This is a genomic window from Halococcus thailandensis JCM 13552 (genome assembly GCF_000336715.1).
Classification (GTDB): domain Archaea; phylum Halobacteriota; class Halobacteria; order Halobacteriales; family Halococcaceae; genus Halococcus; species Halococcus thailandensis.
In genome coordinates this window covers 1-56,673 of record NZ_AOMF01000174.1, presented here as the reverse complement: position 1 = coordinate 56,673, position 56,673 = coordinate 1, and the positions used below count along the sequence as shown (strand labels likewise).

Sequence of the window (56,673 nt, the reverse complement as noted above, 5' to 3'; positions counted from 1 at the left end):
GACGCTGCTCGTCTTCATCATCTTCGGCGATCAGTTCGCACAGGGTGTTGCCGGTCGAACGTAGACAGACAACGATGATCGAACTACTATCCAAACCAACGAACGGAGGTATCGAATGGCCGAACTGAGTCTCGATGGCGTCACGAAACGGTTCGACGACGGCGGCAACGACATCATCGCCGTCGACGAGGCCTCGCTCGAGATCGACGACGGCGAGTTCCTCGTTCTCGTCGGGCCGTCGGGCTGTGGGAAGAGCACGACGCTCCGGATGATCGCGGGGCTCGAATCCGTCTCGTCGGGAACGATCAGTCTCGACGGGACCGTGATCGACGACCGCCAGCCCGCCGATCGGGATATCGCGATGGTGTTCCAGAGCTACGCGCTCTACCCGCACATGACCGTGCGCGAGAACATGAGTTTCGGGCTCGAAGAGAGCACGGAGATGTCCGACGACGAGATCCGCGATCAGGTCGAATCCGCCGCGGAGATGATGGGCATCGAACAGCTGCTCGACCGCACACCCAGCGAGCTCTCGGGCGGCCAACAGCAGCGCGTCGCACTCGGCCGTGCGATCGTCCGCAGTCCGGCGGTGTTTCTGATGGACGAGCCGCTGTCGAACCTGGATGCGAAACTGCGCTCACAGATGCGGACCGAACTCCAGCGGATGCAGGAGGACCTCGGCGTGACGACGGTCTACGTGACCCACGACCAGACCGAGGCGATGACGATGGGCGATCGGATCGCCATCCTCGACGACGGGCGGCTCCAGCAGGTCGCCACACCACTGGAGGCCTACCACGAACCCGCAAACCGGTTCGTCGCGGGCTTCATCGGCGAGCCGTCGATGAACTTCTTCGAGACGACAGTGGAAGACGAACGTCTCGTCGGCGAGAACTTCGACTATCCGCTCTCGGAAGAGACGCGCGCGGACCTCGGCGATGCGACCGACGTGACCCTCGGCGTGCGTCCCGAGGACATCGAACTCGTCGACACCAACGAGGGCGATGGGGAGCACGATTTCCGCACGGTGGTCGACGTTGTCGAGCCGGTCGGCAGCGGCAACAACGTCTATCTCGCCTTCGAGGGCGACGAGAGCGCCTCGGAGCTCGACATGGACGAATCCCGGACGTTCGTGGCGACGATCGGCGGACTGCGCCGCATCGAGGCGGGCCAGCCGGCGATCGCGCGGCTTCCCGAGGACGCGATCCACCTGTTCGACGGCGAGACCGGCGAGGCGCTGCACAATCGGAACCTCGACGATACCGAAACGATCGAACCACAGCTCTGATCGACTCGGTGTGTTTTTCAGCCGTTCGAACCGACCAGAGATATGAGCGAGATCACCGACTACGAACTGTTCGCCGTCCCGCCGCGCTGGCTGTTCCTCCGCGTCGAGACGAGTGACGGGCGCGTCGGCTGGGGCGAACCCGTCGTCGAAGGGCGGGCACACACGGTCAGAGCGGCCGTCGAGGAGCTGTTCGAGAGCCATCTGCTCGGTGCGGACCCCGACCCCATCGAGGACCACTGGCAGGCGATGTACCGCGGCGGGTTCTATCGCGGCGGACCGGTGTTGATGAGCGCCATCGCGGGCGTCGATCAGGCGCTCTGGGATCTCAAGGGCAAGCAGTTCGACGCGCCCGTTCACGAGCTCATGGGCGGCCCGGTCAGGGATCGGATGCAGGTGTACAGCTGGGTCGGCGGCGATCGCCCGAGCGACGTCGCCGAGGCAGCCAGCGAGCGCGTCGAGGCGGGCTTCGACGCGCTCAAGATGAACGCGACCGCCGAGTTCCGGCGCATCGAATCGCCGGCCGCGATCGAGGCCGTCGGCGAGCGACTCGCGACGGTCCGTGAGGCGGTCGGTCCCGAGGTCGGGATCGGCGTCGACTTCCACGGTCGGGTCGCGAAACCGATGACCAAACGGCTCGCAGCGGTGCTCGAACCGCACGATCCGATGTTCGTCGAGGAGCCCGTGCTACCCGAGCACGACGACCTCCTGCCGGAGATCGCCGCCCACACGACGACGTCGATCGCGGCCGGCGAGCGCCACTACTCGCGGACGGATTTCGCACCGCTGCTCGAAAGCGGCGGCGTGGACGTGATCCAGCCCGATCTCTCACACGCCGGCGGCATCACCGAGGTCCACAAGATCGCCAGCATGGCCGCAGCCCACGACGTCGCGCTTGCACCACACTGCCCGCTCGGTCCGATCGCGCTTGCCTCGTGTCTCCAGGTCGACGCCTGCGCGCACAACGCGATCATCCAGGAACAGAGCCTCGGGATCCACTACAACAAAGGGAGCGACGTGCTCGACTATCTCGCCGATCCGTCGGTGTTCGACTACGAAGACGGGTTCGTCGAGATCCCCGATGGACCGGGGCTCGGGATCGAGATCGACGAGGAGCACGTCCGCGAGCAGGCGGGCGAGATCGACTGGCACAACCCGATCTGGCGTCACGACGACGGTTCCGTCGCCGAGTGGTAGTACCGGTGCCGTGAGGAACCCAGTTCAGAGCGAAACCGGCGAATCGCTCTCTCCGGCCTCGTAGATGGCTTCGAGCGCGCGCATATCGACCAGTCCGTGCTCGCCGTTCGGCTGTGGCTCGGTTTCCGAGAGCACGCGGTCGGCGAAGTAGTCGAACTCCTCGGTCATCTGGCTGCGCTGGTCGAAGTCGATCGTGGCGTCGAGATCGCCCCGTCGGACCCGGAGTTTCCGCGGTTCGTCGGGGAAGAAGACGGGATCGAGTTCGAGTTCGCCCGCCGTGCCCGTGATCCGGAGATGACTCGACTGGGCGGCGTTCTGGCTCGCGGTGAAAACGGCCGTGACGTCGTCGGGGAAATCGACGCGGAAGCTCGCGCGCTCGTCGGACACGTCGGAAAAGGCGTCGTGATTCGAACTCATCGACGCCTGGACCGAGGTGGGGTCCGAATCGAGGACGAACCGGGCGGTGTTGAGCGGGTAGATACCGAGATCCATCACGCTCGCGCCATAGCCCGCGAGATCGGGATCGAGTCGCCACTGGTCGGTGTCGGAGTTGATGTCGAGCAGGCGCTGGGTCATCGCGCCGTGGACGGCGACGGGGTCGCCGACGAATCCCTCACGGATCAACTCGCGCGCCCGGCGGACGGCCGGTTCGGTCTGCATCCGATAGGCGATCATCAGCGGCACCGACTCGCCCGCTTCGACCAGTTCCTCGGCGCGCTCGACGCTCGCCTCCATCGGTTTCTCGCAGAGGATCGCCTTGTCGAGCTCGGCGGCCGTCTCGGCGTACTGCAGATGGATGGCGTTCGGCGTGGCGATGTAGACGGCGTCGTATTCTTCGCTTGCCGCTCCGTCGTGGAACTGCTCGTAGGTGATTCCCTCCTCGATCGTCTCGTGGCGTTCGGCTGTCTCCGTCGCGCGCTCCGCATCGCTGCTGACGAGCACCGTCGTCTCGCACAGCTCCGAGCGTTCGACGGCCGGCAGCGCCTTTTCGAGCGTCCACCAGCCGAGACCGATCATCGCGATCCCGACCGTGCCGTCCGCGTCGCTCCGCCAGTCGCGCTCGGTGAACTCGTCGAAAAATTCGGGGAGATCGGAGGTGCTCATCGCCGACGGTTGTCGGGCCATCGAGGAGAGTGTGTCGGTGCTACCCCTCGGCGCGCAGTCCGTCGTAGAGAGTACACAGCCGCTGGCCGTCGCGCGCCCAGTTGTATTCGTCCTCGACAGCCGCCCTGCCGTTCTCCCCGCAGTCGCTCGCCCGGTCCTCCTCGGTGAGTTCAGTGAGGGCGGTGCCGAGCGCGTCGCCGTCGCCGGCCGGCGTGACGAGCCCACAGTCGGTGCGACCCACGATGCGCGCGAGCGGCGCGACGTCGCTCGCGACGACCGGCACGCCCATCGCCATCGCCTGGAAGAGCTTGTGCGGGACGGTCGTCTCGGTGTGTGCCGTCGCGGCGTGGGGGACGGCTGAGACGTCGCTCGCGGCCAGATAGCGGGGGACGTCGGCGAAGTCGACCCAGCCGGTGAACGTGACCTGCTCGCGAACGCCGAGCGAGCGCGCGAGCGCCTTCAGTCCCGCGACGTAGTTGTCGTTGCCCGTCCCGACGAGCAGCAGTTCGGCGTCGGGGCTCTCCTCGACGAGCTGCGCGAACCCCTCGACGAGCGTGTCGAGCCCGCGGTGACGCGTGAAGTTGCCGACGTAGGAGACGACGAACGAGTCGGGATCGTGATCGAGCGTCGTGGGCGGTTCGACGTCGCCAGCGAAGGCGTCGAGATCGACGGTGTTCGAGACAACCGTCACGTCCGCGGGCTCCGCATCGCAGTCACGGATGTAGTGTGCGCGGGCCTCCTCGCAGACGGTGACTGTGCGATCTGCACGCCGGACGCACTCCCGCTCGAGACGCTTGAGTCGCCAGGGTGCGAAGGCGACGCGCTGGACGAGCGCCTCGGGATCGCGGGCGATCTCGCCCCAGCCACGCATCTGCTGTATCTGCCGGGCCGCCTCCGGGTAGTTCTCGTGGAGATCGGCGACGACCGGCACGTCGAGCTCCTCACCGAGCGCCAGCCCCGTCTGTACGAGCGGGAGATCGTGGATGTGGAGGGCGTCGATCGGGTTCTGTCGATCGAGTTCCCGGACGGCGCGCTGCCAGGCCGGATGGACGGCGCTCGCGACGTAGCGGAGCCCGTCGATCATTCCCGAAAGACCAGCGAACAGCCGATCGGCGGGCAGGCGCTCGACGTCGATCCCGTCGAGGCGCGCGAAGCTCTGCTCGGTCGGCCCGCCGCGACAGAGCAGCGTGATGGAGTGGCCGGCCGCACGCAGCGCCGACGCCTCTTTCCGGACGCGGATGTCCGGCGGGAAGCGCTCGGGGAGGAGCATACAGACGTGCATACCGTCCGGAACACGCTCAGGGACTTAAGGCTGGGTTCACGCCGCGGCCGCGACACGAGGGGTTTTCACCGCGATGGGTCGAACCCGATCCATGACCCTCGTCAGCGCCATTCTCCCGACGTACAACCGCGCCGACTACGTCTCCGGGGCCATTGACACCGTGCTGGGACAGAGCCACGACGAGATCGAGGTCGTGGTCGTCGACGACGGTTCGACCGACGACACGGAAGAACGACTCGCGGCCTACGAGGACGACGACCGCGTGCGCGTCCGCCACAACGAGGAAAACCGTGGGATCTCCGCGAGCATGAATCGTGCGGCGGAGCTCGCCGACGGCGAGTTCGTCTGCGTGCTCAACGACGACGATCGCTGGCACGAGGAGAAGATCGAAAAACAGCTCGCGGCCTTCGAGCAAGCGAACGACGAGGTCGGGATCGTCTACACTGGCGGGGTGGTCAAGCAGGGCGAACGAGTCGTTCGGGTCTATCGCCCCGAGCGCCGCGGCGACATCTACCCCGACGTCATCGCCCGATTCGGCCTCCATCCCCATTCGAGCCACATGCTGCGCGCCGAGTGTTTCAAACTGGGTGGGTTCGACCCCGACTTCCCTCGTGGCGTCGACTGGGATCACTGCATCCGCCTCGCCAAGGAGTACGAGTTCGAGTACGTCGACGAGCGCCTCGTCGAGCGCATCTTCCACACGAACAACATCTCACAGCAGCTCACTCACGGCGTCGAAGTCAATCAAATGATCTGGGAGAAGTACCGCGAGGAGATCGAGAGCCACCCCGACATCGAGCGCCGCCTCCGCGAGAAGCAGTGTCGAGCGCACGCACGGGTCGCGCTCGAACGCGGTCAGCGCCGGCGCGCCTTCCACTACGCCCGGCGCGCGATGGGCTACGAGCGCACCGCCGAGAGCGCGTTCATCATGCTCTTTGCGCTGCTCGGCCGGCGGGCGCTCGGCGCTGCACGCCGTGCACGCGACGCCGTGATGAACTGGCGGGCGTCGCGCGACGAATAGCCGCTATCGAACCAGCGAGTAGCCGCGCTGCATCGCATCCATCCCTACCTGTCCGAACAGCGAGGCGAAAAGGGGAATCGCCGTCCGGAGCGAGGGTGCATGATAGCACGCGAGCGCGAACGAGCGCACCGTCGAGAGCGACCACCGACGACCGCGCAGTTCCATCCTGGCCTCCAGCTTGTCGGTGTTCGCCAGGGCGTTCGCTCGCACGGAGTCCGGGAAATCGTCGTAGAGATCGTCGTACTCGCGAATGATCTCCCTGCGCCCGCGGATGAGTCCCGGCGATTTGCCACGCGAGTCCTCGATGACGGCGCGATCGACCAGCGCCTCGTCGACGTACTCGAACTCGTGCTCGCGCGCGAGATCGATCATCAGTCCGAGATCGTCGCCGCCAGGGCGGTCGGGGAGCGGCAGCGCCGTTTCGAGCGCCTCGCGCGCGACGAGCATCGTCGAGGTGACGCACGGCGACAGCGAGAATTCGAGCGCGCGAGCGAGCACGTCCCCGCGGGCGGTCGAGTCTGGGAGAATCGTCGTGCCGTCCTCGTAGGTCATTCCGCAGTAGGCGACGCTCGCACCCGTGCGTTCGAGCAGCGCGACCTGCTTGCCGAGTTTCTCCAGGTGAAGGCAGTCGTCGTCGTCGAGGAACTGGACGTACTCTCCCGAGGCGCGCTCGGCACCCACGCTGCGGGCAGGATTCGATCCGATATTGTGATCGAGTTCGACGTACGTGAGATCGTACTCGTCGACGACGGACTTTGCGTTGCCCTCGCCGGAGTCGTCGACGACGATGATTTCGGTCGGCTGCGTCTGTGAGACGACGCTCTCGATGGCCTCGCCGAGGCGATCGTTACGGTAGTAGGTCGGGATCACGACCGAAACGAGTGAGTCGTCGGACATGGTCGAGACGAGCGAAGGAATAGCTAAATGTGTGGCGAGAGCGCGTTGCCGACAGTGACCCGCGACGCGATCCTCCGGAAGTGGGTGCGCCAGCCCCCGACCACCCCGCTCATCCAGCAGCTCCGCGACGAGGAACGCCGGCGCGCGCTCGCCGAACTCGACGGCGGGCGTGTGCTCGACCTCGCCTCCGAAGCGAACGTCACCCGCGGCGTCGCGGCCGACTCGCTCGCGCGCGTCGACTTCTCCGACGATGCAAGTTCCTACGCGAGCGAGACGATCGGCGACGCCGTCGACGAGTACCGAAGCACCGATCCCGAACGGCCATCGCTGCCGTTCGCCGACGACGCGTTCGACGCCGCCGTCTCGATCGGCCCCTACGACTGGAAGTTCCTCGACGTCGAATCGCTCACCGCCGAAGTGGGGCGCGTGCTCGATAGCGATGGGAAGTTCGTCTTCTCGGTGCCGACGCCGCGCTCGCCCTACGCCGCGAACGGCTGGCCCGACAACCACTACTACGAGCCCCGCGAGGCGCTCTCGCTGCTCGCGCCCGACTGGCGACTGCTCGACGCCGATCTCGTCTTTCAGTATCCGTACTACGTTCACATGGCGCTCAACGCGCTCCCAGCGAGCCTCCAGGAGCCGTTCGTCGGCGCTGCCGAGCGCGCGAGTGACGAACTCACCGCCCGCGGGCGCTGGGACGACGCCTCGTATCTCGTGCTCGCGGCCGAACCGCTCGATTATCAGGAGTATCTCGACGACGCGCTCGACTGCCTGTTCCGCCCGGTCGAGGAAAACGGCTTCTGGGACACGGAGGACGGAAAAATCCTCCGCGCGCTCGATTACGAGATCGTCGGCGATGGCGAGAACCCGGAGTTCGAATGGACGCCCGACGACCGCGAACTGTGGCGCTACGCGCCCTTCGGCCTGATGGGCGCGCTCCAGTGGCGCGTCTCCGCGCTCGGCACCGATCGGTACGACGACGAACTCCGGCGCGCGCTTGACTACGTCGCCGAGGAGATCGAGAACGGGACGCTCTCGGAGATGCCGAGCTACGGCATCGGTCCCCTCGTCTGTGCGTTCTCGCTCGCGGCCGAAGTGTTCGACGCGACCCACGAGCGCGTCGCGTGGGAACTGTTCGAGCACTCGCACGAGCGGTTCGACTTCACCCACGCCGAGCACAGTTTAGTCGCCTACGGCTGGTCGTATCTCGCCGAGCGCGAGTCCGGATCGGTCGTTCGAGAGGCACTCTCGGAGGCGCTAGCGCTGATGAACGACCGACTCACGCCCGACGGGCTGTTCGTCTTCGACAACCACACCACCCGTCGCCACCAGAATCAGATGTATTCCTGCTGGGGGTTCGCCCGCGCGATCGAGGTGACCGGACAGACCGGCTATCTCGAAAACGTCGAGCGCGTGCTCGAACGGACGATCGACGAGCGCATGCGCGACGACGGCGCGTTCGTCTGGGAGGACGAGGTGTCGTCGATCCAGCGCGCACGCCGCGGCGCGACGAAACGCCTTGGCTTCCGGCCAGCCTACTGGGATTTCCTCTACGAGTGTCACCAGACGTTCTTCGTCAACGCGGTCGCCCACTACGAGGCGGCGGGCGGCGAGCACGACTTCGGTCCCGAGGTGAGCCGTGCGATGGCCTGGATCTACGGCGATAGCAGCCGCGGGGATCTCGTCGAACTGAGCGAACTCGGCGTACCGATGCGATTCCTCACCGTCGACGACCGCCTCGACGTCGACGACCAGATGTACAAGGGTTCCTACGAGATCGGCTCGTATCTGATGGCGCTCACGAATCTGCTCGCGGAACCGTAACGTCGGGCTCCGGCGTCGCGAGCAGCGACTCGTACAGTTCGCACAGTCGGTCGGCATCGCGCTCGCTGTCGAACGCGCCCTCGGCTGCCAGTTGGGCGTTCGTGGCGAGTTCGCCTCGCCGGTCCGGACCGGCGAGCTCCGACAGCGCCCCGGCCAGCGCACCCGTTCCGTGTCGCACGCACAGTCCCGCTCCGGTTCGTTCGAGCAGTCGCTTCAGCGGCGGCGTCTCGCCGGCGACCACCGGAACCCCGAACGCCAGCGCCGTGAAGAACGCCCGTGGAACCGTGGTCTCCGTCGCCTGCGAACGCTCGGGCAGCACGCAGACGTCGCTCGCGGTGAGATAGCTCGCGAGTTTCCCGTCCTCGGTGCGAAAGCTGACTCGGCCGGCGGCCAGGCGACGCCGCGCAAGTCGTTCGAGATCGTCGAGCGCCGCCTCTTCGAGATCACCGACGATCAGCACGCGGAGATCGGCGGCACGGTCGGCCGCCCGCGCCGCGGCCACGACGACCGTTTCGAGCGACTCCTGGGAAACGCCATCGGCGGCGACGGTGACGACGAACGCCGCTTCGTGATCGAACCCGAACCCGTCGGCCGGCTCGGTTCCCGCGGCGAGGTCGGGTTCGACGGTGTTTCGGACGACCGCGACGCGCTCGGGATCGATCTCCCGCTCGCGGACGTACTCGGCACGCGCTTCTTCGCAGGTCGTCACCAGACGATCGACGTCGGGAATCCGTTTTCCGAGTGTCCGGTCACGTCGCCAGGGCGAGTGGAACACGCGGCGGGCGTACTGCCGCAGCCGGCCGCCACGCACGCTTTCGGCTGGCGTCGTGGCGGCCGGCGCGCTCGGCAGGTCGGCCACGACGGGAACGCCGAGTTTCGATCCGACTTTCAGTCCCGTCTTCAGCAGGTCGAGATCGGCCACACAGCAGACGTCGATCGACCGTTCGTCGTCGATCTCGCTCGCGGCACGCAGCCAGGCAGGCTGAACGTAGCTCAGTGCGTAGCGCGCACCGTCGAGGATACCTTTGGGTCCCGAGTAGAGGTCGTCGTCGGGCAGTCGCCGAACGTCGATGCCGTCGACGATCGCCCCGGTCGGCCCGCCAGTCCCGCGTGCACAGACCGTCACCGCGTGGCCGCCCGCTCGCAGCGCCGCGCCCGTCCGCGTAAGGCGCTCGTCCGACGGGAACGTCCCCGCGGTGAGCATGCAGACGTGCATCTATCGCGGCCTCCCGGCCCCTCGGCTGTCGATCATATCGTTCCTCTCTCACGGGTCGGGTTTCGCTCTTGTGGTCGTGCTGGCGAATCCGTCGACGAGAACAACGCTCAGCGGAGCGCCTCGGCGGCGAGATTGCGGTCGTAGGTCGCGAGCAGTTCCTCGGTGACGGTCTCCCAGGCGTACTCGTCGCTCGCCGCCTGCCGGTTCGCCTCGCCCATCGCGGCCACGCGCTCGGGATCGGCGACGAGTTCCGTGAGCGCGTCGGCGAGCCCGTCGGCGTCGCCCGGTTCGACGAGTAGGCCGCGCTCGTCGTCGATCACTTCCGGAATCGCGCCCACCGTCGTCGAGACGATGGCGTTGCCCGCGGCCATCGCTTCGAGCATCGCTATCGGCAGCCCCTCGGCGTGGGAGGGCAGGACGAAGATCGAGCCCGCACCGAGCAGCTCGTGCTTTTTCTCCTCGGAGATGTAGCCGAGATACTCCACGTTGTCGTAGGTCGTGGCCAGCCGCTCGGAGTGGTTCGAGAGCGGTCCCTTGCCCGCGATCGTCACCCGGAACTCCAGATCACGGTCGGTGAGCTCGTCGACCGCCTCGGCGAACTCGACGACGCCCTTGCGCGGGAGCTGGTTCGAGACCGTCACGATGTGCGGGACGTCGCCGTCGAACGACGGCGTGTAGTCGGCGGCGTCGACCGCGTTCGGGATCACGGTGAGTTTCTCGGGGTCGGTGTGTTTCGAGAGCGTCTCCTTCCAGTATTCCGAGAGGACGACGATCTCGTCGGCGGCACCGAACACGACCGACTGGAACCACCGCACGGGTCGCGACTCCGTCGAGACGAACACGTCGAACGAGGAGCCGTGGACGTGGAAGACGACGGGACACCGCCAGACGTACTTGCTGAAGAGCACGTAGTAACCCGCCCGGTAGAACGAGAACCGGTGCGAGGAGTGGACGTGGACGATGTCCGGCCGCGAGCGCATCGTATAGGAGAGCATGTTCCAGAGGATGACCAGCAGCGAGCGGACGAACGCGCCGACGCCCTCGGTGTCGAACGCGCCGCTCTTGTGTGCCGACACGTGGAGTCGGCCGGCGAGATGGCGGCGCTGCTCGCTGATATACTGGCCGATGCCGCCCGGTCCCTGCCGTCCGACGATGAGCAGTTCGGTGTCGCGCATTACTCGACGTACCCCAGCCCTCGCAGGCGTTCCTCGACGTCGCTGAAGTCCTCGTCGGTACTCCCGCCGTCGCCACCGTCGCCCGGCCCGTCACCGGAACCCGTGATATCGACGGTTTCGATCGATCGGTCGGCGGCCGACGAATCGGGCGCGAACAGCTCGTCGAGCACGCGCCCGTCGACGGACGTGGGCACCGCCGTACTCATGCTGTGGAGCACCGTCGGCGCGACGTCGAACACGCTCGCGTCGGTCGGCGTCGCGCCGGCGGCGATGTCCGGTCCTTCGGCGAGGAAGATCCCCTCAGGACGGTGATCGGCGGCGTGACTGCCGGGATCGGAGAACACCGTCTCGGAGAGCGAGGGTTTGACGTAGTAGCCCTCGCGCGGCTCGACGACGAGATCCGGCGCGGCGTCGTCGGTCGGGAACAGCTCGTCACCATCGTGAACGTCGAGAACGCGCTCGTCGGTGTCTGGATCACGGACTCGTGTGAAGGTGTCGGTCAGTTCGGCTTTCAGCGCGTCGATCCGCCCCGGCGGGACGATCCCCTGCTCGAAGCGCTCGGTGTCGTTGACGTAGAGAGTGCCCTGGGCGTGGACGAACGCGGTCGTCTCGTCGTAAGCGACGTCGTAACGCACGTTCTCGCCGGGGATGCCGGTGGCGAGGCGATCGACGAGCGCGTCCGGCAGCCGTGTGGCGAGCTCGTCGACGTCGATATCGAACCTGTCGAGCGCGCCGAGCACGTGCTCCTTGGTGAGGCCGATCCGCGAGAGCGTACTTCGCGTGCCGGTGTCCGATTTCGGCGTGAGATAGCCGGCATCGGCGAGCACCCGGTTGACGTGGACGTTCTTCTCGATAGGCCCGAACCCGTGATCGGAGACGACGAAGAGGTTCGCGTCGTTGTCGGCCGCCGCCTCGCGGGCATCGCCGAGTACGGCGTCGAGCTGTTTGTAGTGATCGAGGAGGATCTCCTCGTCCCAGAGGAGATGCTGGAGGCGGTCGGGAGCGGTGTAGACGAAGAAGAACAGCCGCCAGTCGTCCGCGAGAAAGTCGTTCATCAGTTCGCGACGGGCGGCGACAAGCGACGCGAGCGCGTCGGGGAACTCCCCAGGTCGGTCGCGATACTCGTTCCAATCGAGCCCGATCTCGTAGTCGGGCACGCGATCGACGATCGTCGCGGCGAGTTCGGGCGGGTGGGTGAACCCCTCGTCCCGGTTCGGTGTCATCATCCCCGTGACCATCCGCCCGTCGATGGAGGAGGCGGGGTAGGTCATCGGCATGTTGACGACCGTCGAGGGTGAGACGAGCTCCCAGAGTGCGGGCTGGGCGACGTCCTCGCCGGTGTTGACGCGATGGCGGTAGTTCGTCCCGAGCTTGTAGAACGCGTAGATCCCGTGTTTGTCCGGCCGGACGCCGGTGGCGATCGAGGGCCACGCGAGCGCGGTGTTCGCGGGCTGCGTGCTCGCGAGCGGCCCCGCCGCACCCTCGTCGATGAGGGCGGCGACGTTCGGCAGCTCGCCCGCCGCCGCCCACGCGCGCAGGCGCTCCCAGGGCACGCCGTCGAGACCGAGAACGAGCGCTCGGCGTCTGGCATCACCCTCGTTCATAGTTGGTACATACTGGCTGGATTTCCTCTCGTGACGCCCATTACCGTTTCCATTCGCATCGTCACCCACACACCGTCCGCAACGCCCGTCTACCCGCCGACAGTCGGTCCGCTCGTCGGCGTCGTCGTGTCGTTCGACAACCCGTCGATGATGCCGAATATCGACTCGGAATCGGTGGTCGTCGGCGTTGCGGTCGGTGTCGCGGTGGCAGTCGCCGTTGCGGTTGCGGTAGTGGTTGGCGTCGCGGTCGCCGTCGGCGTGCGCGACGGCGTCGCTGCGTTGCCGAACACCGAGCGGTTCGCCGGCGGTGCCCGCGGCGTCGTCCCGTTCGCACCGGCGGTACGGGTTTCGTTCGCGACGGTGGCGCTCGCCCTGTCGGCGGGCGAACTGCCGGCGACGTGATACAGGTCGAACTCGCCGTTCGTCTGGACGAGACTGACGCCGGACTGGTGATCGAGCGCGCTGACGTTCTCGCGGCTGTAACGCAGGCTTCGGTAGACCTCCACCTCGCGCTCGCGGGCGGCCTCTGTCACGGCCACGTATCGGTCGTTCGACGTCCGGCCCGCAAGTGCGCTGAGGTTCTCACCCGGGATCCCGCGACCATGCTGTGAGACGGGCGTCCCTTCGACGCCGAGAGCGCCGTGTTTGTACCGCCACGGCCCACTCCGCAGCCCATAGATCGGCGTCTCCTCCACACTGTGCTCGAAGGCGTACCCGTAGCCGGACATCTGGGTCTCGCTCACCTGATCGTTCGGCTGGAAGATGTACGGCGACGGGAAGACGACCACGACCGAGAGCGCGAGCATCGCGACGATGATCACCGATAATACTGCGCGAACGCTGCCGATCGGGGCGATCTCGGAGAGCCCGGAGACGTAGCGATAGAGCGCGATCGAGCCGAGGATCGTCGCGAACAGCATGATGAGTCCGGCGTTGCGGAAGAACAGTTCGGAGACGGTACCGATGTAGAACAGCAGCGAGTACGGGATCAACACCACCAGCCCGATAGTGAAGTACTTGATCAACGCCGTCGTGTCGGGCGCGTCGCGTAGCCGACCGAAGAGACTCGTCACCATCAGGAGCCCCGCAAGGGCGGCGACGACGAGACTCACGCCGAACAGTTTGAGGAACAGCTCGACGATCGAGCCGCCGATGGCGGTCAGCGATGCCGCCTGACTGGCCGTCGAGGCACCGAGTTCGGCCCCGCCCGTGAGGAAGCTCAACAGTTCGCGAAGCACCGCGTTGACGGAGCTTTCGTACCGTCCCCGGCCGATCGACCAGAGCATGAACGAGCCGATGAGGAACACCGTCGGCCCGTACATCGTCCGGTGAGAGGCGATGGCGCTATCCGGTCGTATGGATCGATAGAGAAGCTGTACGCCCGAGAGCGTGATGAACAGTATGATCAGATTCGCGGCCTGCTGTGAGTGAAAGAGCACGAGGCCACCGAGCGCGACCGCGAAGGTCGCACTCACCGCCGATACCGGCAGGCGTGACTCGAAGACGTCGGTCGGACTGGTGAGATAGTTGATCAGCAGATAGACGATGACCGGCGTGATGAGGATCGAATCCGAGATCGGGTGGGGCGTCATGTAGTTCACCCCCATGTGGTTGATCGGCAGCACCAGGAGACCGGCGAGTCCGCTCAGCAACATCGCGCCGCGATGGGAGGTCATCGAGCGGACACAGAGCGGGATGAAGACGAGATAGGCGACGACGTACGCGAGCACGATCAACAGCAACGAGCGCGGGACTGTCGTGTTCGCGACACCGCGGATGAACAGCGACGAAGTGTGGACGCCCGGATAGAACAGCCCGAACGCGCTCAGTGATCCGTCGAGAAGGTCGCGCGTCCAGCCGAGATGTGTCAGGCCGTCGCCGGAGCCGTAGTAGAAGTAGCTCCGTAGCAGTGGCAGCCCCGCGATCGCGACAATCGAGCCGCCGCCGAGGCTCAGGCCCGCGAGACTGACGTAGCCCTCCGGCGCGTACAGCGTGACGAACACCGCGACCAGCAGTGCGATCGCGACGCCGAGCCAGAAGCCGATCGGCGTCGAGCCGTAGATGTCGATCTCGTAGCCCGTTGCGGGCTTGCCGTAGGCGAACAACACGCCACCGGCGAGCGCGAGATAGCCGACGACGAGCGCGAGTTTCTGTGCGCGGTTGTTCGGTTGTGAGGTCGTGAGCGTACTCATCGTATCAATCCATGCCGCGTCCGTGGCGCAGCCAAACGTACTCGCACTCTCGAAGCGGCGTTATAAACGTTTACCGCTCTCGACCGCCGCGTGGTGTGTCCACACGCGATCGGTGCCGGCGAACGACGCGCCATACCGAGGTGCATAAGCCACCGAGCGTGAAACCCTTCCGGAAGAATGCGACAGCCAAACGTCGTCTGGATAACCCTCGAAAGCACCCGTGCCGATCACACCACGATGGGTGGCTACACACGCGATACGACGCCCAACCTCGACCGCATCGCCGGGGCCACGCGCGGGCGCTCGTTCGACAACTGCCACACGCACGGCATCTGGACGCTCGCGTCGAGCGCGTCGATCCTCACCGGCACGACACCCACCCACCACGGGGCAGGTATGCAGAACGACGCCATCCCCGCGGAGCTCGATACGGTGCCCGAGCGCCTCCAACGCGCCGGCTACCGAACCACCTGTCTCTCGCCGAACTCCCATCTGAGTGGCGGCACCGATCTCGATCGCGGCTTCGACGAGTTCACGTGGCTGAGCGCCGACACGCTGGTTCAGGAGGCCGGTCCGCGCATCCTGCTCAAATACTTGCACAACTGCCGTCGCCACGGCCCCGGACTGACGACCGACACCAGAAAACACGGGACCGGGTTCGTGATGAACGAGATCGCCAAGCGGCGGATCGGTTCGTACGCCGGAAGCGACGAGCCATTCTTCCTCTACGCCCACTACGGCGACCCGCACCACCCCTACCACCCACCACGGCGCTTCCTGGAGCCCTACGCCGACGACTTCGAGATGACCGTCGACGAGGCGCTGGCGTTCGGCCAGTACCACCACGACAACTTCCACCAGCTCATCGCCGACGGCTGCGAACTCAGCGACGACGAGTGGAACGTCCTCCACGCGCTCTACGACGCCGAGATCGCCCACACGGACGAGCTGGTCGGCGATCTCTTCGCCCACATCAGAGGGCTCGATCTCGACAACACCGTCTTCGTCGTCACCGCCGACCACGGCGAACTGTTCGGCGAACAGGGGATGCTCGCGCATCTCGTCGTCGCCGACGACGCCGTGACCCACGTCCCCTGCATCGTCCACGGTGCCGACGCGCTCGTCGATCACGACGGCGAGACCGTCCAGCACGCCGATCTGATGACGACGCTGCTCGAATCCGCCGACGCGGACACGACGGGGATGCAGGGTGTCGATCTGCGCGAGGAAACGCGCGAGCACACCCTCACCCAGCGCGGCGCGAAGCGCACGCTGAAAAACCTGGATCGGTTCGAGGAACTGAACGCCGAATTCGACCGGGAACGCTACCACGAAGCGACGCTGCACGCGCTTCGCACCGACGAGTTCAAATATCTGAAAAGCGACGAGCGCGCCGAACTGTTCGCCCTCCCCGACGAGACCAGCGACGTCTCCGACGACGAGTCCGCTGTCGTCGAGAATCTGGACGACGAACTCGAAACGATCCTCGAAACGGATGGCCAACCGGTCTCGACGGAGGATCGCGACGGGGAGTTCACCGACGCGATGAAGCAACAGCTCTCCGATCTCGGCTATCTGGTCGACTGAGGGGTCTATCAAAAGACTGCGGTTGTGACATTCAGTTCTCGTCGGGGATGTACCGCCGAATGTACGGGATCCGAACCCCGAGTCGGCCATCTCCTCGTTGCTCGCCATTGTCAGTACCCACCGTCTCCGCCCACCATCCAGGAGCCCCGACCGCGGGATCGAGCCGTCGATGGGGCGTCGATACCACTCCCTAAAAAACGGTCGGGGGGATTAACGCACCGGTTGCAACCTCACGACAGACGCTTTTGCAGCCGCCGCCAGTTGTTCTTCGCGAGCAGTCGCGCGACGAACCGCGGGTTGCGCTGCTGGAGGCTGTGTGGGTAGTACGGCCCCAGTTCGTCCGGCTGCGACGGACTGTCCCCCGCCTGGAGCTGCTCGATGCCGGCGGCGAAGATCTCCGTCTGGAGCGCGTAGACCGCGTCCCACACGTCGTCGAGCGTGGGTGTGGGCGGCAGTTCGCGCGACATGACGGTGACGATGCGCCCGCCGTCGATTTCCTCCGAGAGTTGCTGGAGCGTGATCGCGGCGCTCGGATCGTCGTTCACGAAGGAGATCTTGTGTCCCATGCCGCGATACTCCCGGATATCGCTCGTGTGGACACTGAGAACGCCGTGTTCGGGTGCATCCAGGATCGGCCCCTTGAGCAGGCCGAAGCCGAAGCGGATCACCACATCGCAGGAGTCACCGAGGTCCGAAGTCACGTCGTCGGGCAGCGTGTTCCAGGCTCCGCCGGCCGACACCGGCTCGCACTCACGGATCGACGCCTCTCGCAGGCAGTCGACTTCGGTGACGGGCCGGGACTGGAGCCAGTCCATCTGTTCGGTCTCGCCGAGCAGCCAGCCGAGTTTCTCGTCGCCGTGGATGAACGCCTTCAGCCCGCTCTCGCGGACCACGTCGACGAACAGTTTGAGATCGGCGAGCGAGATGCTGGTACCCTGATTGACGGCGTCGGCCCCCGCCGCGAGCGCCGATCCCTCCGTCACCGAACCGTCGACGACCACTTCGTCGATCGTCACCCCGTCGAGCGTGGCGACGTTTTCGAGTGCCTCCTCCTCGAACCGCGTGAGCATCGGGTTCGCCAGCACGCCGACGCGCAGTCGTTCGCTCATCGGCGTGTCCTCGCAGTTCCATCGGTATCGGCTGCCCGGTCGATGCCGTCGTTCCCATCACCATCCGCGCACGTGTCGGTGTCCTGCCTGAACGCCCGCTCGTCGAACGCGGCGGGCGGGATGGTGACGATCTCGCCGTTGTCGTCGGTCGTGTTGTAGGGGTTGATCAGCAGGCCGCGCTCGGGATCGGTCGCCAGAAACAGATAGCCGTTCGACGACGGGACCGCATCGACGTGTTCGCCGACCGCGTCGCGGCGCTCGGTCGCGTAGAGTTCGTACCAGTCCTCGTAGTCCGACGCCGAGGAAGCCGCGAGCACCCTGGCGACGCCATCGCAGGTGTTCCGTTCGACTCCCGCGGGGGCGGTGCTGTCGATTCGACCCGTCGATGTCGTCGAGACGACGAGCCAATGTTCGTCCGGCCGATCGACCGTCTCGGCGTAATACACCGGACAGGCGGTCGTCGCGAGCGTCTCCGGTTCGGGATCGGAATCGTCGAGGCGCTCACGCGGCAGACGGAGGATCGCCGATCGATCGGTGTACGAACTGTCCACGCCCCAGAGGATCGCCGCCGGCGTGAAGGCGAGGCCGACGGCGCGCCAGCGCTGGCTGCCGCTGCCGATCGCCTCGAACCCGTCCGCCGAGAGCACGCCGATCGCGCTCTCGGTATCGGTGTCGCCGGTCGTCGCCCAGAGCCGATCGCCATAGGGATCGGCGAACAGCCCGTGGAAATGCCGAACGTCCGTTCGCTCGACGAGCGGCGACCACGTTCGCCCGCCGTCGTCGCTTTCGAGGACGCGTGCCGGCTCGTCGCCGAGCGGGTATTCGGCGAGATACACCCGTCCGCGGTGTTCGCAGAGCGCCGTCGGGAGAACGCCCATCGGCCCCGAGGAGGCCGGGAGTTCGTGCACGACCGTCCACGAGCGTCCGCCGTCGGGAGAGCGAAACAGCCACCGGGAGACCGTCGCGAGCAGCTGGTCATCACCGAGCGGCCAGACGTTCGCCGTCGTGTACAGCCCCGTCAGCGGCCGGAGCAGGCGTTTCGGAGCGCGCCGGTTCATCGCGTCGAAGCGGAGTTTCTCGCCCCCCGATTCGGGGTTCGGCAACGAGCCGAGCGTCAGAAATCCGTCGTCGGCGCTCCACGTTCCAACGTCGAGTCCGTGCGTACCGTACACCGTTCCGTCGCGGACCCCGCCGAGTTTCATGTGTCCCTCAAGACAATATATCGAGGGATATGACTTGCGACCCGGGCGCTCACGACGCCCGCAGCGTCTGCAACACCGCCGCCCGATCCTCGGCGGCGTGTTCGGCCGAAAATCGGTCGCTGACGGCTGGCGCGGCTGCCGACAGCCGCTCGGAGATGTCGTCGTCGAGCCGACCGATCGCGGTCGCGAACGTCGGCCGTCCGCTCGTCGAGGACGATCCCGCTCTCGCCGTCGGTCACGGCGTCGCAAACGTTGCCGACCGCGGGAACGACAGGGACGAGCCCGCACGCCATCGCTTCGAGCAGCGCAACGGCGAACAGCGAGTCTTCGCCCCGTGAGCCGCTCGCATCGGGGACGAATCTCTCGTCAGTATTCAGAGACATCCGTTCGCGGATCGGCGATCGCCCACCGCGAACCGTCGTCAGGAGCGGTCGGCGCGCTGGCGCACCGCCGAGGCGAGCGCGAAGCACATCCAGGCCTGGCTCCAGCGGATGTACGGCGTTTCGTCGTCGATGAACCGTCCGCGCAGGCGGTAGAAGTAGCCCGTCTCGTCGAACAGTTCGTCGAGACTCCAGTCGAGCACCTGCTCGGCGAGTTCGACGCTCTCCGGTCGGCCGTCGCGAACGAACGTCCGGATCGACTGGGCGGCCGCGTGGGCGTCGTGGGGATAGCTCTGATCGTGTTCGAACTTCGGCGCACCGTCGGCCTCGAAGAGGTGTTCGCGATAGAACGTGAGCCCGCGCTCGTAGCTCGCCGCCGCGCCGGCGACGTCGCCGCCCGCATCGAGATACTCCCGGATCGATTCGAGCACGAACCCCGTATGGAAGTTGTCGTGACTGATGTGCGAGCGGTCGGCGGGCATCGAGTAGTGCCACGCGCCGCTCTCTTCCTGTGCCGAGAGCACGAAGCGGACGAGCTCGTCCGCGCGCTCCATGAGCGCGTCGTCGCCGTTTTCGGCCGCGACCAGGGCGAACAGCCGCACGGCGAGGGCGTTGACGTTGATCACGACGAACGAATCGTCGGTGGTGTAGGTGTAGGCCTCGTGGCCGGCGACCTCGCGGGTGTTGATCTCGTTGCGGATGAACTCGCAGGCACCCTCGGCGATCGCCAGCGACTCTTCGTCGCCCGTGATCCGGTGGTGGGCGACGAACGCCTGGGCACAAAAGACCGTCACGACGACCGACGGTCGGTAGGCCGGCAGGTAGAACTTCCGCGCGTTCTGCCAGTCGAAGTTGTAGCCCCAACAGGGCTCGTCGAACGCGCGTGACTGATACTCGCGCAGCCAGTCGAGCAGCCGCTCGGCCTCCTCTAGATCCGCTTCTTCGCCCGTCGCCTCGTAGCGATGGAGATAGGAAAGGACGAACAGCGCGATCCCCTTCGGGTTGCGCTCTTCGGGGATCGACAGCGCCGGCCGAAGATTGATCGGGAACCGACTCACCGCGTGCGTCCAGGCGAGACGGGTGAACCAGTTCCGTTTGAACGGCTTCGCGTACGGGCTGTTCAACCCGTCGTAGGGGTCCCAGCCAGCGTAGTCGCGCTCGCGCGCCCACTCCAGCGCACGTGTCAACGCGTTCGCCGGCACGAAGGGATCGTCGTTCATCGTTCCCCACAGCACGACTGCAGCAGTTCGTTCGTCAGTGCGACGACCTCGTCGCGCACCGCGCGCGCCCGATCACGGTCGGGGGCGACGTCGCTCTCGTCGAGCCCAGTGATGTGATCGATGATCGCGTCCGCGTCCCGCGAGTGGAAGATGCGCCCGTCGGCGACGAGCTCCTGATCGACCGACAGCAGCGTGTTCGGGAAGAAAGAGACGGCGGGTTTCTCCATACAGGCCGCCTCGCGCGACATCGTGCCCGAGCCCGTGAGCACACAGCGAGCGTGCCACGCGAGCTGGAGCCCGTTGACCGCTCCGTCGGGGACGAACACGTCGTCGTCCGCGTAGTCGCGTGCATGAACCTCGTCGCCACGCCCGCGCGGGAGGTAGACGACACCGATGTCGCGCTCGGCGGCCGCCGCGAGCAGTTCGGGGACGATCGAGTCGGCGTCGACGTACGCCGCCGTCAGTGCCTCCGGACGGACGACGATATACTCGCCGCTCGCGAACGGCAGCCGCTCCGGGAACTCCGGATCGGGATCGAAGTTCGCGACGTAGACGTCCTCCTTGTAGCCGTCGTAGGTGTGGATCGCGCTCTCGTCGGCCCCCCAGCGCGTCAGCTCCTCGGTCGCGAACGCCGCCGGGACGACGTTGTGCGTCGCGGCGGCCTCGAAGCGGTTGTAGAGCTCCTCGACCCAGAGTCCGTCGATGTGGGCGGTGATGTCGTTGTCCGTGAAGTGGATCGAAGGGATGCCCCGGAGCTTCGAGGCGAGAACGCACATCGCGTTGCGCGAGGAGAGCGAAACGTCGCCATCGGGTGCTTCGAGGGCCAATTGGGCCGTCCGGAGCGGAATACCCACTTTCCGTACCAGCGAGTTGTCGAAATCACGGCCTACGACGCGATGAGTGAAGCCGACCTCGCGGGCGAGCGAGACGGTCTCGGTCTTCTCGCGCACCGTCGTCGCCACCGCCACGTCGTCGAGCCCCTCGGCCAACGCCGCGAAGAAGAACGGATGCGAGGGACTCACGAGATCGATCCACGCTCGAATCGGCCGCGTTCGCGTGGCTGGCGCGTGTTCGGCGCGCGCTCCGTGGCCGTTCATAGCCGGACGACCCGCAGTCCGGCCGCTTCCCATCGATCCCTGTCGAGCAGTCCCTTCGCGTCCACGACGACGTTCCCCGCGAGCCGCGCCGCGACGTCGTCGGGATCGAGCGCGGCGTACTCGTCGTGGTCGGTCGCGACGACGATCGCGTCGGCCCCTGCGAGCGCCTCGTCGAAGGGAGCGAGCGCGAACCGCTGATCGGTGACGTACGGATCGTGCAGGCGAACGTCGACGCCCGCCGTACCCGCTCCGGCGGCTCCCGCCACCTGTGTCCGGGCCTGGAGCACCTCGGCGAGGCGCAGCCCGGGGCTCTCGCGTGCGTCGGCGACGTTGCCCTTGTAGGCGACGCCCAGGATCGCCACCGACGACTCCGCGAGCGAGTCGAGTTCGTCGTCGAGCAGATCGGTGACGTATTCGGCCATCCCGTCGTTGATCTCACGGGCCCGCTCGATGAGGTCGAGGTTCTCCGAACCCTGTCCCAAGAAGAGCGGATCGATGGGGATGCAGTGACCGCCCACGCCGGGACCGGGCTGGTGGAGATCGACCCGCGGATGGTGGTTCGCGAGCGAGATCGCCTCACGCGCGTCGAGCTCGTAGTCGGCCGCGATCATCGCCAGCTCGTTCGCCAGCGCGATGTTCACGTCGCGATACGTGTTCTGGATGAGTTTGACGAACTCGGCGAGCGTCGGGTTCGCCGTCGTTCGGAGATCGCCCTCGATGAACGAGCCGTACAGCGCCGCCGCGCGCTCGACCGATCGCTCGTCGATGCCGCCGACCGCGCGGTCGTTCGCGCGCAGCTCCGCGATGACGTTGCCCGGTAGCACGGTCTCGGGCGAGTACGCGAGCGAGAACTCGCCGACGGAGTGGCCGGAGCGTTCGAGGATCGGCGCGACCGTTTCGACCGTGGTCCCCGGCGGGACGGTGGATTCGAGGATCACCGTGTCGCCCGCCCGGAGCACCTCGGCGACGGTCTCGGCGGCGCTCTCGACGTACGCGAGATCGGCCCGATCGCCGTCGAGCGGCGTCGGCACGCAGACGAGGTGGTAGTCGGCCGCCGGTACGTCGTAGGAGACAGACAGCCCGTCCGCGAGCGCGTCCGTGACGAACTCGTCGAGCCCCGGTTCGTCGACGGGCACCTCACCGCGATCGAGCCGGTCGATCAGGTCAGTATCGACGTCGTAGCCCGTGACGTCGTGGCCGTTGTCGGCGAGCATCGCAGCCGTCGGCAGGCCGATGTAGCCGAGTCCGTGCACGCAGACCGAGCTCATCCGTGCACCTCCCCGACCGAGGCGGCGGAGCCGAGTCCGGCGATGTTCAGGATGCGCTCGGCGCTGTGGCCGTCGCCGAAGGGGTTCTCCCAGCCGTTCTGCTCGGCGAGCGCCTCGCGCGCCCCGGTGACGATCCCGTCGGCATCGACGCCGACGATACGGTTCGCCCCCACGTCGACCGTCTCCGGTCGTTCGGTGTTGTCGCGGAGGGTGACGCAGGGCGTGCCAAGAATGCACGTCTCCTCCTGAACGCCGCCGGAATCGGTGAGCACGAGCGTCGCCGTGCTTTCGAGCCGGAGGAAATCGAGGAAATCCTGTGAGTCGATCGGCGTGATCTCGTCGGGCATCGTGAGATCGAACGCCGCGAGGCGCTCGTTTGCTCGCGGATGGACCGGATAGACGACGTCGAGATCGGATTCGCTGGCGAATCGGGCCACGCCGTCGAGCAGGCTCGAAAAGCGCTCGCGGTCGTCGACGTTTTCGGCGCGATGCGCAGTCAGAAGACAGAAATCGCCGGCATCGAGATCGAGCTCGTCGAGAACGTCGCTCTTTGCGGCCGCGAGATCGCGATAGCCCATCACCGCATCGACGATCGTGTTGCCGGTCACGTGGATCGCGTCGTCGGCGATCCCCTCCTCGCGGAGATAGCCGGCAGCCTGTTCGGTCGGCGCGAAGCGGTAGTCGGCGGCGTGGTCGGCGAGCACGCGATTCACCTCCTCGGGCATCGTCCGGTCGAAACTCCGCAGGCCGGCCTCGACGTGGCCGACCTCGCAGTCGAGTTTGCCCGCCGCGATCGCCCCCGCGAGAACGGAGTTCGTATCGCCCTGAACGAGCACCAGTTCGGGCTGTTCGTCGAGCAGCACCGCCTCGATCTCCTGGATCATCGCGCCGGTCTGTTCACTCTGGGTGCCCGACCCGACGCCGAGGTTGTGGTCGGGTGCGGGCAGTTCGAGCTGGTCGAAGAAGACGGTGTCCAGCTCCTCGGAGTAGTGCTGGCCGGTGTGGACGACGCTGTAGGCGATCTCCCGTTCCTCGCAGGCGTCGATGACGGGCGCGAGCTTGATGATCTCCGGGCGCGTGCCGAGCACGATTGTCACGGTCGTCCCGTCGGTCATCGACACCCCTCCCCGTTCGGTACACCCAAACCGCAGGGCGACCCACCGATCGTGGGTTCGTCGCTCACAGCACCGCCCCTCTCTCTGACGGTGGCCATACACAAAGCGGCGGCATCATTACCCCTCCTTCTCCAGCAAGCTTATCAAACCTGTCGAAACCGACCGGCCCCGTTCCGGCTCGGACGCACGTTCGGCTCAGGCTGACGACGTGCGCTGATCGAGATAGGTCGCCAGCGCGTACGCCATCGACGCCTCACACCACCGCATCAGCGTGACGCGCCTGGTGAAAAAGCGCTCGCGCCGGAAGCGGAACTTCCCGTCGCCGGCGTACAGCGTACCGAGCACCCAGTCGATGATCCGTTCGGCGGCCGCGAACTCGCCGGCACGACTGAAGACGATGATCCCCTGCGCGGCGGCGTTGATGTCCCGCGGATAGCTGTTCGATTCGTCCCAGTTCGGCGCACCGTCGTCCGTGAACAGCTCTTCACGGTAGAACGCGAGCGCATCGTCGAGCACGCCGGCATATCTGTCGGCACCGGTGAGTTCGCGGTGGCGCAGCAGCGATTCGATGATGAACCCGTTGTGATGGTTGTCCATCGAGAGATGCGACGCCGACGGCGGATCGCGGTACATCCAGCCGCCCTCGGGCCGCTGGCACGAGACGACGTAATCGAGCAGTTTCTCGCCGCGTTCGCGATGGTCGCCGCCGAAGCGCGCGCCGAGTTCGAGCAGCGTCACGCCGCCGAGCGCGACCGCGTTGAGCGTGTAGTGGTCGGACGACCACGCCGGAACGTACTTCATCCGCGCGCCATCGTCGATCTCCTCGTATTCGAGATCCTCGTCGATGAAGTCGGCGACCGAACGCACGGTCTCGGCGTAGTCGGCCTCGCCAGTATCGAGCCCGGCGTCGTGGGCCGCGAGCAGCGCTCGCACCGCGTACGCCGTCGAAACCATGTCGGGGTAGGAGGGTAGTCCCTTGATGTCGAGATGCTGGATTTCGTGGCGATGGGCACCACAGAAACCCGCATAGCCCGGCGTCCGCTCTTCGACGAGCCACTCGGCGAGATCGTGCGCCTCGCGCCCGTAGTCGACGCCGCTGCCCTCGCCGAGTTCCAGTTCGTGGGCCGCGAGGTTCGCCATCGTGAACATGGCCGTCCCCTTGTAGTTGCGGCGCTGTTCGACGAGAAAGAGCGGTCGCACGTTGATCGGCGCGCGCTTGATCGTCTCCTGAACCGCGATGTTCACCCACTTGTTGTCGACGGGGAGCGCCTGCAACAGCCGGCTGCTCATCCCGTCACCGTAGTCCCAGCCGGTGTAGTCGCGTTCGCGGGCGTAGCCCAGCGTCTTCCCGAGCAGTTCGCCCGTGAGCCCCGTCGATCGGCGTTGCGATGCTGTCATCACCCGATCGGAGTCGGTCGAGACAAATCCGTTCGTCGGAAGCCGATCGAAACGGCGAGTCGGTTAGCGCCCGCGCCGCGTCGCGAGCAGCGCCGCGCCGAGCAGCGCGACGACGGCCACCGCGATGCCGAAGCCGGGACCACTCGAACTGCTGCCGCTGCCGTTGCCCGAGCCGTTCCCGCTGGCGTTGCCCGAACTGTTGCCGCCGGCATCGTTGCCACCGGCAGCCGTGCTCGCGCCGCCGCTCGCGTTGGCACTACTGTTGTTCCCACCACTGCCGGCCGCGGCGGTCGATTCGGTGAACTGCTGACCGGTGATGGTGATGCTGTCGTCCTGTGCACTTGTCGTGCTGTCGTTGTCGAGACTGACGACCGAGCCGTCGTCGATCCGCGTGACGACGTACTGCCCCTGCTGGAGGTCAGTAGTATCGATCGTCGCCGAACCGTTTGCGGCGGTCTCGAACTGGTTCACCGTTCGCCCGGGGCTGCCGTTCTCGACCGCGCGGAGCTGATAACCGGTGCTCGCTTCGCCCTGGTCGAAGTAGAGCCGTGCGCCCTGGTCGTACTCGCTGCCCGACTGGACGCGGCCGTCGGCGTCGACGGTGGTGACGTAGCCGGTCGCGTTCGCCGGCTGACCGTTGTTCGTCACGACCGCATCCTCGTTCGGATCGAACGTGCCGTTTAGCCGTTCGGACTGGCTGCTCCCGCTGGTCTCGTAGTAGGCAACCGCCATGAGCTGCTGGCTCTCGTTGACGTTGCCGTTGAGATTGACGGTGTAGTTGCGCTCGTTGTACAGCGCGACGATGGGCTGGCTACTGCCGACCGGCTGCCCGCGCGAGCCGTTGTCGGCCACGGTAAATATCCCGATGTAGCCGGCGTTCGGGATGACCCCGGAGACGTTCACCGACTGGTTCGCGCTGAACTGCGAGGCGCTCTGGTTCGAGAACGACAACGAGGCGCTCTCGATGCGATAATCGTCGGTCACCGGGCCGTCGGTCGATCCCGAGGGCGTCGTCGTCGAGACGCCGACCGAGTAGCTGCCGTCGCTCGTCGGCGTCGTCACGTTCGCGACGTTGGCGACGATGCGATCGTCGGCGCTCACCGATACCGGCTGCTGGAAGGTGAGCGTGATCTGGCCGTCCGACGTCGAGACGTTCGCCGGATCGACCGTCCGCTGACTACTCGAACTGGCGACGGTGACCGAGACCGACCCGACACTGACGTTCTCGACACTGCCGTCGAAACTGCCGCTCGCCCCGAAGTCGACCGTCATCGATTTCATCCCGTCCTGCGTGATGGCATCGCTCCCCTGAGCGACGACCGAGACGGGGAAATCGGTCGCGCTCGTCCCCGGCGAGTGCGGGTACGGAGCCGCCGTATCGGAATCGAGCGCCGCCGCCGACCCGCTGACGGCGATGCCGCCGACGAGTGCCGAAACGAGCACTACGGTGATCATGAATGCGCTGCGTCGTACCGCCGTCATGGCTGTGGGTCCCTCATTGGTTGGTCTCCGAGAGCCGCCTCTGACCGATGCAACGGCCGATAGCAGCCGTTTCGGTCACGGTTCGGCTCCCTTCGTTGGCGTAACTGTCAGCCCCATCATACTCATTTCTATCGGTTCGTATCCACATACCGTGACCGATCGAGATCCGTCCATGTGCTACGCTGTAACTATCAGTTCGAAAGGATAGTCGGAAAATACGGATGCCGCAGCGATCGATTCAGCGGTTGCGTCGCGTCGCGAGCAGCGCCGCACCGAGCAGCGCGACGACGGCCACCGCGATGCCGAAGCCGGGGCCGCTCGAACTGCTGCCGCTGCCGTTGCCCGAGCCGTTCCCGCTGGCGGTACCCGAGCCGTTTCCGCTGGCGTTGCCGCCGGTTGCGGCGTCACCCTCGCCGCTGCTGGCAGTGGCGGTGACACCGGTATCGGTCGCAGCACCACTCGCGTTCGTCGTGTTCGCCTGTGTGGTCGCCTGCTGGCCAGTGATGAGGATGCTATCGTCCTGTGCGCTGGTCGTGCTGTCGTTGTCGAGGCTCACGAGCGAGTCGTCGGCGATCCGCGTGATCGCGTACTGCCCTTCCGAGAGATCGCTCGTGTCGAGGATCGTCGTGTCGTTCGCGCCCGTCTGGAACTGTGTCGCGGCGGAGCCGAGTTCGCCGTCCTCGACCGACTGCACCTGGTAGCTCGTTTCCGGTTCACCCTGCGGGAAGTAGAGTCGTGCGCCCTGTGCGTACTCACCGCCGGCCTCGACTTGTCCGTCGACGTCGAGCGTCGAGACGTTCGCGGTCGCGTTCACGAGCGTGCCGTTGGTCCGCAGCCGTTCGTCGTCGTTCGGATCGAACGTCTGGTTCTCGCGGAGGCTCGCCGAGCGACCGTTCGTCTCGCTGTACGCGACGGCCATCAGCTGTTGACTCTCCGTGACGTTGCCGCTCACGTCGATGCTGTACTGCTGGCTCGACGTGGCCGTGGCGACGTCAGTCGAACCGACGAGCTCACCTGGCGAGCCGTTCGGGGCCGTGGTGAACAGCCCGACGTAGCCGCCGCCCGGCACCGACGCCGAGACGTTGATCGACTGCTGATCGCTGAACTGCGAGAGGTTCTGGTTGCCCATCGACAGCTCCGGCGCAGTCGTCGAGTAGGAGACCGACGTTGGTCCGTCGGTGCTGCCCGATGCGGTGGCGAACGTCGCGTTGACCGAATGGCTGCCCGGTCGATCCGGCGTCGTGAAGTTCCCCACCTTGACCGCGACCTCCGCCCCGGTGTTCGGGCTATCGGAGGCGAACTGCGGCTGGACCGGCCGCGGAAGCGTGATGGTAACCTCGTTGCCGGCCTGATTCGAGGAGACACTGATGTTCGCGACATCGACGATGTCGGTGTTGTTCTCGGCGATCTCGATGCGCTGGCCGCCACGCACCGCGATGAACACGTCGTCGTCGGTCACGTTGGAGACGTCGGCATCCGGACCCGCATCGAGCGTGATCTCCTTGATGCCGTTCTCAGCGACCGAATCGCCCGGTCTGACGACGTAGACGAACGTCCCGAGCGTGTCGGAGCTTGGCGTCAGCGGATAGGTCGCGCCCGCGCCGGGATCGAGCGCCGCCGCCGTTCCGCCGAGGGCGACGCCGCCGACGGCCGCCGAGAGCAATACCACCAGTACCATTCCCGCAGTTCGTATCCGTGTCATGATTGTCGTCCAACAGCGTTGAGCGTATCGCTTCAACTGGCGCGGCCCGATCGTATATGAGTAACGGCTTCGCCCGACCGGTGTCGCGGCGGGCGGACCGACGTGTTTAGGAGCATCGAGTTCCTCGCCGGAAGCAAGACTGAATGAACTATCTGTTTTTCACGAACACTCCTGCGCACGTCCATCTCTACAAACACGCCGTTGCGGCCCTCGAACGTCGCGGTCACGACGTGTTGATTCTCGGTCGTGACTACGGCTGTACGAAGGAACTCCTCGACTATCACGATCTCCCCTACCGACTCTATGGCCGGCTGGCGACGAAAAAACGATCGCTGTTCTACCAGCTCCCGCGTCACTATCTCTCGATTCTCCGACAGACGTGGCGATACTCACCCGACCGCATCTTCGGGATGGGCGCGTACGCGGCCCATGCGGGTGCGCTCTCGCGCACGCCGGTGACGCTGATCCTCGACTCCGAGCCGACCTCGCTCGATCACACCGTCTCACGGCCGTTCGCCGACGCCATCCTCACGCCCGACGCCTTCGGCAAGGATCTCGGGGCGAACCACTATCGCTTTCGCGGCTTCAAGGAGTGTGCCTACCTCCACCCCGACGTGTTCACCCCTCGCGACGACATCCGCGAGCAGCTCGGCGTCGGCCCCGACGAGAAATACGTCATCTGCCGGTTCAACGCCTTCGGCTCACATCACGACGTCAGCCAGTCTGGCATCGGTCCCGCCGAGCGGCGTACGCTGATCGAACGCCTCGGCGACGACGCGACCGTCTTCGTCTCCGACGAGAGCGGCACGATGGAGTTCGACGGGATCGACGCCCGGCCGTACGATCTCCATCCCGGGCTGTTGCACGACGCACTCAGCGAAGCCCACCTCCTGGTCGCCGACACGCAGACGATGGTCACCGAGGCCGCGCTGCTCGGGACGCCCGCTATCCGGTCGAACTCCTTCGTCGGCGAGGAGGACATGGGCAACTTCATCGAGCTCGAAAACCAGGGGCTGATCTTCAACATCGCCTCCTTCACCGAGGCGATCGAGCGCGCCGAGTCACTGCTCGACGAGGAGGATCTCACGGAGAGATGGACCGCCAAACGTGACGCGTTCATGGCCGACAAGGTGAACCTCACCGACGTCATCGTCGAACTCGCCACCAGTCCGAACGGGGCCGCCGGGGTCGACGGCCTCTCGCACGGCAGCCCGCCACGACGGACCGACCCGCCGACACCCGAGCGTTAGAACCGATCGACGGCCCGATTCACCAGCTGATAACCGCTTTTCGCGACGTCCATCGCCATCCCGCCGGATTCGGCGACGTAGTAGGGCGTCAGCTCGCCCCCGAACTTCGATTTGTACCGGCAGAGCTGTTCGGTGTTCGCGCCGACGAGGTCGTACTGGTTCACGGAGTCGATCGGCGGATCGTCGGCGATATCGTTGATGATGCGCCAGTGGAGGAGGCTGTTGATGCTGACGTTCTCGTGGGTCGCGCGCGTGCCACCGAGCCAGTAGTACGCCGCATCGTTCGAGAACAGCGTGATGACCCCACCCAGATGGTCGCCGTCGGCACGGGCGACGTAGACGCGACAGCGATCGCCAAACTCCTCGATGACGTCACGCACGTACGGCCACTCCGGGCCGAACGGTTCGGACTGTTCCGCGTAGCGGGCGGCGGTCTCCCTGAAGACGCGCTCGCCGCCCCTGATACCAGCGGTCCCGATATCGATATCGAGGTCCATCCCCGAGCGGATCTCCCGGCGAAGGCTTCGACTAAAGGAGTCGATGAGTTCGTCGGGGTCGTCGGCCATGAGGCGATAGGTGAAGGCCGGTTCGACCGACAGCCCGTTCCAGCGGTACGGGCGCGGGTCGGTGTAGTCAGGCGGGCAGAGAATGCGGACGAACGTTCGCGGCGAGTCGGCATCGAGCGCCTCCAGGAGTTCTGCGGTGAACTCGCGGTTGACCTTCTCGCGCTTGCGCTGTTTCGGGCTGGTCGGCATCACGAGCGGTCCCAGACTGGGGACGGCCATGCCCGGCGGTGGCGAGGAGACGATCCGCAGCCCGCCGACGTGGCGGACGAACAGCGGCACCATCGCCACCAGCTGCTCGCCGCGATAGCCGCCGAAGAGATGGCAGTCGCCGGATGCGTGGCGGTCGAGGACGGACAGCGCCTCGGGAGTGTGGAAGACTTCGAAGCCACGCTCGGGAAGCGCCCCCGCCCACGTGTCGCGATCGAGCCGCTCGATCCTCATTGATCGAACGGGCGTGCGCTGGCGTTCATCATTCGGTGTCTATTACGCCCCGGCAGCCGAATAAAGGGGTTGTCCTTTGCTCGTCGTACCACACTCCGTATGCCATAGCAGCAGCTGACGAATGGAACGAAACGGGCGGGACGGAGTGGGCCGAGTCCGGATCCGAGTGGGGTGCGCGGCGGGACGAGCGCTGTGTGCCGGCTGCGACGAGAAAAGCGTCACGTACCGGCAGTTACAGGAAGGCGTCGATGCCTGATAAGCTCCTCGCTTCTATCGCCGATCGCGGAGCGCCGGGAACTCCTCGCGCACGCTCGTCACGCGTTCGGGATCGATGTCGGCCGTGACGATCGTCGGTTCGTCGGCAGCGTGCTCGCCGGCACCCGCTTGCGCCGAAATCTCACCCCAGGGATCGTAGATCGCCGAGCGCCCACAGAGTGCGGTCTCGCCGAACACGCCGGAGCCATTGCAGGCCGCCACGAACAGCTGGTTCTCGATCGCCCGCGCCCGCGGGAGGAGTTGCCAGTGGTCGACGCGCGGATACGGCCACGCACTCGGGACGAGAATCAGGGTCGCCCCTGCAGCGACGAACTCGCGATACAGTTCGGGAAAGCGCAGATCGTAGCAGGTCGTGGTGCCGATCGTGAATCCGTCGAATGCGGCCAGTCCGAGCGAGTCGCCGGGAACGAGCAGTTCGGCCTCTCGCGACTCGTAACCGAAGAGGTGGTGTTTGCGGTAGACTGCTCGCCGTTCGCCATTACGGTCGAAGAACACCGACGTGTTCGCCAGACCGCTCTCGCTCGGTGTCTCGAACCCGTCACGCGCGCTCGCCGCGAGCTCCTCGACGATCGAGCCAGCGAGCACGCCGACGTCGTGGGTTCGTGCCGCGTCCGCGATCCGCGCGAGCGTCGGTCCCGCGAGCGATTCGGCCGCCCGCTCGTACTCGTCGAACGCGAAGTAGCCGACGGAGAATATCTCGGGGAGACAGACGAGATCCGCGCCGTCGTCCGCAGCTGTGGCGATGGCCGCGAGCGCGCGTTCGACGTTCGCCTCGATCGCGCCGGGTTCGATGTCGTGTTGACAGCAGGCGAGGCGCATCTACGGCTCGGCCGCCGTGTCCGCGCGGATGGCGGCTTCGAGGTTGTCGAGCTCGTCGTCGAGGTTGCGTTTGAAAAAGCCCTCGACGCCCGGCATCTTCCCCTCGACGGTGAAGCGATTGCGCAGGCGAGTGCCGTCGTCGACGGCTTCGAGATCGTGTTCGCCGACGACCCGGAGCACGCGCGAGCGCCCGACGAACTCCACGTGCGTCGGCGGGTCGCGTTCGGTGTCCTCGGTCTCGACGGCGATCGTGCGATCGACGAACGGGATCGGCAGTGAGATATGCCAGGTAGCGTGGGTCTCGTCGTGGATCTCGAACGAGTCGACGACGCTGATCGCTTCGGCGCGCTTGCCCGGATCGGCGATGAAGGCCCAGACCTGTTCGGGCGGGACGGCGAGCTCGAACGTGCGTTCGATCCGGACTGTCATATCATCAGTAGACGTTCAGTCGGTAAAAATCCGCCGACCCGAACGTGAGAGCGCCCGATCACTCAGCCGGGCGTGACACGCCACGTGGTCGATTTCGCACGGCTCCACTTCTCGATGTCGATCTCCTCGGATTCCTCGTCGAGCCGCGGCAGCCGGACGCCGACCTGTTTGGCGCTCAACCCGAGCTGGTCGGCGATGTTCTTCGAGCGGAAGTAGCGCTCGCCACGCGCGACGCTGTCGTGGAGATACGCGAGGATCCGCCGATCCTCGTCGGAAAAATCGGTCATTACGATCACTACGGTCGTGAGACTCTTAACGCTTTGTGGCAGCCGCTCACCCCGACAGATGTATCGCCACGATCGCGATCGCGCCGGCGATCGAGGCCGCGGCGAACCCCCAGGCGGCGGTGAGTTGGGTTTCGAGCAGTCCACCGACGAGCGCGGCGAGCGCGCCGACGAGCGCGAGGACGACGAACAACACGGCGAAGCCGACGCCGCGGTCGGTCCCGACGGATGTGGCCATGCCGGCGCTATCACCGGCGGGGACTTAGTTCGTTCCATCACGGCGGGTGCTGTGGCGGCTCACAGCCGAATCGTGGCGGCCGATCGACAACCTATTTCCTCCGACCGCGAAAGCATACCCGATCGAATGAATCGCACGCGCGCCGTCGTCCTCTTCATCGTCGTTCTCGCCGCGATCGGCGGCGTGGCCGTCCTCACCGTCGATCGTCCGTCGGTCACGGGAACCGAGAGCCGCTTTGCGGGCGTGAACGACTCGACGACGCTCGTCACGACCGAACTCCGCGTCACGAACCCGAACCCGATCCCGATCGAGCTCGGCAACACGACCGTAACCCACTCGATACGGATGAACGGCATCGAGATGGGCACCGGGAGCCGTGACGACATCCGGGCCGCACCGGGCACGTCGACAGTGAACTTCACGACCGCCATCGACAACCGGAACATTCCGGCGTGGTGGGCGAGCCACGTCGAGCGCGGCGAGCGCACGCGGGTCGTCACGGGTGCGGCCGTCGACCTGCCAGTGTTCGGGACCGCGCGCGTGAGCGAGAATCGAACGCTGACGACCGACATCACCGGCGCGCTGAACACGAGCGAGCCACGGCCGATCAACGCGAGCCTTCCGTTCGTCGACGATCCCGTCCTCGTCGTCGAGCGCACGTCGGCGACGTGGGGGAACGTGACGCGCGCGACGACGCCGCTCGACATCGCCCTTCGAGTACGGAACCCGTCCGAAATCCCGATCCCCGTCGCTCGCATCGACTACACGCTCACGATGAACGGGATCGCCGTCGGCAACGGCACCACCGGCGAGGGAACGGTGCTCTCGCCCGGTAGCGAGCAAACGATCACGGCGGAGGCGGCCATCCGCAACGACGAACTCGACGACTGGTGGGTCAGCCACATCGAGCGCGGCCAGCGGACCGATCTGGGGATCTCGCTTACCACGGTGCTCGAACTCCCCGACAACCGAACGGTCGAACTGCCGCTCGACGATCTCGGCGGGAACACCACCATCGACACCGACGTGTTCGACGCGGGGAACGGCTCGACCGGCTCGACGAGTTCGATCCGGCTGACTGGCTGAGAGGAGGGGTAGTGACGCTGACCGATGGATATTACTCCCGGCTGTTCCGTCGTTGAGTATGGATGTCCGCTTGCTCGAAGCCACCGACGATCCCGAACGAGTGATCTGTACCGCCGCGCGCAGCGACTACTCGTCGGGCTTCGTCGGCGAACAGTCGTTCGCGGAGACGATGAGCACCGTCGACGGGGAGACGATCGAGGAGAAAAAACGTACGCTCGTCGGCCGCCTGCTCGATCATGGCCACTTCGGCCCGTTCGAGCACCCCCAAGCGACCTTCGGCGTCAAGGGGATCAGCCGCTCGTGTATGGCCCAGCTCACCCGCCATCGCCACGTCTCCTTCGACGTCCAGTCGATGCGCTACGTCTCCTTCGACGAGGTCGATCCCGCCGACGTGCGTGAGGGCGCGATGATCGTCACGCCGCCGTCGGCGACCGATCCAGACTGGGTAGGGCGCAATCAGAGCGGTGGCGCGGTCGACGACGAGGTGGTCGAAAAGCGCGAACGGATCTTCCGCGAATCGGTCACGGAGTCGGTCGAATCGTATCAGGAGCTGCTCGATACGGGGATGCCGCCGGAGGACGCCCGGTTCGTGCTGCCGATCGGCACCGAGGTGAACATGGTGCTGTCGATGAACGTCCGGATGTTGATGCACGTCGCGGACATGCGTGCCGCGGCCGACAGCCAGTGGGAGATTCGCCATCTCACCGAGTCGATCCTCGATCACGCCGCCGAGTGGTGTCCACTGACGTTCGCCCACTACGACGAGCAGATGAAAGGGCGCAAGAACAGACTCGCGCCCTGAGTCGTTCGGACGGTCGTGGTCATAGCGTTTTTATATGATGGTCCGATCATCTACGATGGATGAAGCGGCTGTCGGTGCTCGGCCTCGTCGCCGCGATAGTGCTCGGAGCAGTTTTGCTCCCCGCCGTAGCGGTCGGCGACGCACAGGCCGCCCCGTCGAACGGCTCCGACACCGCGACGTCGTTCAACGACGCACGGTTCGTCGTCACGGTCTACGAGAACGGCTCTGCGCGCTGGACGCAGCGCTACAACCAACCACTCACCAACGAGAGTCAGACCAGTCGCTTCCGTGCCTATGCGAACCGGTTCGGCAGCGAAGAAACGCCGTTGTACACCGATTTCAGGGAACGAGCGACGACGCTCACCGCAGGCGGCTCGAACGCGACGGGACGGTCGATGGACGCGCGCGATTTCAGGCGTGAGACGCGCGTGAGTTCGCAGCCACAAACGACGGGCGTCGTCGAGATGTCGTTCCTCTGGACGAACTTCACGTCCACCGAGGGCGGCCACACCGTCGGCGAGAGCTTCGAGAGCGGGCTCTATCTCTCCAGGGGGATGTCACTCGAATTCCGTGCCGGGCCGAACCTCGAAGTCGACTGGGAGTCGGTCGAACCCGCAGCCGACGCCTCGACCAACGGCTCGGCGAACACGACCGATTCGCTGACCTACTTCGGGCCGGCACAGTTCGCGAGCGGGCAGCCCCACGTCGTCTTCACCGAGGAATCGGCGCTGGCGGACGACGAGGGCTCGTCGTCAGAACTGCCGCTCCTGTGGGGCGCTGGTATACTCATCGTCGTTCTCGTCGGCGGCGTGATCGCCTGGCGATCGGGCATCGCCGGGACGGGTGACGAGCCGCCCGATCCCGGGGCGGCCGCCGAAGCCGAGACCGGCGACGACGCCACGAACGAGGACGAACTCGCGACGAGCGCGCCGCCGGAACCGGCCGTGAGCGCCGCCGAGATGAAGACCGACGCCGACCGGATCGCCGAGCTGCTCGACGCCAACGGCGGGCGAATGCAGCAGGGCGATATCGTCGAGCAGACCGACTGGTCGAAGTCGAAGGTGAGCACGCTACTCTCCGAGATGGCCGAGGAGGACCGAGTGAGCAAGCTCCGCGTCGGCCGTGAGAACATCGTCAGCCTCGACGGCCACGAGCCCGACATCACCGGCTCGCCGTTCGACGACGGGTAGGCCCAAAGCGCAACCGTTAAACCCGATTCGTCGCTACGAACGAGTGCAGCCACAGAGGTGTGCTCTGGTGGTGTAGTCCGGCCAATCATATCACCCTCTCACGGTGATGACCAGGGTTCGAATCCCTGCCGGAGCATTCTCCATTTTCACGACACATAGCGGTTGCTCGGTCGCGTGCCACAACAGCCAAAAGCTGTCTCTTATACACATCTCNCAGAGATGTGTATAAGAGACAGGCCGAAGTTCAGCGGCGAGCTGCTCGACGAGGACGACGACGGTACCTTCGTCTGTGCCGGCTGCGGCACCGAACTGTTCTCCTCGGACACGAAGTTCGACTCCAAAACTGGGTGGCCGAGCTTCTCGGACGCCGCCGACGAGAACATCGAGTTCCGACGCGACACCAGCCACGGGATGGAGCGCACCGAAGTCGTCTGTGCGACCTGCGGCGGCCATCTCGGCCACGTCTTCGACGACGGGCCGGAGCCGACGGGCAAGCGTTACTGCATCAACTCGGCGGCGCTCGGCTTCGACGAAGAGGACGCCTAACTACGCCGACCGTGCGGACACGTACCGCTATATAGATTTCATAGTAGAGTATTTATCCTCCCTGTGGCTACCGACAGACGATGCAGGGAACGCCTGTGAGTCGGCGTACGGTACTGGCTGGCGGGGCCGGGCTGTGCGCGGGGCTCGCTGGCTGTATCAGCACGAGCGCGACGCCGCCGGACAGTGCCAGCGGGAACGACTCCGAGGGGAGCGGGGCGGGCGACGTCCCGACCCTCCAGGCCGGCGGCTCCTCGACGGTGTACCCGATCGTCGACAGGGCGGCCTCCTTCTGGGGAACGAACGCGGCCCCGCCCGATGGGAAATACTGGAAACCCGGGAAGTACGGAATCGAGACGGACGAACGGCTCGCCGACTACTGGGCCGGGATGTATGGTTTCGACGCGACCGAGAGCGATTCACCGCCGATCGCGATAAGCGTCAGTCTCAGCCACTCGGGAACCGGCCTCGAAAAACTGCGCAACGGTCGTCTCGATCTCGGTAATTCGAGCGCGCCGGTGAAAGCCGAGTTCCCCGATCTCGCGGAAAAGAAGCTCTCAAAGTACGTGGACCACGTCGTCGGCGTCGATGCCCAGCCGATCGTCGTCAGTCAGGCGATCGCGGACGCCGGCGTCACGGAAATCTCGGCCGAGACCCTGAAGGCCATCTACAAGGGAGAGATCACCGACTGGAAGGGGGTGCCGGGCTACTCCGGGCCGAGCACGGAGATTCAGGTCGTCGGGCGCGCGGAGGGGTCGGGCACCGACACCGCATTCCGCAACAACCTCTTCGGCGACCCGAACGCCGCGATCCCCGGCGTCGACATCCGGAAGGGCGAGAACCAGCAGGTGAAACAGATCGTCACCAACTCCGAGAACGCCCTCGCCTACATGGCGCTCGCGTTCGTCGACGACTCGGTGCCGGCCATCGCGCTCACCTTCCAGGGGACGAAATACGTCCCCGGTGAAAATCTCGCCGAGGGCGGCTACCCGCTCGCGCGCGATCTGCACTGTTACACCTACGACGGCACCTCGAAGAAGGAGGCCGCGCTGCTCCGTATGCTCGTCAGCGAGTACGGCCAGCAGTCGTTCGTCAAGGACGTCGGCTACTCGGCACTGCCGCCGAAACGCCGAAAGAAACAACGGCAAAAACTTCCAGACACCCAACGATGAGCGTCGAACGCGGGCTCGTCGGCCGATTGGGTGTAGGTGACAGCCCCGTCGGCGTACTGCTCGGCGTCACGCTGCTGGCGGTCGCGCTGACCTTCTTCCTCGCGCCCGGGCTGGTGATCTACCCGCTCGCGGCGTTCGCGATCGTCGTCGTCTACGGGATTTTCAGGGAACAGGGGACGACCGCCCGCGTGCTCGCGCTTGCGGCGACGGTCGTGACGGTGCTCGTGCTCGGCCTGATCACGATCTATCTGGTGGCGCAGTCGATCCCGGCCTTCCGGATCATGGGCATCGACATTCTGACGAAGACGGGCGGGGAACTCTGGAGTCCGAGTTCGGCGATCTATTCGCTCGTGCCGATGATGTGGGGCACAGTTGTAACGACGCTCATCGCCACGGCCATCGCCGCCCCGCTCGGCGTCGCCGGCGCGGTGTTCATCGCCGAGATGGCCCCCGACTGGGCGCGTGGCCTGCTCAAACCCGCCGTCGAGGCGCTCGCGGGCATCCCGTCGATCGTCTACGGCTTCATCGGCTTCGTCGTCCTCAACCCGTTCATGGCCGAGCAGTTCTCGCTGCCGACGTTCGGCAGCCTGTTCGTCGTCGGCGTCGTCATCGGCGCGATGGCGCTGCCGACCGTGGTCTCGATCGCCGAGGACGCCATCGCGAGCGTCCCCGGCCCGATGAAGGACGGCTCGCTCGCGCTCGGCGCGACCGACTGGCAGACGACGACCGCCGTGACGCTGCCGGCGGCCTTTTCGGGCGTTTCGGCCGCCGTCCTGCTGGGTATCGGCCGCGCCGTCGGCGAGACGATGGCCGCGACGGTGATCCTCGCGCACGCACAGGTGCTGCCCGATCCGCTCTACGATGTGTTCGGCAACACCGAGACGCTCACCAGCCTCATCGCGAGCCAGTACGGTATCGCCAGCGGCTCGCAGATGAGCGCACTGTTCGCTGCCGGCGTCGTTCTCTTCGTCACTGTGCTCGGCCTGAGCATCGGCTCGCAGTACGTCGAACGGCGGATGGAGCGCACGCTCGGGGGCGACACATGAGTACGGACACGGGCGTTGCGAGCGCGCTCGACCGAGGCAGCACCGGCCCACTGCGGTACGCCGGCGGGGCGGTCGTCGCGATCGGTGCCATCGTGGTCGTCGCGAGCCTGCTCGCGTTCGTCCAGGTCGTTCCCACCACGATCGCGGGCGCGTCGCTGTTCGACGTGCTCGCGCTCGCGCTCGTCGCAGCGGCAGGCTGTCTGATCGCGGTCGTCGTCGCTGCCAAATCCGGCGTGCTCGACACCACACCGGATCACACCGCGGGCACGTCGCTCGCGGCCGTCTTCGGTCTCGTCGGGCTCGTCACTGGTGGGTTCGTGAGCGCACAGACGCTCGGTTTTAGTACATTGTGGCCAGCCGGCGCGCTCGTCGGCGCGGCGCTCGGGGTCGTGCTGGCGATCGTCCCCCGAGAGGACAGCGCGCTCGCGGCGACCGGTGGCGGGTTCGCGCTCCTCGTCGGTGGGATCGTTCTGACCGACGTCATCGGCCCGGACTGGCAATGGCAGCCGGAGGGGCTGTCGGCCGCGTTCACGCCCGAGACGACACTGCCGATACTGCTCGGCGTCGCCGGCCTGCTGCTCGCGTGGGTCGGTGCGCAGGCGGCCGCCGGCTTCGGCACACAGGGCAAGGCGCGCGGCGCGTCGCTGCTCGTGAGCGCGAACGCGGCGGGCATGATCGCGCTGCTCGTCGTTCTCATTTCCTTCATCGCCGTGCGCGGCTGGGGACCGATGACCGAGGGCATCCGTTTCGGGTTGTTCTGGGAGCCGGTGACGTGGTTCCAGCCACCCGGTTGGGATAAGTACGTCATCATCAGCGCGCCCCTCGTCTGGTTCCACTGGCCGTTCGTGATGGAAGGATTCGCGATCACGAACGCGATCAACGGCGTCGCGCCAGCGATCGTCGGCACCGTCTGGCTGGTCGTCGGCGCGGTGTCGGTCGCCATCCCGCTCGGGGTTGGTACAGCAGTATTCCTGACCGAGTACGCCGAACAGGGCCGGCTGACCTCGATCGTCGAGATCGCCACGAACGGGCTCTGGAGCACGCCGAGCATCGTCTACGGACTCTTCGGGCTGGCGTTCCTCGTGCCCCGCATCGGCAACGGGAGCAGCCTGCTGTCGGGCATGCTGGTGCTCAGTTTCATGCTGCTTCCCCTCGTGATCATCACGAGTCGGGAGGCGCTGCTCAACGTGCCCGACCAGTACCGCGACGCGAGCGCCGCCCTCGGCGTGAGTCGCTGGCAGACGATCAAGAGCGTCGTCCTGCCGGCGGCGATGCCCGGCGTCGTGACCGGCGCGATCCTCGGCGTGGGTCGTATCGCGGGCGAGACCGCGCCGATCCTGCTCGTCCTTACCGGCGAACCGTTCCCCGAGACCGGGCCCGACCTCTTGAACTTCGGGGCGGCGTTCACCTCGTCGTTCCCGTTCGTCGAACTGTCGTTCCTCAACACCGACGCACTGCTCCAGCCGGCGACCGCGCTCCCCTACCAGCTGTTCGCCACTATCACCGCCGGCGTCGGCGACGTCGGCGAGGGGTTCTCGTGGGGGACGGCGCTCGTTCTCCTGCTGGTGGTCTTCGCCTTCTACGCGGTCGGCATCGCCTCGCGGCGCTACTTCGACACCAAACTCCAATCATGAGCACGCTACAACAGGACCGAGACCGGACCGCCGGCGAGAGCGACGAGCGCATCGAACCGGAGTGGACGAACTACGACTTCGACAACGGGACGAAGTTCGCCGTCGACGACCTCAACGTCTTCTACGGCGACGAGCAGGCACTCGAAGGAATCGAGCTCGACATCCCCGAGGAGAGCGTCACGGCGCTCATCGGCCCGTCGGGCTGTGGGAAGTCGACGTTCCTCCGCTGCCTGAACCGGATGAACGACCGCATCAAGGCCGCACGCGTCGAGGGGAGCGTCGCACTCGACGGCCAGGAGATCTACGGCGATAGCGTCGATCTCGTCGAGCTCAGAAAGCGCGTCGGGATGGTGTTCCAGCAGCCGAACCCGTTCCCCAAATCCATCCGGAAGAACGTCTNGGTTGTTCGGCGACGACGCCGGCGACGAGGACGCGCTCGTCGAGCGCGCGCTCCGGCAGGCCGCCCTCTGGGAGGAGGTCGACGACCGCCTCGACGACAACGCGCTCGGATTGTCTGGGGGGCAGCAACAACGCCTCTGCATCGCACGCTGTCTCGCGGTCGATCCCGAGGTGATCCTGATGGACGAGCCCGCGAGCGCGCTCGACCCGATCGCGACCGCGAAGATCGAGGACCTCATCGAGGAGCTCGCCGACGACTACACCGTGGTCGTCGTCACCCACAACATGCAGCAGGCCGCGCGCATCTCGGACCAAACGGCGGTCTTCCTCACCGGTGGCGAACTCGTCGAGTACGGTGACACCAACGAGATCTTCGAGAACCCCGAAAGCCAGCGCGTCGAGGACTATATCACTGGCAAGTTCGGCTGACCCCAGGAACCCTTTTGCGTCCGTCGCCGTAAGGTGAGTTAACGAACCGTGAGCGAGCCACGCGAGGAGACCAAAAGCATCTGTCCGCTCTGTGCGGTCGGCTGTAGCGTCCGCTACGACGGGGCAACGGGCCGGGCGCGCGGCTGGCCGGGTGCGCCCGTCAACGAGGGTGGCGAACTCTGCCCGAAGGGGATCGCCGCCTTCGACGTGTTCGACGACGAGGACCGATTGACCCGTCCCCTGATGCGCCGGAACGGCGACCTCGAACCCGTTTCCTGGAACGAGGCCTACGATCGCATCGAGCGCGAGTTCGAGAAAATCGTCACCGATCACGGCCCGGACGCGCTAGCCTTTCTCGGCGCGCCACACTGCACGAACGAGGAGAACTACCTCTTCGGAAAGCTCGCGCGGAGCCTCGGCACGAACAACGTCGACAACCGGGCACGGCTCTGCCACGACTCCACCGTCTCGGCGATGGAGGAGCGCCTCGGCTCCGGCGGGATGACGAACTCGCTCGCGGACCTCGCCGATGCCGAGGCGTTCATCGTCATCGGATCGAACCCAGCCGACCAGCAGCCGGTCGCGTTCGACTCGTACATTCGGCCCGCGGTCAACGACGGCGCACAGCTGATCCATATCGATCCGCGCGCGAACGCGACGACCCGTCTCGCCGACACCCACATCGCGCCACGACCGGGCACGGACGCGCTCGTCGTCGCGCTGTTCGTGAAGACGATTCTCGACGAGGGATTAGTCGACGAGGAGTTCGTCGCCGACCGGACTGAAGGATTCGCGGCGTTCGCCGCATCGGTCGACGAGATGGATGATGAAACAGTCGCCGAGCGTGCCGGCGTCGATCCGGCAGCGATCCGGGAAGCAGCCCGTGCGTTCGGCGGGGCCGAGCGGGCGGCCGTCGTCGCAGGCACCGGCGTCGAGGGCGACGGCCCCGACGACAGCGCGACCGCCGACGCACTGTTGAACCTCCTCCTGCTCACCGGGAACCTCGGCAAGCGCGGCGCGGGCATGAACCTCTTTCGCGGGCTCAACAACGAGCAGGGGGCCTGCGACGCCGGCGCGCTCCCCCACCAGCTGCCGGGCGGTCGTCCTGTCACCGATCCGACGGCGCGCGCGCAGGTGGCCGACGTCTGGGGTGTCGAGCCGCCCGCCGAGCCCAGCCCGACGGAGCTCGATCTCGTGCGCGAGTTCGGCGCGGGGATCCGGGCCGCGTTCGTCCTCGGCGAGAACCCCGCCGTGACGAAACTCGACAGGCAGGGCGTCGCGCGCGGCCTCCGATCGCTCGATTTCCTGGTGGTGCAGGACGTCACCCACACCGAGACGACCGCCCACGCCGACGTCGTCCTGCCGGCGGCCATCTGGTCGGAGAAAGCCGGAACCGTGACGAACCTCGACCGGCAGGTCCAGCGAACGCGCGTGCTCGAATCGCCACCAGGCGCGGCACGCAGCGATCTCGCGATCCTCTGTGCGCTCGGCAAGCGCCTCGTCGGGGACGGATTCGAATACGACGACCCACAGGCGGTGTTCGACGAACTCACTGCCGTCAACCCACAGTACGCGGGCATGAGCTACGAGGGGATCGGGATGGAGAGCCAGCGCTGGCCGTTCCCCGACGGTGCGGACACGGGAACCGACGTGCTCCACCGCGAGGAGTTCATGAGCGGTGATCGTCGCGCACCGTTCGTCACGATCCCCACCGTCGAGTCCGATGAAGAGATTGCGGACGACGAACTGGTGTTGCTCACCGGTTCGCGCAGCGGCGACGTCGCCACGACGACGATGGGCAGCGGGGTGGGGACGCCCGACGATACCCTTCTCGTCCACCCCACGGACGCCGACGCGCGAGGCGTGGCCGACGGCGAGCGGGTCGTCGTCGAGAGCCGGGACGGGCGCATCGAACTCGTCGCCGAGCGGAGCCGGGGCGTTCGACAGGGCACCGTCTTCGTCCACGCGGGCGTCGCCGATCCGCTGCTCGGTGCCGGACGAACGCGCGTCCAAATCTCATAATCGTAGTGGCAAGACGCCGGTTTTGCCGCCAGACAAACTCAATACTTGCCGCAGTTCGACTGTGAGTGTATGTCTACCAAAGACGCGACCAAGAACCGGTGGTTGATCGCGGCGTCGGCGATCGCGATCCACCTGTCGATCGGGAGCATCTACGCGTACAGCATCTACCAGATACCGCTGAACGAGGCACAGGGCTGGAGCACGGGAAGCGTGACGACCGCCTTCTCGATCGCCATCTTCGTCCTCGGGATCACGGCCGCCTTCCTCGGGAGCTACGTCGAGAAGTACGGCCCACGAGCGTCCGGGCTGGCCGCGGCCGTCCTCTACGGACTCGGGATGATCGGCTCCGGCGCGAGCGTGCTTCTCGGGAGCCTCCCACTCTTTCTCGTCACGTTTGGCGTCGTCGGCGGGATGGGGCTCGGTCTCGGTTACATCTCCCCGATCGGGACGCTCGTCGAGTGGTTCCCCGATCGCCGCGGGATGGCGACCGGGCTCGCGGTGATGGGGTTCGGTGCTGGCGCGCTGCTCACCGGTCCGCTCGGTAACTTCCTGATCCAGGGCTACGGCGTCGCGACGACCTTCTTCGCCCTCGGTGTGCTCTATTTCGTGTTGATGACCGCGGGCGCGAGCTATCTCGCCAAACCGCCAGACGGCTGGCTGCCAGCCGGGATGGAGGACACGCCGGAGAACCAGGAGGAAGCGAGAAGCGCGCTGTCGGGACTCACCAATCTCACCGCGACGGAAGCACGCACGTCGCTTCGCTTCTGGATGGTCTGGCTCATCATCTTCATCAACGTCTCGGCGGGGATCATGCTGCTCGCGTTCGCCTCGCCGATGCTCCAGCAGATCGCCGGCGCGAACGCGACGACGGCGGCGTTCATCACCGGCTACATCGGCATCTTCAACGGCGGCGGCCGAATCGTCTGGGCCACTCTGTCGGACTACATCGGTCGGACGACGACCTACGCGGCGTTTTTCGTCATCCAGATCGTCGCCTTCTTCGTGATGCCACAGGTCGCGGGCGTCTGGCTGCTCGCGGGACTGATCTTCCTGGTCATCACCTGTTACGGCGGCGGCTTTTCCTGTTTGCCGGCATACCTCAGCGATCTCTTCGGCACCGCGGAGGTCAGCGCGATCCACGGCTACGCGCTCACGGCATGGGGGTTTGCCGGCGTCGCCGGTCCACAGCTCGCCTCGACGATCCTCGAATCGACGGGAAGCTACACGAGCGCACTGTACGTCATGAACGGAGCGCTCGTCGTCGGGCTCGTCACGGTCGGCCTGCTCCGCTGGCGGATCGGTAAGCTCCAGAGCGCGAACCGGACACCGAGCGCCGCGGAGGCGGCGACCGACTGACGATCGATATCGCTTCGATCGCCGGTCCAGCGTACCGAAACGCCGAAGCGTCTGCACTCGAAGACGTCGTATCGACTCTCAGGACACGTCGGCCCGGCGCGGCGCGCTCGTCCTCGCCGGCGGCGGCTCGACGCGCTTCGGCGAGCGTGACAAAGTCCTCGCTGAGTTCGACGGCGTACCGCTGGTGCGCCGAGTCGTCAAGCGACTTGCGGGACTCGACGAACTCGTCGTCAGCTGTCGGGCCGATCAGACGGCGGCCATCGAGCGCGCGCTCTCGGGGATGGAGTTCCGCTGTGTCGCTGACCCAGACCCCGACGGCGGGCCGCTCGTCGGTGTGCGAGCCGGACTGCGCGCGCTCGATACCGATTACACAGCCGTCGTCGCCGCCGACATGCCGTTCGTCGATCCCGAACTCGTCTCCATCTTGTTCGCGCGCGCGGCGGGCCACGACGCGGCCGTGCCGCGACACGAGGGCTGGCTCCAGCCGACGCAGGCGGTCTACCGCACCGACGCGATGGTCGACGCCTGCGCGACGACGCTCTCGCGTGGCGAGCGCGAACTCCGCACGGCGCTCGGCGCGCTCGATCACGTCGTCGTGACGGAGAGCGAGATTCAGAAACACGCCGACACGCGAACGTTCACGAACCTCAATACGCGCAGGGAGTTCGCCGCCGCCGAGCGCGCGCTCAGAACGGACGACTGCTCGTGAAAATCACCGCTCCGCGCTCTACGCGCCGACGTACTCCTCGTTGACTTCCCAGCCGCCGTCGCCGTCGCGGATCATGTACTCGCCGTAGTAGGGCACTCTGTTGGCGACGACCTCGCGGAAGGTCGTGCGGATCTCGTCCTTGCTCATCGCGCCCATCGGGCGGAGATCGTCGTTGCGATTCAGACAGCCCTTGAGATAGCCCTCGTGAGTGACTCGAACTCGATGGCAGTTCGCACAGAACGTCTCGTTCTCGACGGGATCGACGATCTCGACCATCCCGCCGTTCACCCAGTAGCGCCGCCGGTCGTGCATCTCGCGGTGTTCGACGCGGTCGGCGCGCTCGTCGAGCCAGTCGTGGACGCGCGCGATGTCGATCGCCCACTCGGGATGACCGGCGATCTCGGGCATGTACTCGATGAGCTGGAGTCTGAGCCCCGAGTTCTCCCCCACATGGTCGACCATCTCGGGGATGAACTCCGCCGTGCCCTCGAAGACGACCATGTTGAGCTTCACCGGGTCGAGCCCGGCGTCGAGCGCTGCCTCGACACCCTCCAAGACGCGCTCGTACGCGCCCGATTCGGTGATCTCCGCGAACGCCTCCCGATCGAGGGCGTCCTGCGAGACGTTCACCCTATCGAGCCCCGCCGCGCGGAGCTCCTCGGCACGACCCGGCAGGAAGGTGCCGTTGGTGGTGAGCGAGGTCTCCATCCCGTCCGGCGTGTGCCGGATGATCTCCTCCAGATCCTGACGGAGCATCGGCTCGCCGCCGGTGAACTTCACCTTCTCGACGCCGAACTCGCGGACGACTTCGAGGAATCGCACCACGTCGTCGGTGCTCATCTCGTCGTCGGCCGGCTCCATCGGGCCGCGCGTGTCGCCGAGCCCCTCGTTGTGACAGTAGACGCAGTCGAAGTTGCAGCGGTCGGTCAGCGAGACCCGCACCCCCGAGACCTCGCGGCCGAACCCGTCGACGAGCATACTCACCCATTCGTTCGTGAACGGTTAAAACTGCGCGCCGTTCACTGGCCTGCGTAACCGAACATCGTTACAAAATCGTGGGTACGAAACGACACGTGCGGTCGCGAAGTCGACTCGCTTTCGCCTTCCGGCGCTTCAGTTGAGCGTCGCGAGCGAGCGAATCCGCGTGGCGACGGTGCCGAGCGTCGTCCAGCCATCGACTTCGCGGGCGAGCAGCCGTCCCTCGTTGGTACCGGCGAGCACGCGCCCGTCGTGGACCGCCCACGCGAGGACGACCTCGGTCGGTGCGCCCGGATACGGGACGTTACCAAGCGAATCGCCCCCGTCGGTCGACTCGAACAGCGCCGCGTCGGCACCGCGCGACCCTTCCCAGTTCGGCGGTGCCCCGCTCGCCGCGGCGGCGTACAGCCGTCCGTCCGCCACGATCGTCTCGCGGAAGTAGCGCTGATCGACATCCGTGTCGAGTCGCGTCCACGATCGGCCGGCGTCGTGAGTGCGATAGCAGCCGTCGCCGCAGGCGGCGACGTAATCGTCGGGTCCGACGACGAGCACGTGGTGAACGTCGTCGTGGAGGCCGTCTCGTCGCTCGGTCCACGTCTCGCCGCGGTCCTCGCTCACGTGGACGCCGCCGACCTCGACGCCGGCGACCAGCCGATCGGGCGCGTCGGGATGGACGCCGAGGCTGCGAAGGTGGGCTTCGTTGCGATGGCGCGGCGTGTGCCACTCGTCGCGACTGGGCAACTCCTGAAACCCATCGAGTTCGCGCCACGTCGCCCCGTTGTCCGTCGAGACGTACAGATGGGCAGGATGCGTCCCGGCGTAGAGACGTTCGCCGTCGGGGCTCGCGACGATCGAGAACACCTCCTCGCGCGGCACGCCGAGATCCGTCCACGAGCCGCCATCGGTCGATCGGTAGAGCCCGTTTCTCGTCGCGGCGAAGGCGACCCCGTCGAAGGTTCGAACACGGAGCACATCGTCCGCGTCGAGCACCCGTTCGGTTTCGTCGAGTGTTTCCGCCGCGGAGCGAACGACGCCGTCGTCGGTACCGATGAGCAGCGCCATGGCGGCGTTACGCACCCGACGGTGGTAAAGCGAGCGGCCGCACGGAGCGGCGATTACATGTCGCTCCAGGAGCGTGCCGCGCGCTGCACCGACGTGATCGACTCGATCCAGCGCGCCGAGATCCCCTTCTTGACGATGCGTGCGCCGAGTCCGCCGAAAGTGTTGATCGGGATACCGATGACGTCGTGAGCGACGGCCGCATCGCCGACCGAGACGACCGTTCCTTTGTTCATGTACGCCCAGTGCTCGCGATCGCGGCCCGCGACGGCGCGCGCGACGTTCTCGCCGATGTGTTCGCCTTCCTCCCAGGCCGCCTCGGCGGTCGGCGGCGGCACGTCCGCGAGATTGTCGTCGACGATCGTCTCCCAGATCGCCTCTTCGGTGAGCGGTCCCCCCTCGGCGTCCTGATGGACCAGCGCCGAGTCGCCGAGCGCGAACACGCGGTCGTCGCTCGTCTTGAGGGTCGCGTCGGTGTAGAGCCGGTTGTGATCCTTGTCGACGTCGGCAGTTTCGAGGGCGTCCCGCCCGGTGACGCCGCCGGCCCAGACCAGCACGTCGTAGTCCATCGGATCGCGCTCGTCGAAAGCGATCCGATCGTCCTCGACGGCCGTTATCGCGGTCCGGGTGTCGATCTCGACGTCGTGGGCTTCGAGCTGGTTTCGGATCGCCCCCTGAAACTCGTGATCGTGGCCGGGGAAGACGTCCGCCGAGTGTTCGACGAGATTGACGTCCATCGCCGCGTCGTGCTCGTCGACCCACGATGCCACCTCGCCGGCGACCTGAATGCCCGTGAGACCCCCACCGCCGACGACGACCCGTGCAGGATCGCTCCGCGAGGCCTCGCGCGTAGCGTCGACGAGATGCTCGTTGATCGCCAGCGCGTCGCCGAGACTCTTGACCGTGAGCGCGTGTGCTTCGAGCCCGTCGACGCCGTGGAAAGCGGTTCGACTGCCGAGCCCGACGACGGCGTAGTCGTAGTCGATATCGTCGCGGTCGGCAAGTTCGACGACACGATCGTCGACGTCGATGCCGGTCACGGTCGCCTGCACGAACCGGGTGTCGTCGTCCTTGATCTCGCCGACCGGGATCGTGACCGATTCGCGCGCGTCGGGTGTCCGGATACATCGGTGAACCTCGTGGAGCAGGAGGTGGTAGTCCTCCTCGGCGATCCAGACCAGTTCGTCCTCGTCGCCGAGTTCGTCTTCGAGGCTACGGATCGCCGCACAGCCGCCGTAACCCGCGCCGAGAACGACGATGCGGTCGGTCATCGCGTCCCGAAATCCGACGGATCGTTCGTCGTGCCGTCCGTCCGCCGGGTGTCGTCCGTTGGCCGTTCGCCAGCTGCCGGCCGTGCGGTGTCGCTATCCATGCCCAGTCGTTTTCGGCGGTCAAGTAAACAGCAGGGCTTGAATCGGCAGGCTCAGTCGTCGATTGCGGGCGCACTCGATGGGGTGGTGTCGTCGCTCGCCCAGACACCGTCGTCGAGGTCGATCGCATCGTTCCACTTGGCCGCGAGCGTCGAGACCGCGAGATCGCCGGTGACGTTGTTGAGGGTCGCCACGCGCCCGAGCACTGGATCGACGGCCGCGACGAAGCCGACGATCGTCAAGGGCAACCCGGCTTGCTGAAGCACGACGGTGAGCATGATCAGCCCCGCGCCGGGGACGCCCGCGGTACCGATGCTGATGAGGACGGTCACGAGGAGGATGGCGACCTGTTCGCCGAGCCCGAGCGACTGGCCGACGACGTTCGCGGCGAAGACGACGGTGACGGCCTGACGGATCGCCGCGCCGTCCATGTTGGCCGTCGATCCCAGCGGGAGCGAGAAGCCGTAGATACTCTCGTCGATCTTGAGGTTCTCCTCGGCGTCGCTCATCGTCACCGGCAGCGTCGCGCTCGACGAGCGGATGGTGAACGCCGTCACCATCGCGTTGCGCGCGCCCTGGAGGAACGAACTCGGGGATCTGCCGACGAGTCCGGAGACGATGACGAGCAGATAGGTGAACGCGATGTGGATGGCGATCGCGAGCGTGACGACGGCGACCAGCGAGCCGAGCGCGACGATCGCGCCGACGTCCTTGCCGGCGAGTTCGGCCGCGACGAGCGCGAACACGCCGAGCACGCCGAACTCCATGACGCCCCAGACGATCGTGAACATCGCCTCCATCCCGGCCTCGGCCAGCGAGAAGAACGTCTCGACACCCTCGCGCACCGTCTCGTCGTCGGTGCGATCGCGGACGAGCGCCAGCGCGATGGCGAAGACGATGATGAAGAAGATGATCGCCAGCAGATCGCCGCTGGCCAGCGCGCTGATCGGGTTTTCCGGAACGATTCCGAGAACGACCTCGCGCAGCCCGGGTGGCTGCGCGGAGTCGCTGCCCCCACCCGTGAGCATCACGCCCGTCCCGGGATCGAGCAGGTTCGCTACGGCTAGCCCGATGATCCCGGCGATCGTCGTCGTTGCCGCGTAGAGCCCGACGACGATCCCGCCGACGCGACCCATCTTAGCCGGCGAGAGTCGCCGCACGCCCGACAGCAGGCTGAAGGCGACGATCGGGACGACGATCATCCCGAGCAGCCGCAAGAAGAGATCGCCGATCGGTTCGAGCGCCGACGCCGGTGGGCCGACGGTGAACGCGACGACGACCCCGAGAACGAACGCGGCGGCGAGCCGATAGACGATCGGCACGGAGCGATACCGATTCCACACGCTGACGACCGAACCACCAAGAGCCGACATCGACGGAGGTTGTACGTCGAGAGGGCTATGGCTGTCGGCTTCGCGCATATTTTCGCCACGTGTGAGCGTTCTGAGAGCAGTTCCCGCACCGACCCCGGACGGACGTGTTCGACCGGGTGAAAGAACGAATCCGCTAGCGTTGGAGACGGGACGTCGGTGCGCTTTAGTGGACGGTGAGAGTGATTCGGACATGGACAGCGAGGATTTCTTCGAGGAGATGCCGTTCACGAACCTCCTCGGTATCGAAGTGACAGAGGCCGAGGACGGCCACGCCGAGGGCCACGTCGAGATGAGCGAGGAGTTGTCCTGGAACACGAACCGGACGATGGCTCACGGCGGCGTGACGTTCACGCTCGCCGATACGGTCGGCGGCGCGGCGCTGGTCTCGCTGCTCGATCAGCCCGTGCCGACGATCGACATGCGGATCGACTATCTCGAAGCGGGCACCGGCGATCTCTTCGCCACCGCCGACGTCGTGCGCGAGGGCGGGGCCATCGGCGTCGTCGACGTCGAGGTCCACACCGACGACGGGACGCCGATCGCCGACGTGCGTGGCGTCTACAAGACCGACTGAGCGGGCGCGAAACCAGTCGAGTTATCCGCACGCCCGGCGAGAAGCCGCCATGTCGACCGATGACGACCACGAGGCGTACATGGAACGGGCGTTCGAACTCGCGCGCGAGGCCGGCGAGCGCGGCGACGGCCCCTACGGTTCGCTGCTCGTTCTCGACGGCGAGATCGTCATGGAGGCGAACAACCACGAGAACACCGACGACGACATCGCCGCCCATCCGGAGCTCGCGCTCGCCCGGCGCGGCGCGAGCGAGCTCACGTCGGAAGAATGCGAGCGAACGGTCATGTACACGAGCACGGAGCCCTGCCCGATGTGCTCCGGCGGGATGGCGATCGCCGGTCTCGGCGGCGTCGTCTACAGCGTCGCCGCGGCCCGTGCTGCCGAGGAGTTCGACGGCGACGCGGCGATGATCCCCTGTGGCGAGGTCTTCGAGAGCTTCGACCACGACGCCGAGGTCGTCCGTGGCGTCCGCGAGGACGACGGGCTCGACATCCATCGCGAGTACCGGTCGGTCTGAGTTCGGTCGAAAAGTACGAAACGCCCGCCAGCGTTCAGGAGTCGATGCTCGAATCGCGGAGGTTGTCGGCGTTCTCGGGAAGGCGGACGCGTGCGTTCGGATGTTGATCGGCGTCCTCGACGAGTTCGTGTCGTTCGCGCAGGTCTTCGAGCCTGGATTTCACGGCCTCGGGATCGGCCCGGCCGACGATGCTGGCGACCTCGAGCAGGAGCTGTTCGGGCACGCCGCCACCGTTCGCCCCGAGTTCGGCCCCGTTCTCGTCGTCGAGGTCGAGGTTCGTGAGAAAGCGGACGTACTCGCGGAGATCGATCTCGCCGCCGAGTTCGTCGTGCCAGCTCGCCGGATAGGCGCTGACGCGGTCGTCGCCGACGCGGTAGACGGCGTCGGTGCGGTACTCGCCGTCGGTGAGGCGGTCGTCGATCGCGTCCAGCACGCCCTCCATGTCGTGGCTGTGGCCGTGATCGGTGCCCGCCATCGCCTCGGTGTACGCTTCGAGGGTTGCCCACGCGATGCCGGGGCGCTCGTGAGTGTGATACTGTTCGATGAGCCTGAGGAACTCGTCGACGAGCAGCGACTCGCCGCGGTCGTCGGCTTCGGCGACGATTCGCTCGTTGATCTCGGTCACGGCAGCCATTGGGGAGACACGCTGTTAGCGTTGTCGCCCACCGCTCGGCGACAGACCGATATGCCCGCTCTCACAACGGTCGTCAACATGCAGAGAAACGAATTTCCTCGCGGCGTGAGGCGATGAGCGACTACAAACCGCTGTCGGACTACGGCATCATCGGCAACCTGGAGACCTGTGCGCTCGTCGGCCGCGACGGCGCGATCGACTGGTGTTGTCTCCCCCGGCTCAACTCCTCGAGCGTCTTCGCGGCCCTCCTCGACGACGAGATCGGCGGCCGGTTCGCCATCTACCCGACGGACGAGTACGAGGCCGAACAGCAGTACATGGAGCGGACGAACGTGCTCCAGACGACCTTCCACACGGAGTCGGGCACCGCGCGTGTCACGGATTTCATGCCGCTGTCGCCCGACAACGAGGGCAACCAGCCGAAGGTGCGCGGCATCTACCGAAACGTGAGCTGCACCGAGGGCGACGTCGATCTCGCCGTCGAGTTCGACCCGCGTTTCGACTACGCCCGTGCCGACTCGCGCGTCGAGTCGATCAGCGACGGCGTCGTCGCGTCGGGCGACGCCAGGCGACTCACGCTGTCGAGCCCGCTCGATCTCGACTGCAGCGATAGTGCGGCCGACGGCACGCTTTCGCTCTCCGAGTACGACAACGAATGGTTCGTCCTCGAATACGGGACGCGCGCGCCGACCGACGACGACTCGTGTGAGCACCTGCTCGACAACACGGTCGAATTCTGGCGCGACTGGGCACACACCTGTCCCGACGGGGAGGACTGTCCCTTCGCCGACTACGGCCACGACATGGTCGTGCGCTCCGATCTGACGCTCAAACTGCTCACCTACCAGGGCACCGGCGGGATCACCGCCGCGCCGACGACATCGCTGCCGGAGGTCGTCGGCGGGGTGCGCAACTGGGACTACCGCTACAACTGGATCCGCGACGGGGCCTTCACCGTGCGCGCGTTCGGCAACCTCGGCGACACCCAGGAGGCGGTGAACTATCTCGACGACTTCCTCGAACTCGGCCAGTCGGTCGATCCAGCCGATCTCCAGCCGATCTACGGTCTCCAGCACGGTTCGACCTACGAGGAGCAGGAGCTCGACCATCTCGAAGGGTATCGCAACTCCGCACCCGTCCGCATCGGCAACGGCGCGGCCGACCAGCTCCAGCTCGGCATCTACGGCGAGCTCGTGCTGGCGATCAACCAGCTCTCCTGGTCGGATCGCTCGATCGCCGGTGACGACTGGGAGGCCGTCCGCGAGATCGTCGACTACGTCTGCGAGGTCTGGGAGCGCCCCGACGCCGGCATCTGGGAGATGCGCAGCGGGCCGAAGCAGTTCGTCCACTCGAAGGCGATGTGCTGGGTCGCCGTCGATCGCGGCATCCGGATGGCCGAAAACGACGGGCACGACGCCCCGCTCGACGAGTGGCGCGACGAACGCAGCCGCATCAAAGAAACCGTCCTCGAGCGTGGGTTCGACGACGACCAGAACAGCTTCACCCAGGCGTTCGACGACGACCAGCTCGACGCCAGCCTGCTCCTGCTCCCGCTATCGGGCTTCCTCCCGTTCGACGATCCGCGCATCCAGGGGACGATCGAGTCCGTCATCGACCGCCTGGCGACCGACGACGGGCTCGTCTATCGCTACGAACACGACGAGATGCCGGGTGACGAGGGAACGTTCGTGCTCTGTTCGTTCTGGCTCGTCGACTGCCTCGCGCGCATGGGCCGCGTCGATCGTGCCCGCGAGATCTTCGAGACGATCGAGGATCACTTCAGCCCGCTCGGCCTCGTCTCGGAGGAGATCGATCCCGAGACGGGCGATCTGCTCGGCAACTACCCGCAGGCGTTCAGCCACATCGGCTTCGTCAACAGCGCGCTGTTCCTCCACGAGGCCGAGACCGACACCGAGATCCAGCCGTTCGGCCACCGATCGGTCTGACTCGATCGAGCCGACCGCGCTCGTCAGCGGTCGTCGGCAGTCGTGTCAGTTGGTGCCCGCGTCGTCGGCCTCGGATCCACTTTCGGTACTGGAGACCTCGGGTTCGGTCCACCGATCGTCGGGGTCGACCGGCGCGAGCGCGTGATCGAGCTCCTCGTCGCTGTACTCCCGCTCTTCGAGTTCGAGCGCCCGGCGTCGCCACCGCTCGCCGACGGTCGTCTCGCCGTTCGGGCCGACGCGAGCACCGTGGACGGTGAAGTAGCGCCCGCCGCGATCCATCTTCTTCCCCTCGTAGGTGTGCTGGTCGAAGATCACGTCGTGTTTCCCGCCGGGTTCGAGATCGCCGACCGGGAAGTCGTATTTCGGCTCGCGACCCTCCTCGCGCGCGGCGGCCCGCTCCTTTGCGACCTGCTCGAAGTAGCCGTTGGCGTAGGTCGCCTCCCGTGTCGAGGGCGCACGGGCGGCCGCCAGCGCGGCGTGGATCCCGCAGAGTCGGCCCTCCCAGCTGTCGGTGTCCCAGAACTCCGTCGCCAGTTCCTCGTAGCGCTCGATGAGCAGGACGATCTCCTCGCCCGCACGCAGATCCTCGACGACGTAGAGCGCGAGGCGATCCCAGAGGTTCCACGCGTGGCCCGACCGGGTGAGTTCCCACGCCGCCCAGGCCGCACACTCCTCGTCCGAGCGGCGCACGGCCTTCTGGAGCAGGCTCGACACGTCGTAGCGATTGTAGCCGCCCTTGGTTCCGTTCTCGTCGAGCTCCTCGCCGAAGTCGTCGGTCATCGGCTCGCCGTCCTCGACCGCGCCGCCGCCGAGGGTCGCCTGTTTGTCCTCGCTCATGGAGACGAAAACCCATCCGCGTACATGTGATTGACCATCTTCAGACGAGGAAAGAACAGCCGGGTCGGCTCTGCCGGAAAACGAACCGTTCGTCGGACTACTCGATCCAGACGGTCTTGCGGTTGACGAACTCCTTGATGCCCGGCTCGGAGAGTTCGCGGCCGTAGCCGGAGTTCTTGACGCCGCCGAACGGAACGCGGGGATCGGATTTCGTGAGCTGGTTGACGTACGTGCAGCCGGCGTCGATGCGACGGGCGACGTGCTGGCCGCGCTCGCGGTCTTCGGTCCAGATGCTCGCGCCGAGGCCGAACTCCGTGTCGTTGGCCTTCGCGATGGCCGCCTCCTCGTCGCCCACCGAGTAGACTGACGCGACCGGGCCGAACAGTTCCTCGCTATCCGCCGGACAGCCCTCGGGCACGTCGGTGAGGACGGTCGGCGGGTAGAAGGGACCGTCCCGATCGAGCGGTTCGCCGCCGGTGACGACGTTCGCACCGGCGTCGACGCTCGCCTCGACCTGTTCCTGGAGATCGTCCATCAGTTCGGCCTGTGCCTGCGGGCCGAGATCGGTGTCTTCCTCGGTCGGGTCGCCGACGGTGAGCGCCTCGCACTCCTCGACGAACCGATCGAGGAACTCGTCGTAGACGTTCTCGTGGACGATGAACCGCTTGGCGGCGATACACGACTGACCGCCGTTCTGGTTACGCGCCCACGCGCCGGTCTCGGCGGCCGCGTCGATATCGGCGTCGTCGAGCACGACGAACGGATCGCTCCCGCCGAGTTCCAGGACTGTCTTCTTCAGGTTCTCGCCGGCGGTCGAGGCGACGGCACGGCCGGCCGGTCCGCTGCCGGTGAGTGTCGCAGCGCGCACGCGATCGTCGGCGAGCACGTCGTCGATCTTGTCCGAACCGGCCAGCAGCGTCTGGAACGCGCCCTCGGGGAGGCCCGCCTCGTCGAAGACCTCTTCGATGGCGAGCGCACAGCCGGGAACGTTCGAGGCGTGTTTGAGCAGGCCGACGTTGCCCGCGACGAGATACGGCACCGCGAAACGCATCGCCTGCCAGAACGGGAAGTTCCAGGGCATCACGGCGAGTACGGGCCCCATCGGGTCGTAGACGGTCTCGACAGTCGTGCCGGGCGGGCTGGGATGGGTCTCGGGCTCGAGATACTCGCTCGCGTGTTGGGCGTAGTGATCACAGAGCCACTGGCACTTCTGGATCTCCGAGTGGGCCTGTGAGATCGGTTTGCCCATCTCCTCGGTCATCAGCTCGGCGTACTCACGCTCGTTGTCGCGGAGCACGTCGCCGGCGGCCGCGATGAGCTCCTCGCGCTCGCGGAGGGGTACCTCGCGCCACTCCGCGAAGGTGTCCTCGGCGCGCGCGAGCGCGTCGTCGATGTCGCTCGCACTGGCCTCCTCGTACGAATCGACGACTTCGCCGGTTGCCGGGTTGACCGTCTCCATGTCCTACCGACTCGTCGTGTTCATGATTAACGTTGTGGCTGGCCATGTCATGCCCGACGACCGTCGATCACGTTCGGGTGGTCGATCGTCTCGTTCGACGTCGAACCGTCGAGGACGCTGTTCTGGAGGGCATTCGAGAGCCCACGGCGCAGCCGTTCGGAGGCCGCCTGCGTGGAGATATCGAACTCCGACGCGAGGTCGCCCATCGTGATGCGGCGCGGAACGTCGAAATAGCCCTCATCGACGGCCGCAGCGAGCAGTTCGGTCTGTGGAGCCGTGAGATCGTGGGCGTCCTCGGGCGCGTCGTCCGTGCATTTCAACCCGCTGAGTTCGAACGAACAGCCCCGCGCCTGGCAGTGGTCGTGGTACTCCGAGAACGCCTCTCGATCGGGATAGCGCATCCGCATCCACATGCCGGTGTGGCTGAGCGTTCCGTCGAGCAACACGCCACCGAGATCCGTCCACGCCCAGTAGGTCGTCGTCGCGGCCGGCAGGCGGATCTGATACAGTTTCCGTCCGTCGACGCGGTCGCTCAACGGCTGCACGTCGTGGATCATCGACGCCTCGTCGAGTCCAGCTTCGAGCGTCCCGAAATCGTTGCCGTCGGCCCAGAGCGTCACCGAGAGCGTCTCGGGATCACACGCGGTCATTCCCTCGATGACGAGTTCCATATCGGTCACGCCGGCGAGGACGCCCTCGAATTTCGGCAGGCGGACCGTAAACTCTGCGACGAGACTCATTGCCCCCTATTGCGGCCCGGCGGCTGCCGGCACGACTGACGGCCGTGCCGTCGTGGTGTTCGTCCGATCGGCACATCGATCGTCGAATTCAGTTTCACACGTCTCCTATCAACCATAGTTGTTTTCGCACTGAAAGAC

At 66.4% G+C, this 56,673-nt stretch carries 50 protein-coding genes, 1 tRNA gene and 1 pseudogene (1 of these 52 only partly in view); 22 read left to right on the top strand and 30 right to left on the bottom strand.

Annotated features, from left to right (window positions below; all coding sequences use genetic code 11):
- The 3 genes in view from C451_RS17890 to dgoD are tightly spaced (at most 51 nt apart) and all read left to right on the top strand, a layout consistent with a single transcriptional unit that may run on beyond the window.
- Positions 1-64: the 3' end of a carbohydrate ABC transporter permease gene (locus tag C451_RS17890; protein ID WP_007742775.1), read on the top strand. Its footprint begins 872 nt before the window's first position; only the last 64 of its 936 coding nucleotides appear in the window; its start codon lies off the left edge, out of view; its stop codon occupies positions 62-64.
- Between the two features lie 51 nt (positions 65-115).
- A complete protein-coding gene (locus tag C451_RS17885; protein ID WP_007742774.1) occupies positions 116-1,288 on the top strand; it encodes an ABC transporter ATP-binding protein in 1,173 nt (390 codons plus the stop codon).
- Positions 1,289-1,330: 42 nt separating this feature from the next.
- Entirely contained in the window at positions 1,331-2,482 is a 1,152-nt protein-coding gene (gene dgoD / locus C451_RS17880) for a galactonate dehydratase (protein ID WP_007742773.1), read from the top strand.
- Positions 2,483-2,506: 24 nt separating this feature from the next.
- Here dgoD and gfo6 read toward each other — a convergent pair whose 3' ends face one another.
- Positions 2,507-3,586: a D-xylose 1-dehydrogenase Gfo6 gene (gene gfo6, locus C451_RS17875; protein WP_007742772.1), complete on the bottom strand. Its 1,080-nt coding sequence runs from the start codon at positions 3,584-3,586 to the stop codon at positions 2,507-2,509.
- 40 nt (positions 3,587-3,626) lie between these two features.
- Complete coding sequence (locus C451_RS17870) at positions 3,627-4,868, bottom strand: glycosyltransferase family 4 protein (RefSeq protein ID WP_007742771.1); 1,242 nt, start codon at positions 4,866-4,868, stop codon at positions 3,627-3,629.
- 91 nt (positions 4,869-4,959) lie between these two features.
- Between C451_RS17870 and C451_RS17865 the strand changes: the two genes are divergently transcribed.
- Positions 4,960-5,889 (top strand): glycosyltransferase family 2 protein, encoded by a 930-nt coding sequence (locus C451_RS17865; RefSeq protein WP_007742770.1) that lies wholly within the window; start codon positions 4,960-4,962, stop codon positions 5,887-5,889.
- 3 nt (positions 5,890-5,892) lie between these two features.
- Here the strand turns inward: C451_RS17865 and C451_RS17860 are convergent, their stop codons facing one another.
- Positions 5,893-6,786: a glycosyltransferase family 2 protein gene (locus C451_RS17860; protein ID WP_007742769.1), complete on the bottom strand. Its 894-nt coding sequence runs from the start codon at positions 6,784-6,786 to the stop codon at positions 5,893-5,895.
- Between the two features lie 27 nt (positions 6,787-6,813).
- Here C451_RS17860 and C451_RS17855 point away from each other — a divergent pair, with 27 nt between their 5' ends.
- The gene (locus C451_RS17855; protein ID WP_007742767.1) at positions 6,814-8,610 is read left to right on the top strand and encodes a class I SAM-dependent methyltransferase; all 1,797 of its coding nucleotides are present in this window, start codon (positions 6,814-6,816) and stop codon (positions 8,608-8,610) included.
- On the opposite strand, the gene C451_RS17850 is transcribed toward C451_RS17855, so the two are convergent.
- The 4 genes from C451_RS17850 to C451_RS17835 form a co-directional block, all read right to left on the bottom strand.
- A complete protein-coding gene (locus C451_RS17850; protein ID WP_007742766.1) occupies positions 8,585-9,826 on the bottom strand; it encodes a glycosyltransferase in 1,242 nt (413 codons plus the stop codon). The genes C451_RS17855 and C451_RS17850 overlap by 26 nt on opposite strands.
- Positions 9,827-9,933: 107 nt before the next feature.
- Positions 9,934-11,001 carry a glycosyltransferase family 4 protein gene (locus tag C451_RS17845; RefSeq protein WP_007742765.1) on the bottom strand — a complete coding sequence of 356 codons (1,068 nt, stop codon included), beginning with the start codon at positions 10,999-11,001 and terminating at the stop codon, positions 9,934-9,936.
- A complete protein-coding gene (locus C451_RS17840) occupies positions 11,001-12,605 on the bottom strand; it encodes an alkaline phosphatase family protein (RefSeq protein ID WP_007742763.1) in 1,605 nt (534 codons plus the stop codon). The genes C451_RS17845 and C451_RS17840 overlap by 1 nt, the downstream gene beginning before the upstream one ends.
- Positions 12,606-12,694: 89 nt before the next feature.
- Entirely contained in the window at positions 12,695-14,797 is a 2,103-nt protein-coding gene (locus C451_RS17835) for a hypothetical protein (protein WP_007742762.1), read from the bottom strand.
- A gap of 177 nt (positions 14,798-14,974) precedes the next feature.
- Between C451_RS17835 and C451_RS17830 the strand changes: the two genes are divergently transcribed.
- Complete coding sequence (locus tag C451_RS17830) at positions 14,975-16,384, top strand: sulfatase (RefSeq protein ID WP_007742761.1); 1,410 nt, start codon at positions 14,975-14,977, stop codon at positions 16,382-16,384.
- A gap of 230 nt (positions 16,385-16,614) precedes the next feature.
- Here C451_RS17830 and C451_RS17825 read toward each other — a convergent pair whose 3' ends face one another.
- The 10 genes from C451_RS17825 to C451_RS17780 all read right to left on the bottom strand — a co-directional run bounded on the left by C451_RS17825 (position 16,615) and on the right by C451_RS17780 (position 28,333).
- Complete coding sequence (locus tag C451_RS17825; protein ID WP_007742759.1) at positions 16,615-17,493, bottom strand: methionyl-tRNA formyltransferase-like protein; 879 nt, start codon at positions 17,491-17,493, stop codon at positions 16,615-16,617.
- Positions 17,490-18,695 carry a WD40/YVTN/BNR-like repeat-containing protein gene (locus C451_RS17820; protein ID WP_007742753.1) on the bottom strand — a complete coding sequence of 402 codons (1,206 nt, stop codon included), beginning with the start codon at positions 18,693-18,695 and terminating at the stop codon, positions 17,490-17,492. The genes C451_RS17825 and C451_RS17820 overlap by 4 nt, the downstream gene beginning before the upstream one ends.
- Positions 18,692-18,988 (bottom strand): hypothetical protein, encoded by a 297-nt coding sequence (locus tag C451_RS24430; RefSeq protein WP_394295073.1) that lies wholly within the window; start codon positions 18,986-18,988, stop codon positions 18,692-18,694. The genes C451_RS17820 and C451_RS24430 overlap by 4 nt, the downstream gene beginning before the upstream one ends.
- Before the next feature lie 128 nt (positions 18,989-19,116).
- A complete protein-coding gene (locus tag C451_RS17810) occupies positions 19,117-20,295 on the bottom strand; it encodes a hypothetical protein (protein ID WP_049913210.1) in 1,179 nt (392 codons plus the stop codon).
- Complete coding sequence (locus C451_RS17805; protein WP_007742749.1) at positions 20,292-21,392, bottom strand: DUF354 domain-containing protein; 1,101 nt, start codon at positions 21,390-21,392, stop codon at positions 20,292-20,294. The genes C451_RS17810 and C451_RS17805 overlap by 4 nt, the downstream gene beginning before the upstream one ends.
- A complete protein-coding gene (locus tag C451_RS17800; protein WP_007742748.1) occupies positions 21,389-22,660 on the bottom strand; it encodes a nucleotide sugar dehydrogenase in 1,272 nt (423 codons plus the stop codon). The genes C451_RS17805 and C451_RS17800 overlap by 4 nt, the downstream gene beginning before the upstream one ends.
- Positions 22,657-23,775 carry a non-hydrolyzing UDP-N-acetylglucosamine 2-epimerase gene (gene wecB / locus C451_RS17795; protein WP_007742746.1) on the bottom strand — a complete coding sequence of 373 codons (1,119 nt, stop codon included), beginning with the start codon at positions 23,773-23,775 and terminating at the stop codon, positions 22,657-22,659. Before wecB ends, C451_RS17800 begins: the two co-directional genes overlap by 4 nt.
- A gap of 195 nt (positions 23,776-23,970) precedes the next feature.
- A complete protein-coding gene (locus tag C451_RS17790) occupies positions 23,971-25,173 on the bottom strand; it encodes a hypothetical protein (protein WP_007742745.1) in 1,203 nt (400 codons plus the stop codon).
- A gap of 63 nt (positions 25,174-25,236) precedes the next feature.
- Entirely contained in the window at positions 25,237-26,628 is a 1,392-nt protein-coding gene (locus tag C451_RS17785) for a PGF-CTERM sorting domain-containing protein (protein WP_007742744.1), read from the bottom strand.
- Positions 26,629-26,893: 265 nt separating this feature from the next.
- A complete protein-coding gene (locus C451_RS17780; RefSeq protein ID WP_007742739.1) occupies positions 26,894-28,333 on the bottom strand; it encodes a PGF-CTERM sorting domain-containing protein in 1,440 nt (479 codons plus the stop codon).
- A 167-nt stretch (positions 28,334-28,500) separates the two neighbouring features.
- On the opposite strand from C451_RS17780, the gene C451_RS17775 reads away from it, so the two are divergent.
- Positions 28,501-29,607, top strand: coding sequence for a DUF354 domain-containing protein (locus tag C451_RS17775; RefSeq protein ID WP_007742737.1), 1,107 nt, complete (start codon positions 28,501-28,503; stop codon positions 29,605-29,607).
- Here C451_RS17775 and C451_RS17770 read toward each other — a convergent pair.
- The 5 genes from C451_RS17770 to C451_RS17750 form a co-directional block, all read right to left on the bottom strand.
- Entirely contained in the window at positions 29,604-30,614 is a 1,011-nt protein-coding gene (locus C451_RS17770; RefSeq protein WP_007742736.1) for a GNAT family N-acetyltransferase, read from the bottom strand. The two genes, C451_RS17775 and C451_RS17770, sit on opposite strands and share 4 nt — an antisense overlap.
- 270 nt (positions 30,615-30,884) lie before the next feature.
- Positions 30,885-31,709, bottom strand: a complete 825-nt coding sequence (locus tag C451_RS17765; RefSeq protein ID WP_007742735.1) for a carbon-nitrogen family hydrolase — start codon at positions 31,707-31,709, stop codon at positions 30,885-30,887.
- Positions 31,710-32,138 (bottom strand): CoxG family protein, encoded by a 429-nt coding sequence (locus C451_RS17760; RefSeq protein WP_007742734.1) that lies wholly within the window; start codon positions 32,136-32,138, stop codon positions 31,710-31,712. It abuts the gene before it with no gap.
- A 62-nt stretch (positions 32,139-32,200) separates the two neighbouring features.
- Positions 32,201-32,425, bottom strand: a complete 225-nt coding sequence (locus C451_RS17755) for a DUF7123 family protein (protein ID WP_004054626.1) — start codon at positions 32,423-32,425, stop codon at positions 32,201-32,203.
- Between the two features lie 46 nt (positions 32,426-32,471).
- On the bottom strand, positions 32,472-32,660 hold the full coding sequence (locus C451_RS17750) for a DUF7525 family protein (protein ID WP_007742733.1): 189 nt from the start codon (positions 32,658-32,660) through the stop codon (positions 32,472-32,474).
- 126 nt (positions 32,661-32,786) lie between these two features.
- Between C451_RS17750 and C451_RS17745 the strand changes: the two genes are divergently transcribed.
- The 12 genes and pseudogenes from C451_RS17745 (at position 32,787) to C451_RS17690 (ending at position 45,048) form a co-directional block, all read left to right on the top strand.
- Positions 32,787-33,746, top strand: coding sequence for an LEA type 2 family protein (locus C451_RS17745; protein ID WP_007742732.1), 960 nt, complete (start codon positions 32,787-32,789; stop codon positions 33,744-33,746).
- A gap of 58 nt (positions 33,747-33,804) precedes the next feature.
- Complete coding sequence (gene thyX, locus C451_RS17740) at positions 33,805-34,548, top strand: FAD-dependent thymidylate synthase (protein WP_007742729.1); 744 nt, start codon at positions 33,805-33,807, stop codon at positions 34,546-34,548.
- Positions 34,549-34,607: 59 nt separating this feature from the next.
- Positions 34,608-35,738 (top strand): helix-turn-helix transcriptional regulator, encoded by a 1,131-nt coding sequence (locus tag C451_RS17735; RefSeq protein ID WP_007742728.1) that lies wholly within the window; start codon positions 34,608-34,610, stop codon positions 35,736-35,738.
- Positions 35,739-35,799: 61 nt separating this feature from the next.
- Positions 35,800-35,874, top strand: a tRNA-Glu gene (locus C451_RS17730).
- Between the two features lie 83 nt (positions 35,875-35,957).
- A complete protein-coding gene (msrB, locus tag C451_RS17725) occupies positions 35,958-36,284 on the top strand; it encodes a peptide-methionine (R)-S-oxide reductase MsrB (RefSeq protein ID WP_007742727.1) in 327 nt (108 codons plus the stop codon).
- Between the two features lie 80 nt (positions 36,285-36,364).
- On the top strand, positions 36,365-37,453 hold the full coding sequence (locus C451_RS17720; protein ID WP_241431256.1) for a PstS family phosphate ABC transporter substrate-binding protein: 1,089 nt from the start codon (positions 36,365-36,367) through the stop codon (positions 37,451-37,453).
- The gene (pstC, locus tag C451_RS17715; RefSeq protein ID WP_007742725.1) at positions 37,450-38,499 is read left to right on the top strand and encodes a phosphate ABC transporter permease subunit PstC; all 1,050 of its coding nucleotides are present in this window, start codon (positions 37,450-37,452) and stop codon (positions 38,497-38,499) included. The genes C451_RS17720 and pstC overlap by 4 nt, the downstream gene beginning before the upstream one ends.
- A complete protein-coding gene (gene pstA, locus C451_RS17710; protein WP_007742724.1) occupies positions 38,496-40,133 on the top strand; it encodes a phosphate ABC transporter permease PstA in 1,638 nt (545 codons plus the stop codon). The genes pstC and pstA overlap by 4 nt, the downstream gene beginning before the upstream one ends.
- Positions 40,130-40,961, top strand: a pseudogene (gene pstB / locus C451_RS17705) (phosphate ABC transporter ATP-binding protein PstB). Before pstA ends, pstB begins: the two are co-directional and overlap by 4 nt.
- Positions 40,962-41,009: 48 nt before the next feature.
- Complete coding sequence (locus C451_RS17700) at positions 41,010-42,983, top strand: molybdopterin oxidoreductase family protein (protein ID WP_007742720.1); 1,974 nt, start codon at positions 41,010-41,012, stop codon at positions 42,981-42,983.
- A 69-nt stretch (positions 42,984-43,052) separates the two neighbouring features.
- The gene (locus tag C451_RS17695) at positions 43,053-44,339 is read left to right on the top strand and encodes an L-lactate MFS transporter (protein WP_007742719.1); all 1,287 of its coding nucleotides are present in this window, start codon (positions 43,053-43,055) and stop codon (positions 44,337-44,339) included.
- A 70-nt stretch (positions 44,340-44,409) separates the two neighbouring features.
- Complete coding sequence (locus C451_RS17690; protein ID WP_049913208.1) at positions 44,410-45,048, top strand: molybdenum cofactor guanylyltransferase; 639 nt, start codon at positions 44,410-44,412, stop codon at positions 45,046-45,048.
- An 18-nt stretch (positions 45,049-45,066) separates the two neighbouring features.
- On the opposite strand, the gene moaA is transcribed toward C451_RS17690, so the two are convergent.
- The 4 genes from moaA to C451_RS17670 all read right to left on the bottom strand — a co-directional run bounded on the left by moaA (position 45,067) and on the right by C451_RS17670 (position 49,828).
- Positions 45,067-46,026, bottom strand: a complete 960-nt coding sequence (gene moaA, locus C451_RS17685; RefSeq protein WP_007742717.1) for a GTP 3',8-cyclase MoaA — start codon at positions 46,024-46,026, stop codon at positions 45,067-45,069.
- A 135-nt stretch (positions 46,027-46,161) separates the two neighbouring features.
- Entirely contained in the window at positions 46,162-47,088 is a 927-nt protein-coding gene (locus tag C451_RS17680) for a WD40/YVTN/BNR-like repeat-containing protein (protein WP_007742714.1), read from the bottom strand.
- A 53-nt stretch (positions 47,089-47,141) separates the two neighbouring features.
- The gene (locus C451_RS17675) at positions 47,142-48,356 is read right to left on the bottom strand and encodes an NAD(P)/FAD-dependent oxidoreductase (protein ID WP_007742713.1); all 1,215 of its coding nucleotides are present in this window, start codon (positions 48,354-48,356) and stop codon (positions 47,142-47,144) included.
- 152 nt (positions 48,357-48,508) lie between these two features.
- The gene (locus tag C451_RS17670) at positions 48,509-49,828 is read right to left on the bottom strand and encodes a dicarboxylate/amino acid:cation symporter (protein WP_007742712.1); all 1,320 of its coding nucleotides are present in this window, start codon (positions 49,826-49,828) and stop codon (positions 48,509-48,511) included.
- A 190-nt stretch (positions 49,829-50,018) separates the two neighbouring features.
- Here C451_RS17670 and C451_RS17665 point away from each other — a divergent pair, with 190 nt between their 5' ends.
- On the top strand, positions 50,019-50,402 hold the full coding sequence (locus C451_RS17665) for a PaaI family thioesterase (RefSeq protein ID WP_007742710.1): 384 nt from the start codon (positions 50,019-50,021) through the stop codon (positions 50,400-50,402).
- 49 nt (positions 50,403-50,451) lie between these two features.
- Positions 50,452-50,919 carry a nucleoside deaminase gene (locus tag C451_RS17660; protein WP_007742709.1) on the top strand — a complete coding sequence of 156 codons (468 nt, stop codon included), beginning with the start codon at positions 50,452-50,454 and terminating at the stop codon, positions 50,917-50,919.
- Positions 50,920-50,953: 34 nt separating this feature from the next.
- On the opposite strand, the gene C451_RS17655 is transcribed toward C451_RS17660, so the two are convergent.
- The gene (locus tag C451_RS17655) at positions 50,954-51,553 is read right to left on the bottom strand and encodes a hypothetical protein (protein WP_007742707.1); all 600 of its coding nucleotides are present in this window, start codon (positions 51,551-51,553) and stop codon (positions 50,954-50,956) included.
- Positions 51,554-51,666: 113 nt separating this feature from the next.
- Between C451_RS17655 and C451_RS17650 the strand changes: the two genes are divergently transcribed.
- Positions 51,667-53,499 carry a glycoside hydrolase family 15 protein gene (locus C451_RS17650; protein WP_007742705.1) on the top strand — a complete coding sequence of 611 codons (1,833 nt, stop codon included), beginning with the start codon at positions 51,667-51,669 and terminating at the stop codon, positions 53,497-53,499.
- Positions 53,500-53,544: 45 nt separating this feature from the next.
- Here C451_RS17650 and C451_RS17645 read toward each other — a convergent pair whose 3' ends face one another.
- The 3 genes from C451_RS17645 to C451_RS17635 form a co-directional block, all read right to left on the bottom strand.
- A complete protein-coding gene (locus C451_RS17645; RefSeq protein WP_007742703.1) occupies positions 53,545-54,336 on the bottom strand; it encodes a hypothetical protein in 792 nt (263 codons plus the stop codon).
- A 97-nt stretch (positions 54,337-54,433) separates the two neighbouring features.
- Positions 54,434-55,795: an NAD-dependent succinate-semialdehyde dehydrogenase gene (locus tag C451_RS17640; RefSeq protein ID WP_007742701.1), complete on the bottom strand. Its 1,362-nt coding sequence runs from the start codon at positions 55,793-55,795 to the stop codon at positions 54,434-54,436.
- 47 nt (positions 55,796-55,842) lie between these two features.
- Positions 55,843-56,535 carry a helix-turn-helix domain-containing protein gene (locus C451_RS17635; protein WP_007742700.1) on the bottom strand — a complete coding sequence of 231 codons (693 nt, stop codon included), beginning with the start codon at positions 56,533-56,535 and terminating at the stop codon, positions 55,843-55,845.
- Between the last annotated feature and the right edge of the window lie 138 nt (positions 56,536-56,673).

Excerpts from the sequence above, each read along its gene's own strand:
- C451_RS17660 (WP_007742709.1), top strand. The coding sequence starts at position 50,452 with ATGTCGACCGATGACGACCACGAGGCGTACATGGAACGGGCGTTCGAA.
- C451_RS17845 (WP_007742765.1), bottom strand. The coding sequence starts at position 11,001 with ATGCGCGACACCGAACTGCTCATCGTCGGACGGCAGGGACCGGGCGGC.
- C451_RS17760 (WP_007742734.1), bottom strand. The coding sequence starts at position 32,138 with ATGACAGTCCGGATCGAACGCACGTTCGAGCTCGCCGTCCCGCCCGAA.
- pstA (WP_007742724.1), top strand. The coding sequence starts at position 38,496 with ATGAGTACGGACACGGGCGTTGCGAGCGCGCTCGACCGAGGCAGCACC.
- C451_RS17670 (WP_007742712.1), bottom strand. The coding sequence starts at position 49,828 with ATGTCGGCTCTTGGTGGTTCGGTCGTCAGCGTGTGGAATCGGTATCGC.
- C451_RS17785 (WP_007742744.1), bottom strand. The coding sequence starts at position 26,628 with ATGATCACCGTAGTGCTCGTTTCGGCACTCGTCGGCGGCATCGCCGTC.
- C451_RS17805 (WP_007742749.1), bottom strand. The coding sequence starts at position 21,392 with ATGAACGGCCACGGAGCGCGCGCCGAACACGCGCCAGCCACGCGAACG.
- C451_RS17830 (WP_007742761.1), top strand. The coding sequence starts at position 14,975 with ATGCGACAGCCAAACGTCGTCTGGATAACCCTCGAAAGCACCCGTGCC.
- C451_RS17695 (WP_007742719.1), top strand. The coding sequence starts at position 43,053 with ATGTCTACCAAAGACGCGACCAAGAACCGGTGGTTGATCGCGGCGTCG.
- C451_RS17770 (WP_007742736.1), bottom strand. The coding sequence starts at position 30,614 with ATGAGGATCGAGCGGCTCGATCGCGACACGTGGGCGGGGGCGCTTCCC.
- C451_RS17640 (WP_007742701.1), bottom strand. The coding sequence starts at position 55,795 with ATGGAGACGGTCAACCCGGCAACCGGCGAAGTCGTCGATTCGTACGAG.
- C451_RS17820 (WP_007742753.1), bottom strand. The coding sequence starts at position 18,695 with ATGAAACTCGGCGGGGTCCGCGACGGAACGGTGTACGGTACGCACGGA.
- C451_RS17635 (WP_007742700.1), bottom strand. The coding sequence starts at position 56,535 with ATGAGTCTCGTCGCAGAGTTTACGGTCCGCCTGCCGAAATTCGAGGGC.
- msrB (WP_007742727.1), top strand. The coding sequence starts at position 35,958 with ATGTGTATAAGAGACAGGCCGAAGTTCAGCGGCGAGCTGCTCGACGAG.
- C451_RS17840 (WP_007742763.1), bottom strand. The coding sequence starts at position 12,605 with ATGAACGAGGGTGATGCCAGACGCCGAGCGCTCGTTCTCGGTCTCGAC.
- C451_RS17775 (WP_007742737.1), top strand. The coding sequence starts at position 28,501 with ATGAACTATCTGTTTTTCACGAACACTCCTGCGCACGTCCATCTCTAC.
- C451_RS17755 (WP_004054626.1), bottom strand. The coding sequence starts at position 32,425 with ATGACCGATTTTTCCGACGAGGATCGGCGGATCCTCGCGTATCTCCAC.
- C451_RS17860 (WP_007742769.1), bottom strand. The coding sequence starts at position 6,786 with ATGTCCGACGACTCACTCGTTTCGGTCGTGATCCCGACCTACTACCGT.
- C451_RS17835 (WP_007742762.1), bottom strand. The coding sequence starts at position 14,797 with ATGAGTACGCTCACGACCTCACAACCGAACAACCGCGCACAGAAACTC.
- pstC (WP_007742725.1), top strand. The coding sequence starts at position 37,450 with ATGAGCGTCGAACGCGGGCTCGTCGGCCGATTGGGTGTAGGTGACAGC.
- C451_RS17810 (WP_049913210.1), bottom strand. The coding sequence starts at position 20,295 with ATGAACGACGATCCCTTCGTGCCGGCGAACGCGTTGACACGTGCGCTG.
- C451_RS17655 (WP_007742707.1), bottom strand. The coding sequence starts at position 51,553 with ATGGCTGCCGTGACCGAGATCAACGAGCGAATCGTCGCCGAAGCCGAC.
- C451_RS17675 (WP_007742713.1), bottom strand. The coding sequence starts at position 48,356 with ATGACCGACCGCATCGTCGTTCTCGGCGCGGGTTACGGCGGCTGTGCG.
- C451_RS17865 (WP_007742770.1), top strand. The coding sequence starts at position 4,960 with ATGACCCTCGTCAGCGCCATTCTCCCGACGTACAACCGCGCCGACTAC.
- C451_RS17765 (WP_007742735.1), bottom strand. The coding sequence starts at position 31,709 with ATGCGCCTCGCCTGCTGTCAACACGACATCGAACCCGGCGCGATCGAG.
- C451_RS17825 (WP_007742759.1), bottom strand. The coding sequence starts at position 17,493 with ATGAGCGAACGACTGCGCGTCGGCGTGCTGGCGAACCCGATGCTCACG.
- C451_RS17750 (WP_007742733.1), bottom strand. The coding sequence starts at position 32,660 with ATGGCCACATCCGTCGGGACCGACCGCGGCGTCGGCTTCGCCGTGTTG.
- C451_RS17745 (WP_007742732.1), top strand. The coding sequence starts at position 32,787 with ATGAATCGCACGCGCGCCGTCGTCCTCTTCATCGTCGTTCTCGCCGCG.
- moaA (WP_007742717.1), bottom strand. The coding sequence starts at position 46,026 with ATGCTCGTCGACGGGTTCGGCCGCGAGGTCTCGGGGGTGCGGGTCTCG.
- C451_RS17645 (WP_007742703.1), bottom strand. The coding sequence starts at position 54,336 with ATGAGCGAGGACAAACAGGCGACCCTCGGCGGCGGCGCGGTCGAGGAC.
- wecB (WP_007742746.1), bottom strand. The coding sequence starts at position 23,775 with ATGACCGACGGGACGACCGTGACAATCGTGCTCGGCACGCGCCCGGAG.
- C451_RS17650 (WP_007742705.1), top strand. The coding sequence starts at position 51,667 with ATGAGCGACTACAAACCGCTGTCGGACTACGGCATCATCGGCAACCTG.
- C451_RS17790 (WP_007742745.1), bottom strand. The coding sequence starts at position 25,173 with ATGACAGCATCGCAACGCCGATCGACGGGGCTCACGGGCGAACTGCTC.
- C451_RS17855 (WP_007742767.1), top strand. The coding sequence starts at position 6,814 with ATGTGTGGCGAGAGCGCGTTGCCGACAGTGACCCGCGACGCGATCCTC.
- C451_RS17780 (WP_007742739.1), bottom strand. The coding sequence starts at position 28,333 with ATGGTACTGGTGGTATTGCTCTCGGCGGCCGTCGGCGGCGTCGCCCTC.
- C451_RS17665 (WP_007742710.1), top strand. The coding sequence starts at position 50,019 with ATGGACAGCGAGGATTTCTTCGAGGAGATGCCGTTCACGAACCTCCTC.
- C451_RS17735 (WP_007742728.1), top strand. The coding sequence starts at position 34,608 with ATGAAGCGGCTGTCGGTGCTCGGCCTCGTCGCCGCGATAGTGCTCGGA.
- C451_RS17720 (WP_241431256.1), top strand. The coding sequence starts at position 36,365 with ATGCAGGGAACGCCTGTGAGTCGGCGTACGGTACTGGCTGGCGGGGCC.
- C451_RS17870 (WP_007742771.1), bottom strand. The coding sequence starts at position 4,868 with ATGCACGTCTGTATGCTCCTCCCCGAGCGCTTCCCGCCGGACATCCGC.
- C451_RS17800 (WP_007742748.1), bottom strand. The coding sequence starts at position 22,660 with ATGAGCTCGGTCTGCGTGCACGGACTCGGCTACATCGGCCTGCCGACG.
- C451_RS17850 (WP_007742766.1), bottom strand. The coding sequence starts at position 9,826 with ATGCACGTCTGCATGCTCACCGCGGGGACGTTCCCGTCGGACGAGCGC.
- gfo6 (WP_007742772.1), bottom strand. The coding sequence starts at position 3,586 with ATGAGCACCTCCGATCTCCCCGAATTTTTCGACGAGTTCACCGAGCGC.
- C451_RS24430 (WP_394295073.1), bottom strand. The coding sequence starts at position 18,988 with ATGGCGTGCGGGCTCGTCCCTGTCGTTCCCGCGGTCGGCAACGTTTGC.
- C451_RS17680 (WP_007742714.1), bottom strand. The coding sequence starts at position 47,088 with ATGGCGCTGCTCATCGGTACCGACGACGGCGTCGTTCGCTCCGCGGCG.
- C451_RS17885 (WP_007742774.1), top strand. The coding sequence starts at position 116 with ATGGCCGAACTGAGTCTCGATGGCGTCACGAAACGGTTCGACGACGGC.
- dgoD (WP_007742773.1), top strand. The coding sequence starts at position 1,331 with ATGAGCGAGATCACCGACTACGAACTGTTCGCCGTCCCGCCGCGCTGG.
- thyX (WP_007742729.1), top strand. The coding sequence starts at position 33,805 with ATGGATGTCCGCTTGCTCGAAGCCACCGACGATCCCGAACGAGTGATC.